Below are 52,441 nucleotides of genomic sequence, written 5' to 3' on the forward strand. Positions count from 1 at the left end.
CCGAAACAGCGAAGAAAAAGCGAAAGGAGGCAACAGCATTGACGCCATCATAATCAGCAGATCATAACGACTGGGTGGGTCAGATCTCGATGAAAATGCCGGGTCAGTTCTCAATGACAATCAACACTGCATTCCGTTCGACGTCCCTTAAGCGGCCCTCGACAATCAAGCGCAGAATGGCGGCGGTCGAGACACCGAGACTACTGCTTGTCTCTGATATGCTTAATTTACCACAATGCCTGCTGGTTTCTGGAAACGCCTCGAAGAAATTGGACCATTTCCGGATCGTTGCCTCCGTGAAGCGCGGACGGGCGGTATCGCCGCCCTCGCCGGGAGTCAGCACGCCCTCGGCGATTAGCCGTTCCATCTGCGTCCGTGTCATGCCGAGACGCCTCTGTGCAGCGACATAGCTGACGGCACCGGATGCCTGATCAAGCAAGGTCTCGGTCTCGGGCGCGCTAAAAAGCACGTCGTAATCGGGTGTGTCCGGTTCGTCCACGATGCCAGCATCTCGTAACAATCTCCGCAAGCGCTTGGGGTGCAAATCATGAGCTAGCGCCGCCGTCCGGATTGAATGCAGGCGTCGCGCCGGTAGAGGGTAGTCGAGCGCCAGTTCGCCTTCGCCCAAGGGCCAAGTTTCCAAAATATGCTGGCGTAAGATGTCGCGCAGATGACCAAAGCCAAGGCCGGCGCCCGCGCCCCTCCTCATCCAGTCATGGATCCGACCATATCGGGCTGACGGCCGGTCCTGAGGAGAGCCAGTCTCTGCACGCAGGGATTGGAAGAATGTCAAAAGGGCATCAGGGCCTTTATTCAGAAGCGCGAACCCGGCATCCGTCGCGACCGCCAACTCATAAGCCGAGAGCTCGCGCAGGGCCGCGCCCTTGCCGAAGACGAGCGAGGCCCCCAACATCTCGCTAGCGACACCCGCTGCGCCGATGGATAAGTTCGCGGCCCAGCCCCCGGGCGCGCCGCCTGCCAGACGCGTGGACAGATAGTGCTCAAAGCTCGCATGGCCTGGAACGGGACGATCGAGGTCTCCGTCCTCGATCTCGATTAGCCATGGCTCCCAGGACCTCATGAACTCGTATCGGACATTCTCCTCAGGCGGCGCGACAAGAAGTAGGTTATGAACCGGGCAGACCCGGGCGGATGCAAAGGACCAGAGAATGCGCCCGTAGGCCATGCTTACCGTTTGCTCGGTCAGTGTCCCGGCCATGTCCGCACGCAGGCAAGCCGGGCAAACGCGGTTATAACCGACTAGCAGGTTCTGCTTGTCGATCTGGAAGCCAAGGATACGATGAGAGTCGCCTGAATAGCAGAATGCCCGAGCGACGAGCAGTTGGCTCTCCACATCCCCGAGCTCTGCCAAGCGCGCTAAGGCCGCGGTGCTGCCGCAAACGACGTCCGAGATGGCAAGATCGAAATCTTTCAGAAACTCAGAAAGACTCGGCAGTTTGTTGGCGAAGGCCACACGCGCCGCGAAGGATAGAGCGGTCTCGTCCGCGTGCAGCGGTACGGTGTGGGGCATCGGCATGACGGGGTTCCCTCTACGTCATCGGACACATGAAACCGTCTTCAGATCGCAAAGAAAAAGAAGCGCCGCAAGGGCACTTCGAGAAACCATCGTGTCCGAAACGCTTCGACTTTTGCATCATCTGGTCCGCGCGCTTAGGGCGCGGACCCATATTTTGTTGAGGGCACCATAACCAAATTTTGAAATTCGGACGAAATTACGGCTTCTCACACTCAACAAGTTGAGTTACCCCATCCTCCAAGAAAAGACAGTTATTCGATCTGGTGCCCGAAAACGCAACTCGAGCATCGTCGCATGGCCGCAGTTCACGTTGACGAAACGCAGGATGCAGGCCGCTATTTCAACGACCACACCATGCAGAGGTTTCAAAGTGTAGAGCAAGCACACCTGCTCTGCACCTTGATGTCATCACCTCATGACCGACCACTCTTCAACGTGGCCCGGCAGAAGGTCGTTTCTGCCACTCCCGGACAACCTTTGCCCGAAACTGGACAAACTATGCCCGCGGGGACACAACGACCCAATTCCGTCAGCTACAGCCCGATGTCGCGCCGCAGGTGTTGCACTTCATGCAGGTGCCGTTGCGGACCAGCGTATAGTTGCCGCAATCGCCGCAGGCTTCGCCCTCGTAGCCCTGCATGCGCGCCTTGGTGCGGGCGTCCATGGACATGGAGCTGGCGGAGATCGTCGTTTGCGAGGCGACCAGCGTTGCGGTGCTGGTGGGTTCGGGCGCAACAGACTGCAAACTTGTGACTGTATCACTGCCGCCACCGGCCGCCATCTGGGCGTGACGCTGGCCGCCATTCAGCACATACAGCTCCTGCGGCAGGCGCTTGCGCAGATAGCCGGTGGAGCTGATTTGTTTCAGCACTTCCAATGACTTGCTTGCGGCGGCTTCGCTCATTTCGCTGATGTTGCGCACGCCCTCTTCTTCGCCGCGGCCCAGATCGTCAAAGCTGTGGCCCTCGGGTTTGACATGCGCCAGATCGGTGCGGTCCAGATAGGAAACGGCCAGCTCGCGGAAGATGTAATCAAGGATCGAGGTCGCGTTCTTGATGCTGTCATTGCCCTGCACCATGCCCGAGGGCTCGAACTTGGTGAAGGTGAAGGCGTCGACGAACTCCTCCAGTGGCACGCCGTATTGCAGGCCCATCGACACGGCGATGGCGAAATTGTTCATCATCGCGCGGAAACCTGCACCTTCCTTGTGCATGTCGATGAAAATCTCGCCCAGCTCGCCGGTGGCATATTCGCCGGTGCGCAAATACACCTTGTGCCCGCCGATGATCGCCTTTTGGGTATAACCCTTGCGCCGCTCGGGCATCTTGTCGCGCTGGAGTTTGTTCACCTCTTTGATAACGATCTTTTCCACGATCTTTTCGGCCAGGACGGTGGCCTTTTCGTGGTTCGATCCGCTTTCCATCACCTCGGCGGCATCGTCGTCATCCTCGACCAGCGCGGAGGCCAGAGGCTGGCTGAGCTTCGAGCCGTCGCGGTAGAGCGCGTTGGCCTTGACGCCCAGCGACCAGCTCAGCTCATACGCGTTCTGGCAATCCTCGATCGTGGCGTCATTGGCCATGTTGATCGTCTTGGAAATCGCGCCCGAGATGAAGCTTTGCGCAGCAGCCATCATGGTGATGTGGCTTTCAACGCTCAGATACCGCGTGCCTTTTTTGCCACAGGGATTGGCGCAATCGAAGATGTGGTAATGCTCGGTGCGCAGGTGCGGCGCGCCTTCAAGCGTCATGGTGCCGCAGACATGGTCATTCGCCGCCTCGATATCGGCGCGGGAATAGCCCAGATGCGCCAGCAGATCGAAGGCCGGATCGTTCAGCTTTTCCGCCGGGATGCCCAAAACGTTGGTGCAGAATTCCGCGCCCAGCGTCCACTGGTTGAATACAAACCGGATGTCAAAGGCACTGCCAAGGGCGGCGTCGATCTTGGCCAGCTCATTGGGGCCAAAGCCGTGGCCGATCAGCGAGGTGTGGTTGATCCCCGGCGCGTTGCCGATGGTGCCGTGGCCCACGGCGTAGCTGATGATTTCCTCGATCTGCGCGCTGCCATAGCCTTGCATTTCCAATGCTGCGGGCACCGATTGGTTGATGATCTTGAAATAGCCACCCCCGGCCAGTTTCTTGAACTTGACCAGCGCAAAGTCGGGCTCGATCCCGGTCGTGTCGCAATCCATCACCAGCCCGATGGTGCCGGTGGGCGCGATGACGGTGGATTGGGCGTTGCGATAGCCATGCTTTTCGCCAAGGCGCAGCGCCTCGTCCCAAGAGGACATGGCCAGCTCGACCAGGCGGCTGTCTGGGCAGCCTGCATGATCCAGCGGGACAGGCTTGACCGCCAGCGCCTCATAGCCGTCCACATTACCGTGGGCGGCATTGCGGTGGTTGCGGATGACGCGCAGCATATGCTCCGCGTTGCGCTGATACCCGGCAAAGGCGCCCAACTCGCCCGCCATTTCGGCAGAGGTGGCGTAGGCGACGCCGGTCATGATCGCGCTCAGCGCACCGGCCAGCGCGCGGCCCTCGTCGCTGTCATACCCGTGGCCCATGTTCATCAGCAGGCCGCCGATATTGGCATAGCCCAGACCCAAGGTGCGGAAGTCAAAGCTGCGCTGCGCGATTTCCTTGGACGGGAACTGCGCCATCATCACCGAAATTTCCAGTGTGACGGTCCACAGGCGCGAGGCGTGCATGTAGGCTTCGGCGTCAAAGCGGCCATCGTCGTAGAATTTCAGCAGGTTCATCGACGCAAGGTTGCAGGCGGTGTCGTCCAGAAACATGTATTCCGAGCAGGGGTTGCTGCCGCGAATTTCGCCATCCTCGGGGCAGGTATGCCACGCGTTGACGGTGTCGTGATACTGGATACCCGGATCGGCGCAGGCCCATGCGGCATGGCCGACATCTTCCCACAGATCGCGCGCCTTGATCGTCTTGGCGACCGAGCCATCGGTGCGGTTCAGCAGCGCCCAGTCGGCATCATCCTTGACCGCCTTGAGGAAGGCATCGGTGACGCGGATCGAGTTGTTGGAGTTCTGACCAGAGACCGACGCATAAGCCTCGGAATCCCAATCGGTGTCGTAGGTCGGGAATTCGATGCTGGCGTAGCCCTGCTTGGCATAGTCCAGCACGCGCTTGATGTAGGTTTCGGGAATTGCGGATTTCTTGGCGGCGCGGATCGCGTCCTTCAACTGAACGTTCTTCTTGGGGTCAACCGAATCCTCGGCCGTGCCGTCCCATGCCGCAATCGCGGCGAAGATCTCGTTCAGGCGCTGCTCGTGCATCTTGGAGCCTGCGACAATGCTGGCGACCTTCTGCTCTTCCTTCACCTTCCAGTTGATGAATTCCTGAATATCGGGGTGGTCGGCGTCGCAGATCACCATCTTGGCCGCGCGGCGCGTTGTGCCGCCCGACTTGATCGCGCCTGCCGCGCGGTCACCGATTTTTAGAAAGCCCATCAGGCCCGACGATTTGCCACCGCCCGACAGCGGCTCGTTCGAGGCGCGCAGGGAGGAGAAGTTCGTGCCGGTGCCCGAGCCATATTTGAACAGGCGCGCCTCGCGCACCCACAGGTCCATGATGCCGCCATCGCCGACCAGATCATCGGCGACCGACTGGATGAAGCAGGCATGCGGCTGCGGATGCTCGTACGCAGAGGTGGATTTTGTCAGCTCGCCGGTCTGGTAATCGACATAGTAATGCCCCTGCCCCGGCCCGTCGATGCCGTAGGCCCAGTGCAGGCCGGTGTTGAACCATTGCGGGCTGTTGGGCGCGCCCATCTGGCGCGCCAGCATGATGCGCATTTCGTCGAAATAGGCCTGAGCGTCGGATTCGTCGGTGAAATAGCCGCCCTTCCAGCCCCAATAGGCCCAGGCACCGGCCAGCCGGTCAAACACCTGCTTGGCCGACGTCTCGCCGGTGGTTTCCACATCCTTGCCATCGGGGACCGACCGCCACAGGAATTCGGGAACGCCCTTTTCCTTGACCTTTTTCAGGCGCACCGGAACGCCCGCCTTGCGGAAATACTTCTGCGCGATGACATCGCTTGCGACCTGGCTCCAGCCGGCGGGCACCTCGACATTGTCGAGCTTGAAGACAGTGGTGCCGTCAGGGTTGCGGATTTCGGACGCGGTCGTCACAAAATCCAGCTCTGCATATGCATCCTGGCCCGCCTTGGTAAACTTCCGGTCGATTTTCATGTCACTGCCTCTTGCCCCGCATGGGTGCCGCTATTGTTGCCATACCTGCCCGGCGCGCGGTTCCGCGCCAGACTGCTCATCTGTCGTGCGCACATACCCCGCGCGGGCGCTTTGCATCGGGGATGCGCGCCTTCTAACGCCGGATGACCGGTGTTGGCTGGGATGTGTCCTGTCCGGCGCGGTGATACCACATCTAGTGGCCCCGGCGCCGACTTGCACAACCTGACGCATTTCACCCTGCCCCGTCAACGCGTAATTAAGCCAATATTCATCTGTTTGCCGTTGACCTTTGTGCGAAGCTGGGGCGCTGCTTGCGTCAGCCGATTCACCCACAGTCTATCCACAGGCGCCCCGCCCCGCGCCGCGCGGGGGGCAGGGTTTCAAATCCGCTGATTTTCGGCAGGTTTAGCGCCATTGCCGGATCAACCCGGCGGACTTATCCACCGCCGGTCCGCCGCCGCTTTTCCACCAGCAGCCCGGCACAATATTTTTTGGCCTGATCGCGCTAAGGTTGCATTCGGGTCACAGGCAAGCAGTAACCCGCCGACCAACACAGAAAAGCCCCGCACCTGGCGGGGCCGGATCAACATTTGGGAAAATATGGTCGGGGCGGCGAGATTCGAACTCACGACCCCCTGTACCCAAAACAGGTGCGCTACCAGACTGCGCCACGCCCCGAACCATGCGGGTGCAATAGCCGTGTTTGCCCGCGATGAAAAGCACAAATTCCACGGATCGCGCGGCAGTGTTGCCCGGTGCCGCCCGCGGCGCGGTCAGCAACCCCAGGCGGCCCGCCCGGCATCAAAGGATGGATGGCGCAGCTGCGTACCGGGGGCGATTCCCATCCGCTGTGCAAGGCCGCCGTTGATTTCAAGAACGGCCTTGATGTCAGCGCCGCCCATGATCGGGGTCAGATCCCCCGGCACCGCATTGGAATGGACCCGCGCCACCGTACCGGTCGCATCAAGGAATATCATATCAAGCGGGATCAGCGTGTTTTTCATCCAGAAGCCGACGGTGCGCGCCTCATCATAGACAAACAGCATCCCGGCGCCCTGCGGCATCGATTCGCGGTGCATCAGCCCTTGGGCGCGCTCCGCCTCGTCATCGGCCAGTTCGACGGTGAACCGGGCCTGCCCCCAGTCGCCGCGAAGATGGACCTGATCGTCGCGGCAGGCCTGCTCGGCCATCGCGGCCGCCCCACTGAACAGGCCCAGGGCCAGTGCCGCAAATGCGTGTCTCATTCTGCTGCCGTCTCCCATCCGTTCAGCTCGGCCGCCATGCGGCCGCGTTTGCCGTCAATCACCCGAATCGCCAGCGCCTCGCCCGGTTGCAGATCGGCCAGTCCCGAGCGGCGCAGGATTTCGATATGAACGAACACGTCGCCATGCTCTCCGAAGGTATTGGCAAAGCCGAACCCCTTCAACTTGTCAAACCATTTGACGCGTGCGGGCATGAGCGGCGCGCGGCGCAGAACGGCAGGATCGATTTCGTCGAAATCGGCCAGCTTCGGCAGGTCGTCACCACTGGGGGCCGATATCGAATGTATCACGACCGCCTGCGCGCCCCGGTCTGTATGCTGAACATCCAGTTCAATCGTGGCATTATCGGCAACAGAGCTTTGGCCGAAACTGCGCAACACATTTGCATGCAAAAGTATGTCGTCGCCGCCGTCGTCAGACAACACAAAGCCGAAACCTTTACCCGAATCGAACCATTTGACGCGGCCGCGTATCCTGTGGGTCATGACTGACTCCTTGTTAACGCTACACTGCTCTCTTTTAAGTTGTAGACCCTCAACCCTACTCGCCCATACGCCAAAGGTCCACTGGCATGGTCAGAAAGGGGCAAAGATCCGCCACACCTCGGCGACTTATCGCAAGTGACGCGACGTCAGCGATCCCGAGGTAGAAAATCGTTCCGCATTCTAAGGGTTTAGGCGCATAATCTCCCATTGCGCATCGGCATTTTCCCGCCGCCAGACGAATCGGTCATGCAGGCGAAAATCGCCGTCGGCCCAGAACTCGATCTCGACCGGTGTGATCTTGAAACCGCCCCAGAATGGTGGGCGCTGCGGGTTCAGGCCGTGGCGCGCCGACACTTTGGCGACCTCGGCCATCAACGCGCCGCGACTGCTGAGCGGGCGCGACTGTTTGGACGCCCACGCGCCCAGCCGGCTTTTGAGCGAGCGTGACGCATAGTATTCATCGGCTTCGGGCCCATCCTGCCGCTCGACAGTGCCGCGCACGCGGATCTGGCGGCGCAGGCTTTTCCAGTGCATGACGAACGCGGCCTTGCCGCTGGCGGCCAGTTCCTGCCCCTTCGTGCCCTCGTAATTGGTGTAGAAGACAAATCCGTCCTCGGCAATTTCCTTGAGCAGGACCATGCGCACATTGGGCAACCCATCCGGATCGACCGTGGCCAGCGCGATGGCGTTGGGGTCATTCGGCTCGCTGGTTTCAGCCTCGGCCAGCCAGTCGCGCGCGATGCTGAACGGGTTGTCGCCTGCGAATTTTCCGGTTCTGTCGGTCATGGCTGTCTGCCTTTCATTAGGGGCCGCTGATGCGGCGCAATGTGGCCCGGCAGGGGCCGATATGCAACGCTGCGCCGGACGTTGAAGGCAACCCTTGATGCAGTCCGGCCAATCGCATAAAGGTCACTGATACATCGAATTTGCGTCGGGATCTGGACATGTCAAACAATTTAATGACGGGCAAGCGCGGGCTGATCATGGGCCTTGCCAATGACAAGTCCATCGCATGGGGCATCGCGCAGGCCTGTGCCGATGCGGGGGCCGAATTGGCCTTTACCTATATGGGCGACGCGTTCAAAAAACGGGTAGAGCCGCTGGCAAAATCGCTGGGCTCTGAGGTGATGATCGACTGCAATGTGTCCGATCCCGCCTCGATCGACGCCGCCTTTGCCGAGGTGGAGCGTGTCTGGGGCAAGATTGATTTTCTGGTCCATGCCATCGGTTTTTCCGACAAGAACGAATTGCGTGGGCGTTATATCGACACCAGCCGCGACAATTTCCTGAACACCATGGATGTCAGCTGCTACAGCTTCACCGCCGTGGCCAAGCGCGCCGAAACATTGATGAAAGACGGTGGTTCCATGCTGACCCTCACCTATTACGGGGCCGAGCAGGTGATGCCGCATTACAATGTCATGGGCATCGCCAAGGCCGCGCTTGAGGCATCTGTCAAATACCTCGCCGAGGATCTGGGCAAGGACGGCATCCGCGTCAACGCCATCTCCGCCGGCCCGATCAAGACACTGGCCGCCAGCGGCATCGGCGATTTCCGCTATATCCTGAAGTGGAACGAGCTGAACTCGCCCCTGCGCCGCAACGTCACCATCGACGATGTCGGCAAGGCCGCCTTGTTCCTGCTCAGCGACCTGGGCAGCGGCACGACGGGCGAGAACCTGCATGTCGATGCGGGCTATCACGTCGTCGGCATGAAGGCGGTCGACGCGCCTGACATCGACGCGACCTGAGCCGCGCATCATGGACGCGGCGACGCTCCTGCTTTTCAACGCGGCCATCCTTGGCGCTCTTGCCAGTCCCGGACCTGCGTTCATCGCGATGATCCGCTCGTCCTTTATCGGCGGACGGCGCGCCGGGTTCATGACCGGGCTGGGCCTGTCGCTGGCCGCTATCGCGTGGTCGGCGGTGGCTTTGCTGGGCCTCAGCGCCATCTTTACCGCCGTTCCCGCCGCCTATACCGCGCTGAAACTGGCCGGCGCCGCCTATCTGATCTGGCTGGCCATCGGCCTTTGGCGCGGAGCGGACAGCCCGGTGGATACCGCCCTGCCCGGCATCGCCCAAGGCTTTCGGCTGGGCCTGATCACCAATCTGGCCAACCCAAAGCTGGTGTTCTTCATCGGCTCGATCTTTTCCACCATCCTGCCCGCCGATCTGGACTGGACCACCTCCGCGCTGATCCTGACCAACCATCTGGCGCTGGAGCTGGCGTGGTATGCCATGGCCACCATGATCCTGACCACCGCGCCGATGCGCGCGGGATATATCCGGCTGAAGTCGAAATTCGACCGCGGCGCCGCGATCCTACTGGGCGCCATGGCAGCCCGCATCGCCATCTGACCGAACGGAGATCCCATGCAAGAGCCTCTGCCGCACGAAAAAGGCTTTCACGTCAGCTGGGACCAGCTGCACCGCGACGCGCGGGCGCTGGCCTGGCGGCTGGACGGCAAGGGGCCGGACGCGGGCGCATGGCGCGCGGTCGTGGCCATCACCCGCGGCGGCATGGCCCCCGCGATGATCGTCGCGCGCGAGCTGGATATCCGCACCGTCGATACGATCAGCGTCAAAAGCTATGACCACCAGACGCAAGGCGCCGCGCATATCCTGAAGTCGCCGGATGCGCAGGTGGTCGGCGACGGCACCGGTATTCTGGTGGTTGACGATCTGGTCGATACGGGCCGCACGCTGGACGTGGTGCGCGCGCATATGCCAAACGCCCATATCGCCACGATCTACGCCAAGCCCATGGCCAAGGACCGCGTTGACAGCTTTGTCACCGAGGTCAGCCAGGATACCTGGATCTTCTTTCCCTGGGATCTGGCGCTGCAATATGTCCAGCCCTATCGCGGCACCTGACGGAGAGATTCATGACACGCACCTCGCACAGCTTTGCCCCGCCCGTCATGGCCGCCCGCCGCTGGCTGGACGGTGTGCAGTTCACCGCCGAGCGTCCGCTGCTGAACCTCAGTCAGGCGGCCCCGGTGGGCGCCCCGCCCGAGGGGCTGCGCAAGGCGATTGCGGAGGCGGCGATGACCGAGCCCGAGGCGCATCTCTACGGCGCCGTGCTGGGCCGCGACGATTTGCGCGCCGAAGTGGCGGCGCAGTGGAGCGCGGCATATGGCGGGAAAATCGACGCCGAAAATGTCGCCATCACATCGGGCTGCAATCAGGCGTATTGCGCCGCGCTGGCCACGCTGTGCGATGAGGGCGACGAGGTGATCCTGCCCACGCCGTGGTATTTCAACCACAAGATGTGGTGCGACATGAACGGCATCCGCACCGTTCCCCTGCCCGCCCGCGCCGGCCTGCTGCCCGACCCCGACGAGGCCGCATCCCTGATCACCCCCCGCACACGTGCGATCGTACTGGTCACGCCCAACAACCCCGGCGGGGTGGAATACCCCGGCGATCTGGTGCGCGCCTTCTTCGATCTGGCGCGCAGGCATGGCATCGCGCTGATTGTCGATGAAACCTACCGCGATTTCGACGCCCGCACGGGCGCGCCGCATGATTTGTTCACCGATCCCGATTGGGACGATACACTGATTCAGCTTTATTCATTCTCCAAGGCCTACCGCCTGACCGGTCACCGCGTCGGCGCGATGGTCGCATCGCCCGCGCGGCTGACGCAGGCCGAAAAATTCCTCGATTGCGTGGCGATCTGCCCCAACCAGCTGGGCCAGATCGGCGCGCTGTGGGGGATGCAGAACCTCAGCCAGTGGCTGGCGGGTGAGCGGGCCGAAATCCTGGACCGCCGCGCCGCGATCACAGATTACATGCCCCGCCTTGCCGCGCAGGGCTGGGAATTGAAGGGCGCCGGTGCCTATTTTGCCTATCTGGCGCACCCGTTTGCCGACGCCTCTGACGGGCTGGCGCCGAAACTGGTGCGCGATGCCGGCGTGCTGCTGCTGCCCGGCACGATGTTCACGCCTGCGGGCGATGCATCTGGTGCGCGGCATTTCCGCGTTGCCTTTGCCAATGTGGACCGCGCCGGAATTGCCAGCCTGATGGACCGTCTGGCGGCGCTGAACGGGCCGGGCTGGCCCCTTGCCCCGACAGCTGCGACCGCATAGACACAGCCAAAGCCAATTTTCCTGAAGCTCGAGGGCGCCGCGACCATGAAATCCAGCACCATTTCCAAATCCGCAATGTGGATCCTGATGGGCCTTCTGGTCATCGGGCTGGCCGGGTTCAGCGTGACCAATTTCAGCGGTGGCATCACCCGGATCGGCATGGTGGGCGACACCGAAATCACCACCGGCGATTACGCCCGCGCCCTGCGCACCGAGGTGAACGCCGCCACGGCAGAGGCCGGCGCGCCCGTCAGCTTTGCCGCAGCCGAGGCGCAAGGCCTGCCGCAAAACGTGCTGTCGCGCCTTGTCGCGCAAGCAGCATTGGAGGATGAAACCGCGCGCATGGGTATTTCGGTGGGCGATGAGACACTGCTGAAGGCCATCACTGAAATCCCCGGATTTCAGGGCCTTGACGGAAATTTCGACCGCGACGGATACCGCTACGCGCTGGAGCGGGCCGGCTTCAGCGAGGCCGAATTCGAGGAAGACGTGCGCGTTGAGACGGCCAGCACATTGGTTCAGGGCGCCGTAATCTCCGGTGTCAGCACGCCGGATGCCTATACCGGCACGCTGCTGACCTACATCGCCGAAGAGCGTGACGTGACCTACGCCATCCTTGGCCGCGCGGATCTGACCACCGGCCTGCCGGTGCCGACCGATGCGGATCTGGAGGCGTATTATCAGGCCAACCTGCCCAGCTTCACCACCCCGAAGGTCAAGCGGATCACCTATGCGTGGATGACGCCCGAAATGATCATCGACGAGGTCGAGGTCGCGCAAGACGCGCTGCGCGAGGCGTATGATGCCCGCCTGTCCGAATTCCAGCAGCCCGAACGCCGACTGGTCGAGCGTCTGATCTTTGCCGACGCCGCCGCCGCTGATGCCGCACGCGCGCAGATCGACGCGGGCGAGGCCAGCTTTGACGACCTGGTTGCCGCGCGCGGGCTTACCTTGCAGGACGTGGACCTGGGCGATGTCGAACGCGACGATCTGGCCGCGGCCGCGGACGCTGTGTTCAGCGCCGACGCCGGCGATGTGGTGGGCCCCGCGGACAGCAATCTGGGTCCGGCCCTCTTTCGGGTGAACGCCGTGCTGCAAGCGCAAAACACCAGCTTTGAAGAGGCCGAGCCGCAGTTGCGTGACGAGCTGGCCGGCGACAGGGCCGCGCGCGTCGTTGATGCCGCGCGCGATACAATCGACGATTTGCTGGCCGGCGGCGCAACGCTTGAGAACCTTCAGGACGAAACGCAGATGCAGATCGGCGTGGTTGACTGGCACCCCGCCCTGAAAGAAGGCATCGCCGCCTATGTCGATTTCCGTGATGCCGCAGCAGAGGTACAGGATGGCGATTTCCCCGAGGTCAAAACGCTGGATGACGGCGGCATCTTTGCCCTGCGTCTGGACGAGGTGATTGATCCGGCGGTTCAGCCACTGGAAGACGTGCAGCAGCAGGTCGCCGCCGCATGGGCGCGCGACGCCCTGATGGACGCGCTGCGCGCACAGGCCGAACCCTTGCTGGAGGCGATCGAGGGCGGCGCCAGCTTTGAGGATCAGGGCCTGACCCCGCTCACCGGTGCGGGCCTCACGCGGCAGGGGTTTCAGCAGGGCACGCCCCCCGGCTTTATCCCCGCCGTTTTTGAACTGGCCGAGGGCGAGACACTGTCAATCCCCGGCGCCAGCAACCTGATCATCGTGCGTCTGGACCGCATCCAGTCGCCCGATGACGACCCCGACGCATCGGACGGCGATCTGGCACAAATCCGCCAGACGCTGCGCGCGTCTGCGGCCAACGACATCGCGCAGGATCTGTATCAGGCGCTGGCCGAGGATATTCGCAGCCGCGCGGGCATCACACTGGACCAGCAGGCGATCAACGCCGTGCATGCCAACTTTCAGTAAGGGACGCGCGCCGTGGATCTGACCCCCTCGTTCGACGATTTTGCCGCAGGCCATCAGGCGGGCGCCAGTCAGGTCGTCTATACCCGGCTGGCCGCCGATCTGGACACGCCCGTGTCGTTGATGCTCAAGCTGACGGGGGCGGCCACCGATGCCTTCATGCTGGAATCGGTGACCGGCGGCGAGGTGCGCGGGCGCTATTCGATCATCGGAATGAAGCCCGATCTGATCTGGCAGTGCCACGGCACCAGCAGCCGCATCAACCGTCAGGCGCGCTTTGACGCAGACGCGTGGGAGCCGCAGGATGGACCGCCCCTGGATAACCTGCGCGCCCTGATCACCGAAAGCCGGATCGACCTGCCCGACGATCTGCCGGCCGCCAGCGCGGGCCTTTTCGGGTATCTGGGCTATGACATGATCCGGCTGGTCGAACATTTGCCGAATGTGAACCCCGATCCGCTCGGCCTGCCCGACGCGCTGATGCTGCGCCCCTCGGTGATTGCCGTGCTCGACGGGGTCAAGGGCGAGGTGATCGTTGTGGCGCCTGCATGGGCCGGGTCGGGCCAGTCAGCCCGCGCCGCCTATGCGCAGGCCGCCGAGCGGGTCATGGACGCCGTGCGCGATCTGGAGCGCGCCCTGCCCCAGGCCAGCCGCGGGCTGGGCGAAGCCGCAGATGAGGGCGAGGGTACATCGAATTTCACACGGGATGGCTACAAGGCGGCGGTTGAGAAGGCCAAGGAATATATCCGCGCCGGCGACATCTTTCAGGTCGTGCCCAGCCAGCGGTGGACGCAGCCGTTCCGCCAGCCGCCCTTCGCGCTTTACCGCAGTTTGCGCCGCACGAATCCGTCGCCCTTCATGTTCTATTTCAATTTCGGCGGCTTTCAGGTGATCGGCGCCAGCCCCGAAATTCTGGTGCGCGTTTTTGGCAATGAGGTCACGATCCGGCCCATTGCCGGCACCCGCCCGCGCGGCGCCACCCCCGAGGAGGACCGCGCGAACGAGGCCGACCTGATGTCGGACGCCAAGGAGCTGGCAGAACATCTGATGCTGCTGGATCTGGGCCGCAACGACACGGGCCGTGTCTGCAAGGTGGGCACCGTGCGCCCGACCGAGGAATTCATCGTCGAACGCTACAGCCACGTGATGCATATCGTCAGCAACGTGGTGGGCGAACTGGCCGACGGTCAGGACGCGCTCAGCGCATTGTTGGCCGGCCTTCCCGCCGGAACGGTCTCCGGCGCGCCAAAGGTCCGCGCGATGGAGATCATCGACGAGCTGGAGCCGGAGAAACGCGGCGTTTATGGTGGCGGCGTCGGCTATTTCAGCGCAGGCGGCGACATGGATATCTGCATTGCCCTGCGCACGGCGGTGGTCAAGGATGCGCAGCTTTATATTCAGGCCGGCGGCGGCGTGGTCTATGACAGCGATCCAGAGGCCGAATACATGGAAACCGTCCACAAATCGCGCGCCATCCGCCGCGCCGCAGCGGACGCCGCCCGGTTTGGCGGCGACGGAAACAGCTGATGCAGGGCGAATTTTCGCGAAAACTCGTATTCCAAATTTTCGCGAAAATTTGGCGCGTGTGCCGATGCCGCGCCTGATCCTGTTCAACAAGCCGCATGGCGTTCTGTCGCAATTCAGCGACGAGGGCAGCGGCAGGCCCACTTTGGCAGATTACATCGACATACCGGGCATCTACCCTGCCGGGCGGCTGGATCGCGACAGCGAGGGTCTGTTGCTGCTGACCGATAACGGCAAGCACCAGGCCCGCATTGCAGATCCGCGATACAAGAAGCCTAAAACCTACCTTGTGCAGGTCGAGGGGCTGCCCGATGACGCCGCCCTGGCGGCGCTGCAAAACGGCATCACGCTCAAGGATGGCCCGACCCTGCCCGCGCAGGCGCGGCGCATCCCGCCGCCGGACATCTGGGCGCGGGTGCCGCCCATCCGCTACCGCAAATCCGTGCCGGATAGCTGGATCGAGCTGACGATTACCGAAGGCCGGAACCGGCAGGTGCGGCGCATGACCGCCCATATCGGCCACCCGACACTGCGCCTTGTGCGCTGGCGCATCGGCGAATGGTCGCTGGACGGGCTGGACTTGGGCGGCTGGCGCGACGCTTAATCCCTGGCCGTCAGCACCGCTGACACGGGCGCCAGCGCCACGCGGCTGGCACGATCCTGCAAGCCCCAGAGCAGCAGCGCGCTGATCGTGTCGGCGCGCAAGCGTCCCAGCATGATCACGCCGCCCTCGTCCCGGCCCGCTTTGAAGGCGGCCTGGTCCAGAAACCGCCGGATCACGGTGGCGCTTTGATCCTTGGCATCGAAATCGCGAAAGATCGTGGCGACCGGCACGCCTTCGCGTGCGATCAGCTTGGGCGCGGTTTCAAGCCCTTTGGAATACAGCACGAGGCCGCGCCCGGACGCCAGCAGGATCGGCGCCAACTGCTCGCTCGACTCGCGGCTGATCTGCAGGCCCGCGCCGGTCCCCTCCAGGATCGCAACGGCCTCGGGCACGGCTGCCTCGACCGTCTGCATGGTGGTTTCGGTGTCGCGGGCATCGGCGCCGGCGGGCAGATCGGCGATTGCCAGCACCTCGAACCCGGCATCGCGATAGCGGCGCATCGCCTCGGCCGCGCTGGGCCACGCGGCATCGACCGCAAAGCTCAGCGGATAGGGAAACGCCTCCAGCGCCTCCAGGCCGATCGGGCTGGTGCCGTCATCAATCAGCACGATCGACATCAACGGCTTGCCTTCCGGATTATCAAACGTGGCAGCATGCGCGATAATCGCCGACTGCGCTGGCACAGCATCCTCAGCAGGCACCGGATCCGGCGTGGCGGGGCCGGCCGCAAGCGATGGCAGGCGCTGCGTTTCAACTCCGGCGGCGATATTGCCGATGACGCCCGTGCGCGCCGCCTCCTGCTCTGCCATGTCGCCGGATATTGGCACCGCGGCCGATGCGTTTTCGCCGTCATCACTCGGCGCGGGCGTCTGTTCCGGGTCTTGCACGGTATCCAGTCCAACATCCCCTTCCACATCCGGCGCGCTGGGTTGCGCGGGATCGGACGAGATGGCCAGATCGTCGCCTATATCCGGCGCTGCCGGTTCGGCGGGCGCATCACCGACCATCGTCATGCCGCTGCCCTCATCCGTGACCTCCGGTGCGGCCATTTCCGCCTGCGGCGCGCTGATTTCCGGGCGGCTGGTCGGGGCTGTGTCCGCCGTGGCAAGCTGGCTCAGATCATCGGGCTGCGCATCGCTGACTTGCGGCGCCTGTCCTTCCAGCGCAAGCGCGTCGTCGGCCTTGGGCAGACGCGCCGCCGTATCATCGCGCGACTGTTTGAACCCCGAACCCGCCGGCAGATCCACGGCCGCGGCATCCGGCACGCGCGCGGGCACCCTGCCCGCGGGCGCAACCGCCACGGACACCGCCCCCAGCGCCAGCCCCGACACCACTGTTCCGGCTGCAAGTCCTGCTAAAAATCCACCTGCCATGTCGCCTGTTCCCCGCTTGCAAATCCCGCTTGGCGCGGCGTTTCCCGCCACCTGCCCCTTGACCCTTGGGGCCAAGCCTGAACAAGTATATCTTGATCGGCCCTCCGGCCTCCACCCCAAATCACGGGATGGAGGCGGCACCGGGGCTATGGTAATACGGACGGGCCAAGATGCTGTTACTCATAGATAATTATGACAGTTTCACCTATAATCTGGTGCATTACGTTGGCGAACTCGGCGCTGATGTGGTGGTGCGCCGGAATGATGCGCTGGATGTTGCTGGCGCATTGGCGCTGAATCCGGCGGGTATTTTGCTGTCGCCCGGCCCGTGCGATCCCGATCAGGCCGGTATCTGCCTTGATCTGACGCTTGCCGCGGCCGATGCGGGTATTCCGCTGCTGGGGGTCTGCCTTGGTCATCAGACGATCGGTCAGGCGTTTGGCGGGCGCGTGGTGCGCCATTCGGAAATCGTGCATGGCAAGATGGGGCAGATGCATCATCAGGGACAGGGCGTTTTCGCCGGTCTGCCGTCGCCATTCGACGCAACGCGCTATCACTCGCTGGTGGTCGAGCGTGCCAGCCTGCCGGACTGCCTTGAGATCACCGCGCATCTGGAGGATGGCACCATCATGGGCCTGCGTCACCGCGAATTGCCGATAGAGGGCGTGCAGTTTCACCCTGAATCCATCGCCTCGCAACACGGTCACGCGCTGCTCAAGAACTTCCTTGATATGATGAAGATCCCCGCATGAGCACAGCGCTGAAACCACTGATTGACGCCGCCGCCGACCGCCCCCTGACCCGCACCGAGGCCGAGGCCGCCTTTGGCATCCTGTTCGAGGGCGAAGCAACGCCCAGCCAGATCGGCGGCTTTTTGATGGCGCTGCGCACGCGCGGCGAGACGGTGGATGAATATGCCGCCGCCGCCGCTGTGATGCGCGCAAAATGCCACAAGGTGCGCGCGCCCGAGGGCGCGATTGACATCGTCGGCACTGGGGGCGATGGCAAGGGCACGCTGAATATCTCGACGGCGACCGCCTTTGTCGTGGCAGGTGCCGGCGTTTGCGTGGCCAAGCATGGCAACCGCAACCTCAGCTCCAAATCAGGGGCGGCCGATGCGCTGACGCAAATGGGCGTCAAGGTGATGATCGGCCCGGAAGTGGTTGAAAAGGCGCTGAAAGAGGCCGGTATCGCCTTTATGATGGCGCCAATGCACCACCCGGCGATGGCCCATGTCGGCCCCGCCCGGTCCGAGCTGGGGACACGCACCATTTTCAACATCCTTGGCCCGCTGACCAACCCGGCCGGCGTCACGCGGCAGCTGACCGGCGCCTACCGGCGTGACCTGATCCGCCCCATGGCGGAGACGCTTCTGCGGCTGGGATCCACCCGTGCGTGGCTGGTTCATGGCAGCGATGGCACGGATGAACTGGCGATCAGCGGTCAATCCTGGGTCGCCGCGCTGAATGAGGACGGCAGCATTTCCGAATTCGAAATCAGCCCCGAGGATGCGGGCCTGCCCCTGCATCCGTTCGAGGATATTCTGGGCGGCACCCCGCAGGAAAACGGCGCCGCATTTCGTGCGCTGCTGGATGGCGCGCATGGCGCATACCGCGACGCGGTGCTGCTGAATTCCGCGGCAGCCCTGGTCGTGGCCGGGGGCGCCGCCGACCTGGTCGAGGGCGCCGCGATGGCGGCAGACAGTATTGATAGCGGAACGGCACGTAAACGTCTGGATCTGCTTGGGAAAATCACATCGGAGGCATCATGAGCACCCCCACAATTCTGGACAAGATCAAAGCGTACAAGCTGGAGGAAGTCGCAGCAGCAAAAGCCGAAGTGACGCCCGAGGCGATGGATGAGCGCGCCCGCGCCGCCCCCCCGGTGCGCCCGTTCAAGGACGCGCTTTTGCAGGCGTCGATCAACGGCTACGGGTTGATCGCCGAAATCAAAAAAGCAAGCCCGTCCAAGGGCGTGATCCGCGAGGATTTCGACCCTGCCGAGCTGGCGCGCGCCTATGCCGAAGGCGGGGCCGCCTGCCTGTCTGTTCTGACCGACACGCCCAGCTTTCAGGGCGCGAACGAGTATCTCGTGCAGGCGCGCGCGGCGTGTGACTTGTCCGTTTTGCGCAAGGATTTCCTGTTTGAGACCTATCAGGTCGCCGAGGCGCGCGCGCTTGGCGCGGACTGTATCCTGATCATCATGGCCTGCCTGACCGATGCCGAGGCTGCCGCGCTGGAAAACGCCGCAGCAGTCTGGGGCATGGACGCCATAATCGAGGTCCATAACGAGGACGAATTGCGCCGCGCGGAGATGCTGAAGTCCCAGCTGATCGGAATAAATAACCGCGATCTCAACACGTTCGAGACCACTCTTGACACCACGCGCACCCTTGGCCGCTACGTGCCAGAGGACCGGATCATCATCTGCGAAAGCGGGCTGGAGACGCGCGAGGATCTGGCCGATATCGCCCGGTACGGCGCGCGCTGCTTCCTGATTGGCGAAACGCTGATGCGCGCCGATGATGTTGCCAGCGCCACGCGCATGTTGCTCAGCAATCCACTGACTGCCGGGGGGCGCTGACATGTCCGGATTGACCCATTTCGACAGCAAGGGCGACGCGCACATGGTCGACGTGTCGGCCAAAGAGGTGACCGCGCGTATCGCGACCGCCGCCTGCCACATCAGCATGGCGCGGGAAACCTTTGATATCATTACCGAAGGCCGCGCGAAAAAAGGTGACGTGCTGTCGGTTGCCCGGCTGGCGGGCATCATGGGCGCCAAACGCACATCGGATCTGATACCGCTGTGCCATCCGCTCCCTATCGCGAATGTGGCAGTGGAGCTGGTGCCCGACGCCGATCTGCCCGGTATACAAATCAGAGCAACCGTAAAAACGACCGGCCAGACCGGGGTGGAAATGGAGGCATTGACAGCGGCAAGCGTGACCGCGCTGACCGTTTACGACATGGCCAAGGCGGTCGACCGCGCAATGCAGATCGGCGGCTTGCGCGTAGTGCTGAAAGATGGCGGTAAATCCGGCACTTACGAGGCGGAGTGAACATCAAAAATGATCTCTGTTGACGCCGCCCTGGCCCATTTGTTCGATCTGGTGACGCCGCTTGCGGTCGAGATGGTGCCGCTGCGGGCAGGGTCTGGCCGTGTGTTGGCAGAGCCTGTCTTTGCCACGCGCGATCAGCCCCCTTTCGCAGCCTCGGCCATGGATGGCTACGCGGTGCGCAGTTCAGACGTTGCACCGGGCGCCACGTTTACCCTGATCGGCGAGGCCGCTGCCGGCCACAGTTTCAACGGCACTGTCGGGGCTGGTCAGGCTGTGCGCATCTTTACCGGCGCCCCCATGCCGCAGGGCGCGGATCGCGTTGTTATCCAGGAGGACGTGACTGCATCCGCCGATGTGATCACGCTTGGCGACAGCGTTGATACCGGCCCGCATGTGCGCCCTGCTGCTGCGGATTTCACCGCCGGCACCGAAATGGACGCTCCGCGCCTGCTGGCGCCGCATGACATCGCGCTTCTGGCGGCCATGAACGTCGCCAGCCTGCCGGTCACGCGCCGTCCGACAATCGCGATCATCGCCACCGGCGACGAACTTGTCATGCCCGGCGAATCCCCCGGCCCTGATCAAATCATTGCGTCAAACAGCTTCGGTCTGGCCGCGTTGGTCGAGGCGCATGGCGCGCATGCGCGCCTGTTGCCCATTGCGCGCGACAGTGTCGGATCGCTTGAAACCGCGTTTGACCTGGCCAAGGGGGCGGACCTGATCATCACGATTGGCGGCGCGTCAGTAGGCGATCACGATCTTGTCGGGCAGGTGGCGGAAAGTCTGGGAATGCAACGATCATTTTACAAGATCGCGATGCGCCCCGGCAAACCGCTGATGGCCGGGCGAATGGGCGATTCAGTGATGGTTGGACTGCCGGGAAACCCTGTATCGGCAATGGTTTGCGGTCATGTCTTCATCCTGCCAATGGTGCGCGCCATGCTTGGCCTGCGGGCCGCAGCCGCGCCTGTGTTCACGGCCCGTCTCGGTGTGGGTCTGCCTGCGAATGGCCCCCGCGCGCATTACATGCGCGCCACGCTGTCGGACGGTATCGCCGCGCCCGCATCTTCGCAGGATAGTGCGCTTCTGGGCGTTTTGGCGCGCGCCGATATCCTGCTTATCCGTCCTCCGCACGACACGCCGAAGGCGGCCGGGGATACGGTGACCTGTATGCGTATGTGACAAGGCACCTGCAAAAGCCTTGACACAAAACAGGAACATGCATAGAACAAAAGCGGATAGCGATTTTCTGGAGGGACGACCGGCATGCTCACCAAGAAGCAACTCGACTTGCTCGATTACATCAACAAGCGTGTGCAACGTGACGGTGTTCCGCCCAGTTTCGACGAAATGAAGGACGCGCTGGATCTGCGTTCCAAATCCGGCATTCACCGCCTGATAACCGCGCTGGAAGAGCGCGGATTTATCCGCCGCCTTGCGCATCGCGCGCGGGCGCTTGAAATCGTGAAGCTGCCGGAATCGCTCGGTGGTGCGGCGTCGCACGGGTTTGCTGCGCGTGTCATTGACGGGGACAGACCGGATGCACGGCCCCCGGCAAATGCACAGCCGGTCACGTCCATTGATGCGCTCGAGGTGCCGTTGATGGGCCGCATTGCAGCGGGCGTGCCGATTGAGGCGATACAACACGCATCGCACAACGTCGCCGTACCCGGCGGCATGGTCAGCGGCCCCGGCGAGCATTATGCGCTGGAGGTGAAGGGCGATTCCATGATCGACGCGGGTATCAATGATGGTGATGTTGTTGTGATCCGCGAAACCTCGACCGCCGATAATGGGGACATTGTCGTGGCGCTGGTCGAGGATCAGGAAGCAACGCTGAAGCGTTTCTTCCGCCGCGGCGGGTCCATTGCGCTTGAAGCGGCAAACCCGGCCTATGAAACCCGAATTTTGCCCGATGACAAGGTCAAGGTGCAGGGCCGCCTTGTGGGTTTGATCCGCACCTATTGAAGCGGATTTGGGTTATCGGGTGTTCCACAAGCGTCTGCCTGTGACGTCATGTGCCGTGACGATACTTGGAGAAGCGGATCCTCCGCTTTGGTTCTCATAAATTGCGATTGCTCCACTGAGGAACAGGGTTTTGGGGCTGATGACGATGCAGCCCTCCTCTTGCGTCATACTCTCTGGCGGCGGCGTGTTGAATATGACCCACTCCCCCGAAACGCAGCGTGTCACGCGTTCCGCTGCGCGCTTGCCACGGACGGCTGTAATGGTGATGCCTCCGGGTCCGATTAAGTCAGCGGACCATCGGCGCGCGGCTGTTTCCTGATCGGCTGCGTCACCGTCATTCTCCAACCAGTTGAGCGCCGTGAAGCCATCGCCCCGACCCGCGCTCAATGCGCGCCCCTGATCCGTCATAATGCCGACGACACCGCCTGTATCGGCGATGAGAACAGATGGGCGTTCGGCTTGGATCCAAAGGACAAGCGACGCGATCATCGGGGCCAGCCCCAGCAGGCGCAAACGCCCCTGCCACAAAATGATCATCAATGCGCCCAGCGTCAGCAGCGGAAGCACCCGGTTGCTAGGATTGACCACGGTCCCGCGTGCGCCATCCAGCGCTGCGGTCCAGCGCGCGACACCCAATATCCAGTCAAGCCCGACGCCCATGACCCACAAGCCGACCCCCTCCAATCCGATCGGCAGCAGGCAAACAGACAGAACCGCCGCAGGCATTACGAGGGCACCCATCAATGGCACGCTCAGCAAGTTGGCAATCAGACCGTAATGTGCGAATTGATTGAAATGCGCCGCGGCGAATGGGGCCGTTGCCAGCCCCGCGACCAGTGACGACACGATAACGCCTGTCACCGGCCGAAGCCATTTTGGCCCGAACGGAAGCTTTGATTTTTGCAACCAGCCAAACACGGCAATCAGCGCCGTTGTGGCCGAGAATGACATCTGGAACCCCGGTCCCAGCAATGCCTCGGGCCGAAGGCACAGAACGATCAGCGCCGCGAGCGCCACGGCCCGCAGGCTGAGCGCGCGGCGGCTGAGCATCACGGCGACCAGCATGACGGCGACCATTATGAACGCACGTTCCGTTGCAATGCTGCCGCCTGACAGAGCCAGATAAAACGCGGCCACCACAAGCGCCAGCGCGGCGGCCACCGGCTTGACCGGTGCGCGCAAGGCCAGCCAGGGCACCAGCGCCAGGCCGTAGCGGAATGCGGCGAACACAAAGGCCGTCAACAGGCCCATATGCAAGCCGGAGATCGCCAGAAGATGGGCCAGATTGGATACCCGCAGCGCGGTCAGCGTGTCCTGCCCCATGCCGGAACGGTCACCGGTCATGATCGCCGCGGCAAAGGCCCCCGCCTCGCCGGGAAGCATGGCTTGAACATGGCTCGATAGCGCCATCCGTATTCTGAACATTGGCTGCGCCTGATCCGCCGGGGCCAGCGCGACCAGTGGCACGCGGGTATATCCCACTGCGCCAAGGCCTTGAAACCATGCGTGGCGCCTGAAATCAAAACCGCCCGGCTCCACCGGGCCGGACGGGGGGGACAAATGTGCCGTCGCCCCAAGGATCAGACCGGGTGCAGGCACGGCGCCGGTAATTTTGGAATGCAGTGACAGCCGCACGCGGTCCGGCGTGCGGTCCGGCGGCACATCCCGCAAGCGTACCCTGTCCAGTGTCACGCGCACTGCATCCGATGACGACCGGTCGATGCCCACCACGCGCCCTTCGACGGGGCCGTAATAGCGCCAGCCAAGCACTGGGGCATCGACAAGATGCGCGCGCGCACCGGCAAGGCAGACGCCAAGGGCGACAAGCGCAGCGCCGACAGCAAGCGGCGCCACGGCATGGCCGAGGAAACGGGACAGGGCCAGCAGGCCGATCACCAGACCGGCAAGTGCGGCGTATAGTCCCGCTGTCGGCTCAAAACGCAGGGCGAAATAGATCGCGATTCCGGCGCCCATACACAGCGGCGCCCAGCCAAACAGATGCCCCCGTTGCAAAAGCAGCGCGCGCTCGAAGTAAGCCCAGACCGCCGCCACTTGTTTCCCCTCCGGTGGGCCGATAAACAGGTGCCATCTTAGCCCCCACATCGTTACCGAAAGGTTAATAGCCCCCATGTCCCAACAGGTCGTGACCCGTTTCGCCCCGTCGCCCACGGGTTATCTTCATATCGGCGGGGCGCGCACGGCCCTGTTCAACTGGCTGTTTGCGCGGGGCCGTGGCGGCAAATTCCTGCTGCGGATCGAAGACACCGACCGCGCCCGTTCAACCCCCGAGGCAACGCAGGCGATCCTGGACGGGATGACGTGGATGGGTCTTGACCACGATGGCGATGTCGTCAGTCAAGCGGCCCGCGCCGAGCGCCACGCCGAGGTTGCCCGGCAGATGCTGGAGGCGGGCACTGCCTACAAATGCTTTGCCACGCAGGAAGAAATTCAGAGCTTTCGCGATGCGGCCAAGGCCGAGGGGCGCTCGACCCTCTATCGCAGCCCGTGGCGTGATGCCGCAGCCGATACGCATCCCGATTTGCCCTGCGTCATTCGCATCAAGGCGCCGCGCGATGGCGCGACGGTCATCCATGACGCGGTGCAGGGGGATGTGACCATTCGCAACGATCAGCTGGATGACATGGTGCTGCTGCGATCGGACGGCACGCCCGTTTACATGCTGGCCGTGGCGGTGGACGACCATGACATGGGTGTCACCCATGTTATTCGCGGCGACGATCACCTGAACAACGCGGCCCGGCAGATGATGATCTACCGCGCCATGGGCTGGCCCCTGCCCGTCTATGCGCATATTCCACTGATCCACGGCGCCGATGGCAAGAAGCTGAGCAAGCGGCACGGCGCGCTGGGAACGCAGGAATATCGGCAGATGGGCTATCCTGCCGCTGGAATGCGCAACTATCTGGCGCGGCTGGGATGGAGCCATGGCGATGACGAATTCTTCACCGATGCGCAGGCGCAGGACTGGTTTGATCTGGACGGCATCGGTAAATCGGCAGCGCGGTTCGATTTCAAGAAGCTGGAAAACATCTGCGGACAGCATATGGCGGCGATGGACGATGCTGCGCTGCTGCATGAATTGCAGGATTTTCTGCACGTGACCGATCAGCCGACCCTGACAGGCGCGCAGGCCGCAATGATGCTGGAGGGTATGTATTGCCTGAAAGAGCGCGCGCGCACCTTCCCCGAACTTCTTGACAAGGCGCAGTTTATCCTGACCAATCGCCCTGTCGAGCCGGACGAAAAAGCGGCCGCGCAACTTGATACGGTATCCCGAGGTATGCTGAAAGAATTGACGCCGCAGCTGCAAAATGCTAGTTGGACGCGCGATAGCCTTGAAGAAGTGACAGCGCAATTCGCTGATCGCAAAGGGACCAAGTTCGGCAAGATGGCAGGCCCGCTGAGGGCCGCACTGGCGGGGCGAAGTGCGACGCCGAGTGTCTTTGATATGATGCTGGTGCTCGGACAGACCGAAACGCTGAACCGACTGGCGGATGCGGGCCAACAAAGCGATTAACCGCTTTTAAAGGTCAATGGATTATCCAGCGCGTGCTGCCCCGGTGGCACGGGGCTGCAACAAGGAGAGCGCTGCATGGCCGATGACAAGACTTCCGCAAAGCTGATTTTGAACGGCGAGGAATACGACCTTCCGATCCAGTCGCCCACATTGGGCCCCGATGTGATCGACATTCGCAAACTCTACGGACAGGCCGGCGTTTTCACATACGATCCCGGCTTTACCTCGACGGCCAGCTGCGACAGCACCATCACCTTTATCGACGGTGAAAAGGGCGAGTTGCTGCATCGCGGCTATCCGATCGAGCAGTTGGCCGAAAAATCGCATTATCTCGAAGTGTGCTATCTGCTGCTTTACGGCGAATTGCCGTCTGCGGCCCAGCTTGAAGATTTCGAAGATCGCGTGACCAAGCACACGATGCTGCACGAACAGCTTCACTTCCTGTTCCGGGGCTTTCGTCGTGACGCGCCGCCGATGGCGATCATGGTCGGCGTGGTCGGCGCGCTCAGCGCATTCTATCACGACAGCACCGATGTAAACGATCCCTGGCAGCGCGAGGTTGCGTCGGTGCGCATGATCGCGAAGATGCCGACAATCGCCGCAATGGCCTATAAATACACCATCGGCCAGCCGTTCATATATCCGCGCAACGAGCTGGATTATGCCTCCAACTTCCTGCGCATGTGCTTTGCCGTCCCGTCCGAGGATTACGAGGTCAATCCGATCCTCAGCCGCGCGATGGACCGTATTTTCACGCTGCATGCCGATCACGAGCAGAACGCCTCCACGTCCACTGTGCGTCTGGCATCGTCCTCGGGTGCAAATCCGTTTGCCTGCATCGCGGCGGGGATTGCGTGCCTTTGGGGGCCTGCCCATGGCGGCGCCAATCAGGCATGCCTTGAGATGCTGCGCGAAATCGGAACGGTGGACCGGATCCCCGAATATATCGCACGCGCCAAGGACAAGAATGATCCCTTCCGCCTGATGGGCTTTGGCCACCGCGTGTACAAAAACTTCGACCCGCGCGCGACCGTGATGAAGCAATCGGCGGACGAGGTTCTGGACCTGATGGGGATTGACGATAATCCGACGCTGCAAGTCGCCAAGGAGCTGGAGCGACAGGCGCTGGACGATCCCTACTTCGCGGAAAAGAAACTGTTCCCGAACGTCGATTTCTATTCGGGCATCATTCTTGAGGCGATGGGATTCCCAACCTCGATGTTCACAGCGATCTTTGCCGTATCGCGCACTGTTGGCTGGATTTCGCAGTGGAAGGAAATGATTGCCGATCCACAGCTGAAAATCGGACGCCCCCGCCAGCTATATGTCGGCGCGTCCTTGCGCGATTATGTCGATATCGAAAATCGCTGAGGCGACATTGCCAAAAACCAAAGGCGCATCCAGAGCGGATGCGCCTTTTTTTAACGGCGTCTGCGAATTGAAACGCGGTATCAGCGACCTTCGAATTGGGCTGTACGCTTGTCCAGAAACGCAACGACGCCCTCTTTGAAATCGCGGGTCTGACCGCAGGCACCCTGCAATCGTGCCTCCAGATCCAGCTGGATGTCGTGGCTGTTGTCCCAGCTGCTGCGGATTGCGGTTTTCAAATGGCGATAGCTTTCAGTCGGTCCGGACGCCAGATGCCCGGCGCGGGCGCGCCAGTGGGCGTCGAATTCCATATCCGGCACCGCCTCCCAAATCATACCCCAGCCAGCGGCATCACGCGCGCTGATCGGTTCGGCAAACAGCGCGGCCCCCATCGCCTTGGCTGCGCCGATCTGCCGAGGCAACCAATAGGTGCCGCCCGCATCGGGCATCAGCCCAATCCGGGTAAAGGCCTGCATGAAATACGCGCCTTCGGCCGCGATCACCACATCGGCAGACAGCGCCAGGTTCGCCCCTGCCCCTGCCGCGGCGCCGTTGACCGCAGCTATGGTGGGAATCGGACATTCCCCTATCGCGCGCAGCATCGGCAGATACTCCTCGCGCAGCACCCGCTCCAGATCCAGCGCGGCAGCGCTGCCCGCATCGCCCAGATCCTGCCCCGCGCAAAACGCCTTGCCATTGCCGGTCAGGACCAGAACCCGCGCAATGCGGCCCGCCGCATTGACAGCATCCGCAACTTCGGCGCGCATGACCGTATTCAGGGCGTTCATCTTATCCGGGCGGTTGAGCCGCAGAACGGCAATATCGTCCTCGATATCCAGCGATATTGTCGCGTAGTCTTTCATCGGTGCCTCATTGATCTAGGATGTCGCGCAGGCGCGCGGATTCGGCGTCGCTCAGCCGGGCATCTTCGGGCTGCGCGCGGCCACGCTTGCGCGCGTATCCCAGCGCGACGCCCGCGCCAATCAGCAGCATCGCAGGCCCAGCCAGCCACAGCGCCAGCGTGCTCCCGGTCGCGCGCGGCTGTAGCAGCACATACTCGCCATAACGGTCCACGATAAACTCTACCGTTTCGTCATCGGTGTCGCCCGCCGTCAGCCGGTCGCGCACCAGGATACGCAGATCGCGCGCCAGCGAGGCATTTGAATCGTCAATATTCTCGTTCTGGCACACCAGACAGCGCAACCCCTTGGAGATATCGCGCGCACGCTGTTCCAGCGCCGGATCGTCCAGCACCTCATCGGGCTGCACGGCGGCAAGCGGCGTGGCCAACAGGCACAGGATCAAAACCAGCCGTCTCATTCCGCGGGCACCCTTGCGCCGACCGCAGCCTTGCGCGCGCCTGCTGCGACGCGGTAACGCCGGTCGCTCAACGACAAGCCGCCGCCAAGTGCCATCAGCAACGCACCGCCCCAGATCCAGTTGGCCAAGGGCTTGTAATAGCTGCGCATTGCCCAGCCACCGCCATCCTGCGCATCGCCAATGACGACGTAAACATCACGCAAAAATCCGATATCAATGGCTGCCTCGGTCGTCGGCATATCGGCCACGGGATAATAGCGTTTTTCTGGCTGGAGGGTGGCGATCTGCCTGTCGCCGCGCGCAAGCGCCACATCCGCGACGGTCGCGCGGTAGTTCGGGCCGTCCTGCTGGCGCACGTCATTCAGCGTCAGCGTATAGCCCGACAGCTCGAAACTGTCGCCGGTCTGGACCACCCGGATATCTTCGGTTTGCCACGCCAGCACGCCGGCAATGCCAGCCATTGTGACGCCCAGCCCTGCATGGGCCACCGCCTTGCCCCAGTCGGCACGTGGCAACCGGCCCAGACGGCCGATCCGGCCAGACACGCCGCCCGTTCCGGTGCGCGACCACAGATCCGTCAGCGCGCCCGCCACCAGCCACGTCCCCAGCATCAGCCCGACCGGACCAAGCAAGCTGCGCCCGCCCTGCAACGTCCACGCAAGCCCCAGCACCGCCACCGCCAGCACCGCCGCCGGGATCAGCTTGCCCAAGGCGCGCCGCATCTGCCCGCGCTTCCAAGGCATCATTGCCCCGATGGGCAGGACAAGGCCCAGCAGAATCATGAAAGGCGTGAACGCCTTGTCAAAGAACGGCGCACCGACCGACAGCTTGCGGTCAAAAAACAGCTCGGAGACCAGCGGCCAGATAGTGCCCACGAATACCACGAATGCGGCAACACCCAGCAGCACGTTGTTCACCAGCAGCATCGACTCGCGACTGCTGAGCGAGAAGACACCCCGCGCCTGCATCACGTTGGCGCGTGCGGCGAACATGGTCAAACCGCCCATCATGAAAATCGCGGTGATACCCAGCAGGAACATGCCCCGCTCGGGATCATTCGCAAACGCATGAACCGATGTCAGTACGCCCGACCGCGTGATGAACGCACCGATCATCGAAAAGCCAAAGGCGATGATCGCCAGCAGGATTGTCCAGCTTTTCAGGCTTTCACGCTTTTCCACCACGATGGCCGAATGCAGCAATGCGGCGGCGATCAGCCACGGCATGAAGCTGGCGTTTTCAACCGGATCCCAGAACCAGAAACCGCCCCAGCCCAGCTCGTAATAGGCCCACCAGCTGCCCAGTGCGATGCCGATCGTCAGGAAAACCCACGCCGCCAGCGTATAGGGCCGCACCCAGCGGCCCCATGCGGCATCAACACGCCCCTCAATCAGCGCCGCAATGGCAAAGCTGAAGGTCATCGATAGGCCGACATATCCTGCGTACAGAAACGGTGGATGAAATGCGAGGCCGGGGTCCTGAAGCAGCGGGTTCAGGTCATTCCCGTCCAGCGGCGGCAGCGCCAGCCGCAAAAACGGGTTCGATGTGAAAATGATAAACGCCAGAAAGGCGACGCCGATCATCGCCTGAACCGACAGCACGCGCGCCCGCAAACTGGGCGGCAGATTGCCCCCGAACCACGCGGCACAGGCGCCAAACAGCGCGACGATCAGCACCCACAGCAGCATGGACCCTTCGTGATTGCCCCAGACGCCGGTTATCTTGTACAGCATCGGCTTGGCCGAGTGGCTGTTCAGCGTCACCAGTCGCAGCGAGAAATCCGAGACGACAAACGCATAAGTGAGCGCGGCAAACGACACGGCGATCATGATGAATTGAAGGCCTGCCGCCGTGTCGCCGACGGCCATCCACCCGCTCCAGCGCTTTTGCGCTCCGACAAGGGGGACGATGGCCTGAACGCACGCGATGGCGAAGGCAAGGATAAGGGCGAAATGGCCAAGCTCTGTAATCATGGCCGCTGTATAACCCACGCGCCGCTCCAGGACCAAGGGATTCGCGCGCGTGGGCCGGATCAGATTGTCGCGGGCGGGCCTTAGCGGTTGCGCCCCCGCCAGTCCTGTAGCGCGGGGTTTGCCTCTGGCTTGACTGCCGCCAGCGCGGCGCTCGCATCGCTTCCCGTATCGGCGGCCTTCGGGCGTGTGGGATGGGCGCGCTCCAGCGCCTCGATGCTTGCGGCAATCTGCGGCGCTTGCGCGGCGCTTTGCAGGACGGATGCCTGAAAGTTCTGGCCTTTGAACTGGTGACGCGCCCCAAAATAGAACGAAACGATCACGCCCAGTAGCCACCACAGCGGTTCGGGCACCAGCGCGATTCCCTGCATGCGCGCGGCAAACCAGACCGGATCCACCATCGCGGCAATGAACAATCCCAGCGTACCCAGCGCCATCGCCGGGCGAGGCAGCCGATTGATCCCGTCCATAAAGCGATCAAACCACCCCACGCGCGCAAGGGCAAATTCGCCCTGAAACTGGCTGAGCGCCGCGCCGCGCTCAGCGGATTGCCGGGCCGCGCCAGCCTCCGCATTTTCGCGGAACACTTCGGCCGTGCGGGCAACCACATTGCGATTGTCGCCGAAAAGCGTTGCGAAAATCTTGCCGATCAATCCCATTTTGCGACCCTCTCGACAAATTCCGCGTCGGTCATGTGATAGCGTGCGGACATGAAGGATTCGGCCCGCCGAATCCAGCCGCCTTTGCCACCCGCCTGCGTGCGCGCAAATCTACGGCTGGCCGGGCGCAGGTCCGCCAGCCGCAAGTAGTAATTGCGCCGCGCAATCGCATAGGCGTCCGCCAGATGCCCCGGCGCCGCACGCGCGGCGGCGCCCGCCGCATCGGCTGTCTGCGGGCCAATCACCCCATCGACGGTCACGTCCTGCCCCATCTGCCGCAACAGCCGTTGAAGGATTTTAACCGCGTTGGCACCCGCATTGACGTACATATCAAAAACATTCGCGTGCAGGATCGCAGGCAGACGCGCGATGTCGGGCCGCGCATAGTAATGATCGACGAAAATTCGCTCGGCGTCCCGCCGGGTCAGACGCCGCACGTCACCTGCATCTATCCGGGCGTCACCGTTCAAATCCAGACCAAGACGGCGCATTGTATGCACCGTCACGCCATATTTGGTGGCGCCGCCGGGATCATCCGGATCGTTGACAAAGCCGCCCTCGCGGGCAATGATTTCGCGCGCGATTTCGCGTATCTGGTCCATACCACCGCCTTTTCATCCATCGGCACGGGACTACCCCATGCCGTAATGAAAACTGGCCCGCTGGTGGTTAACGCAGCCCTTAACTGCCGTCCGGTGCCTGGTAAACGCCCTGTTCCTTCAGCGCATCCACCACTTCCTTGGGCATGTAGGTTTCGTCATGCTTTGCCAGAATTTCGGTCGCGCGAAATATATCGCCATCATAGCTGCCAAGGCCAACCATGCCCTGATCCTCGCCAAACAGGTCGGGCAAGACGCCGACATAGCTGACCGGGATGCTGGCGCCGCCATCGGTGACGGCAAACTGGATCTCGGCGCCCGCGCCCCGCTTGAGGCTGCCTGTCTCGACCAGGCCGCCGATGCGGAACACTTCGCCCGGCGCCGGCGGATCTGCCATGACTTCGCTGGGCGAGCGGAAAAAGTTGATGCCGTCCTGCATCGCGTAGCCGATCAGCACCGTCGACAAGACCAGCGCCACGGCAGCCACCGAAATGACCTGAACTCTGCGTTTCTTCTTGAGCGACTTCATAGCTGTGCCTTGCCTTCTTTTCTTTGATACTACGGGAAAACCGGGGCCAGCATAAGCCCTGCCGTCTCATCTTCGCCCAGCATCAGGTTGGCATTCTGAAGCGCCTGCCCGCTGGAGCCCTTGGTCAGGTTATCCAGCGCCGCGATCACGATGGCGCGTCCCGCGATCCGGTCGCCGCTGACGCCGATGTGGCAAAAATTGCTGCCGCGGATATGCCGCGTGCTGGGAACCTGCCCTAAGGGCAACACCTGCAAAAACGGCTCATCCGCATAGGCCGCATTTAACGCGTCATGTATCGCGCGCGCTTCACCCTTTACATAAACAGTGGCCAGTATGCCCCTGTTTGCAGGCAGTAAATGCGGCGTGAACTGAACCTGAACGGGCCGCCCGGCAATAGCGCTGAATTCCTGATCGAACTCCGCCAGATGGCGATGCGTGCCCCCCACACCATATGCGTGGGCGCCCTCGCTCAGCTCTGCGTGCAGCAGATTTTCCTTCAGACTGCGCCCTGCGCCGCTGACGCCGGTTTTCAGGTCAATGATGATATCGTCAAGGTCAATCAAACCGCCCGAGATCAGGGGGCGCAGCGCGTATTGCCCGGTCGCGGCGTTGCAGCCCGTCCCGGCCACCAGCCGCGCCGCGCGAATTTGCTCGCGGTAAAATTCGGTCAGGCCGTAAACCGCCTCGGACTGGCACTCCAGTGCGGCATGGGCGTTGCCATACCATTTCTCATACACCGCCGGATCCCGCAGCCGGAAATCCGCGCTAAGATCAACGATTTTCAAATCCTTCGGCAGATTTGCGATAACCTCTTGGCTGGTGGCATGGGGCAGCGCGCAAAAGCACAGGTCGATGCCCGCAAAATCAATCTGATCAATGGTGACAAGGTCCGGCAGATCCAGATGGCGCAGATGCGGGAACACCTCTGCCATGCTCTGCCCGGCCTTGGAGTTGGCACCCAGCGCGGTGATGCGCATGCTGGGATGGGTCGCAATCAGGCGAACCAACTCGGCGCCGGTATATCCCGAAGCACCCAAAATGGCGATGTTATGCATCATATCATACCTTATATCTCTGGCTGTTTAGGCCGGTTCGGTGGGCAGCGCCATGCGGCACAGGCGCGCAAGGGTCAGGCGGGCGAAAATGATACCGGCCGGCGCAAAAAGGTCGCCGCCCGGTCCGATACGCGCTTTGCGTCGCCGGACGTCAGATAGGTGACGCCGCCGCCCTTCCCGGCCATTTCGGGATGCCGTGCCAGGTAATAGGCCAGACTGTCCGCCACCAGCGACGGCTGCGAATAAACCGTCACATCCGGCCCCAGCGCCTCGGCAAAAACCTCCTGAAGCAACGGATAATGTGTGCAACCCAAAACCGCCGCTTGCGGATGGGGCAGCTTGCGGCGCAGCGCATCGACATGCCCGCGCACAAGCGCGCCCGCCAGTATCATGTCACCATCCTCGATCGCATCCACAACGCCGCCGCATGCCTGTGCTTCGACATCGACCCCGATGGCCCGAAAGGCCAGTTCGCGCTGGAACGCGCGCGACGCGACGGTGGCAGGCGTGGCGAACAACGCCACGTGGCGGATCGCCACCTCGCGCGGGGGGGAATTGTCGCCCCATTCACGTTCGGTCAGCGCCTCGATCAGTGGCACGAAAACGCCCAGCACCCTCTTGCCCTGCGGCACGCCCGCCTCTTGCATGCGGCGCAGTGCGGCCGCCGACGCGGTGTTGCACGCCATCACCACCAGATCACAGCCCTCGTCCCACAGCCGCTGCACGCCCGCTCGTGTCAGATTGTAAATATCGTCCTGCGTGCGCACCCCGTAGGGTGCGTGCGCATTGTCGCCCAGATAGACCAGCGGCTGCTCCGGCAGGCGCGCGGCGATCGCGTCAAGAACGGTCAGCCCGCCCAGGCCACTGTCGAAAATCCCTACCGGCATCTTAACGCTCTCCCTGCCTTGCGCATAATCCGGGTTTTTAAGCCGCCCGAACGCGATGTGCCAGCCCCGGCGGTGCATAGGCGTCACCAGATAATTCGCACATCGCACCAACATTCTGTGCAACCGCCACATTTATTTGATAAGACTGTATTTCAAAGGCAGCAGATTGGATCACAGCAGGCATGGATTGGGACAAACTCAGGATTTTCCATTCTGTCGCCGATGCGGGCAGCCTCACACACGCGGGCGATCTGCTGCATCTGTCGCAATCGGCCGTATCTCGGCAAGTGCGCTCGCTGGAAGAATCGCTGGATACCACCCTGTTTCACCGCCACGCGCGCGGACTGATTCTAACCGAACAGGGCGAGCTGCTGTTTGACGCCACCCGCGCCATGATGAAGCGCCTCGACACGGCAACCGCCCGCATCCGCGACAGTGAGGATGAGGTTTTCGGCGAATTGCGCGTCACCACGACCATCGGTTTCGGCACATTATGGCTGGCACCGCGTCTGGCCAAGCTCTACGAAAAATTCCCCGATCTCAAAATCGACCTCATGCTGGAAGAGCGCGTGCTGGACCTGCCCATGCGCGAGGCTGATATTGCCATTCGCATGAAAGAACCCAGTCAGGCCGACCTGATCCGCAAACGCCTGATGAGCGTGCATATGGGCCTGTTTGCCGCGCCGGAATATCTGGAACAAAGGGGAACGCCCGCCTCGGTCGAGGATCTGAGCGACCACCGCCTGATCTGCCAGAATGTGAATTCCGCGCAGGTCAGCGCCGCAAGTTATCTGGTCAAGGATCTGATGGCGAACGCTATTTCGTCTATGCTGCACGTCAATAATTATTTCGGCGTCCTTCAGGGCGTGATCCATAAACTGGGGATCGGCATCCTGCCCGACTACCTGACATTCGATTTTCCGAATCTGGTCCGCGTACTGCCAGAGGTTGAATCGGTCGAGGTGCCCGTGTTTCTGGCCTACCCCGAGGAACTGCGGCATTCTCAGCGGATTGCCGCATTCCGTGATTTCGTACAGGAAGAAATTATTGCCTACAGGAAAAACGTTAAGGATCAGAAGATTAGATGAAGTCTAACCGCGCTATGCAGTTTCTGCATAGCGGCCATGCCCCGAAACTAGCTTATTGTCCTTGATTGGTCCAAAAACAAAGACTAAATGCAGCTTTGACGGAGACGCCGCTACGGTGTTTCCTTCATACCTCCCTGTTGGACTATGGCCGAGCTTAATGCTCGGCCTTTTTTTTGCCGCAACGCGAACGGATTCGCCGCCGTTCGCGCAGGAGGATCCAACCTGACTTGAACGCACATCTTACAGTTGCTGGAAACGGAAAAGCCGGGCGCGACGTATGTCACCCCGGCTTTCATCCTGACGTGCAGTAATTTTTTGCGGCGTCACTCTGCGGCTGTGTCTGATGGCGTATCATCCGCAGGGCCGGATGCTTCGGGCTTGGACGCATCGTTTTTGGGTTTGCGCGCGCGCGGGGCGCGGGGCTTGGGCGCTGGCTTTGTGTCGCCTGCGGCGGTCTGGTCGTCCTTCTGACTATCCTGCGGGCCGGCGCCCTGTCCATCGCCGCTGTCCTGACCACCCTCTTGCGGCGCAGCGCGGCGCGGCTTGCGCGGGGCGCGCTTTGGTTTGTTTTCAGGCGTTTCGACCAAGGTGCTGCCCTGATCCTCGGACGCATCGTCGCGGGTGCTGTCGCCGGTACTGTCAGCCCGAGCTTCTTTCTCCTGACCATTTTTGCCATGGCCGGATTTATCATGGCCCGCTTTCGGCTGCGGCGTCGCAGGCGTGCGGCCAGCATCATCGTCGCGATCTTGGCCCTTGTCGCGCGGACCAGCGTCGCCGCCAGGCTGCGGTGCATTGGCCGGATCACTCTCGGCCTGCGCGCGTTCGCGGTCCCGCTCTGCCTGCCGCTCGCGATTCTCACGCTCCTGCTGGTCGCGCTTGGCGTCCATTTCCTTTTGCGCCTCGCTTAGCAGACGCAAATAATGTTCGGCATGTTGCTGGAAATTCTCGGTCGCGACACGGTCGTTGGACAGCTGCGCATCACGCGCCAGCTGATTGTATTTCTCAATGATCTGCTGCGGCGTTCCGCGCACCTTCCCCTCGGGGCCGGAACTGTCAAACACGCGATTGACAACGTTGCCGACGGTATTTGGACGGTTTCTGTTCGGCTTATTGCGCGAACGGGGTTTCGAAGATCTCATATATCTGTTGTCCAGCCTTGTTTTGAGAACCGTGTTGAACCCGATGGGCGCCCGATGCGCCTGTAAAATGGAACCGGGTGTCGGTTATGTTGGCTTGGCGTCAAGCGGGACCACCCATTAGGCCGGGTATCCACCGCGTCGACAAATCCAGTAATCATGCCCGGCGCGCCCGCACAAGGGGAAAGCACGCTGATTTCGCAATTTTCGACCCAAAAGCGCGATTTCAAGCATTATTGCGCGAAAATTCACCGATCTGCATGCGCCAGAACGACCCGGTCGCGCCCATCCAGATCCGGCAGAACCGTCACGTCGCGCAGTCCGGCAGCCGTCATCATCCCGGCGACTTGCGCGCCTTGACTGCATCCGATTTCGACCATCAGCCGCCCGTCTGGCGCTAAATGAGCCGGCGCCCCTTCGCAAATTTTGCGATAGGCGCTCAGCCCATCAAGCGTGTCCGTCAGCGCCATCTGCGGCTCATGGCACAGCTCCGGTGCCAGATCGGGCATTTCGTCGGCGGCAATATACGGCGGATTTGACACGATCAGGTCAAAGCGACCAGTCACGCCCGCAAACCAGTCATGCCTTTGAAACTCGCAGCGATCGCTCAGCGCCAGACGGCGGGCATTTTCCTCGGCAACCGCCAATGCCGCCCGGGATAAATCAGTGCCGACACCCGTCGCGTCCGGACGTTCGGCCAGTAGCGACAGCACAATCGCCCCCGAACCGGTGCCAAGATCCAGAACCCGGCCAAAAGGCGCGCCCAGCGCGGCCAGCACCAGCGCCTCGGTTTCGGGACGCGGGTCCAGAACAGCCGCCGTCACCTGAAATTCATGGTTGAAAAACCAGCGCTTGCCGATGATGTGCGACACAGGCTCGCGCGTTAGGCGGCGCGCGACCATCTGCTCGAAGGCGGCGACCACGTCAGGCGCCGCGCCCTCACCCATCTCGGCGCCCAGCCGTGCCGCGCCAAACCCGGTAGCATGGGCCAGCAGCAACCGCGCATCGCGCGCAGCGCTGTCTATTCCGGCGACCTCCAGCCGCGTCGCAGCCGCCTGTGCCAGGTCGCGCAAGGTCTGGCTCACGCGTCCATCTCGGCCAGCATCTGCGCCTGCGCATCCGCGGTCAGCGCATCAATCACCTCGTCCAGGTCGCCGGCCATCACCTGATCCAGTTTGTAAAGCGTCAGGTTGATCCGGTGGTCCGTCATCCGCCCTTGCGGGAAATTGTAAGTGCGTATGCGCTCGCTCCGGTCGCCGCTGCCGACCTGCGCCGCGCGGGTCGCACTGCGCGCGCTAACGACGCGCTGGCGCTCTGCGTCATACAGGCGTGCCTTGAGCACCTGCATAGCAATCTCGCGGTTGCGGTGCTGTGATTTCTCCGAGCTGGTCACGACAATACCGCTGGGAATATGGGTGATCCGCACGGCCGAATCGGTGGTGTTTACATGTTGCCCGCCGGCGCCGGAGCTGCGCATCGTGTCGATCCGCAGGTCATTGGCGTCAATTTTCACGTCAACATCCTCGGCCTCCGGCAGCACGGCAACTGTGGCGGCGCTGGTATGGATGCGCCCGCCGCTTTCCGTCTCGGGAACGCGCTGCACCCGGTGAACGCCGCTTTCAAATTTCAGCCGGGCAAAGACATGGGCGCCTTTGACATGCGCGACCACCTCCTTGATCCCGCCCAGTTCGGTCTGGTTCATCTCGATGATGTCCACCGACCAGCCGCGCGCCTCGGCATAGCGCTGGTACATACGCAGCAGATCCGCGGCAAACAGCGCAGCCTCGTCGCCGCCGGTACCGGGCCGGATTTCAATCATCGCCGGCCGAACATCCGCCTCGTCCTTGGGCAGCAGGCTGAGTTGCAGCGCCGCTTCGACGGCCGGAATCCGTGCCTCTAGCTCGTAAAGTTCGTCCTGCGCCAGCGCCCGCATTTCAGGATCGTCCAGCATGGCGCGCGCACCGTCAATGTCCGACAGAAGCGTTTTGTACAGGCGAATTTCATCCACCACCGGACGCAGTTCCGCGTATTCACGGCCCAGCGCGGCGATATCCCCGCCGCCGGCCGACATTTTCGCCTCGATAAACTCGAAGCGCTGCACAATCTGTTCTAATCTGTCCAATGGCACCATGGTGTCCATGTCCCTCATTCACCGAATGCGGTCAAGCCTGCGGCACATAAACTGCCAGCTTATGAACAGCTATTCCTGTGCCAGTTCCGACAGCCAATGATCCACCCGCGCCTTGTTGACGCCCATGTCGGATTTGCCATAACGCAGCCGCGCATAAAGGATCAGGTCATCCCCCCGCTGTGCGACCGTCGTATAGTCGGGAAAACCAAACAGCTTTGACCGAGTGATATACGTCACCATTCCGCTTTGCACCGATCCGGCCAGCAGGCGCGTGCGCGGCGTCTGGCGAATAATAGGGTTCAGCTCAGCCAATGCGCCCGGCACAATGCGTATGACGCCGCCATCCATATCGCGCGTCGTTACCGCCTCCGGCACATGGTGCCAGCGCGCAACATCATCCGGCGCCAGCCTGATCCACGCCAGGCCGCAGACGGCGCCGACCAGCAGCAACAGTGCAATCACCCCGGCCCAGTTCATAATCTGCCCCTTTCCGCCGCTCGCATCCGCCGATAAAATGCCCGTAATTCAGGCGGCGCCGCCACGCGCGTTCCACCCCAGCAGGCATATGATCGCTGTCGCCACATGCGCCCCGGCAATCGCCGTGGCGCCGGTCGTGTCAAACGGCGGCGACACCTCGACGATATCCCCGCCTTTCAGGTCGATCCCCGCCAGATCGCGCAGCATGATCGACGCCTGCGCCGACGTCAGACCACCCCAGACGGGTGTTCCCGTCCCCGGCGCATAGGCCGGGTCGAGCGCGTCGATGTCAAAGCTCAGATAGACAGGGGCGCCCCCTAGGATATCCTTGATCTTCTCTACAGCCGCGCTTGTTCCGCCTTCATGCACCTCGCGCGCGTCGATGATGTTCATGCCCATCGTGTCGGGCACCGTCGTGCGAATCCCCACCTGAACCGAGCGGGCCGGATCAATCAGGCCTTGCTTGATTGCCTTGTAAAACATCGTGCCATGATCAATCCGCTCATAATTATCATCCTGCCAGGTGTCGGTATGCGCATCGAAATGCAGCAGCGCCATAGGACCGTATTTATCAGCATAAGCCTTAAGAATAGGATAACTGATGTAATGATCGCCGCCCAAGACGACGCTGGCGGCACCTGCATCCAGTATCCCCTTGATATGACGTGTCAAAAGCCCTGGAAATTCGGGCACCATCGCGTAATCGAACGCCAGATCGCCGTAATCGACGATGTTCATCACCTCCATCGGATCGTATCCCCAGCCATAGGGCGCATCGGCGGTCTGAAGCGCGCTTGCCTCGCGGATCGCGCGCGGGCCCAGCCGCGTGCCGGTCCGGTTGGTCACCGCCTGATCGAAGGGAACGCCCGTCACAGCAATATCGACGCCTGCCAGATCCTTGGTATAGCGGCGGCGCAGGAATGATGTCGCCCCGCCGAACGTATTTTCAAAGCTCAGGCCGCGATTGTCCTTGCGGGTAAACGCCTCGTCTACCGTGCTGCTTGCGTCTTCCAGTCCCATCGTGCGATCCCTTTTGCGCGTGTGTGCCTGCCCTATCGTGCAGGCAAAATCGCGCCGGATGCAAGGCCGCGCCACAAGGAAGATGCCAATGACCCAAGACCTGATTCACGACCCCAATGGCGGCCTGCCGCGCCTTCTGGCCATCATGCGCGCGCTGCGCGATCCGGAAACGGGCTGCCCCTGGGACATCGAGCAGGATTTTGCGTCGATCGCGCCCTACACTATCGAGGAGGCGTATGAAGTTGCCGACGCCATCCAGCGCGCCGATTGGTCCGACCTGACCGGCGAGCTGGGCGATCTGCTGCTTCAGGTGGTGTTTCACGCACAGATTGCGCAGGATAGAAACCTGTTCGATTTCAACGATGTGGCCAATGAAATCGCCAACAAGATGGTCGCCCGACACCCGCACGTCTTTGGCAAAGAAAGCCGCGATAAAACCGCCGCACAGCAAACCCGCGACTGGGAGGCTGTCAAGGCCACCGAGCGCGCGGCGCGCGCCGAGGCGGGCACATTGGACGGCGTCGCACTGGGCCTGCCCGCGCTGCTGCGCGCGGTCAAGCTGCAAAAACGCGCCGCGCGGGTCGGGTTTGACTGGCCGAACACCGCGCAGGTTCTGGACAAACTCAACGAAGAAATCGCCGAGCTGGCCGAAGCGGCCGAAAGCGGCGATGCCGACCACACCGAGGAAGAGTTCGGCGATTTGCTGTTCGTCATGGCCAACCTCGCACGGCACATGAAAATCGACCCCGAAGCGGCCCTGCGCCGCGCCAATGCCAAGTTCACCCACCGGTTCGAGCGGATCGAAGCGCTGCTGGCCGAGGCCGGCAAAACACCCCAAGCCAGCGATCTGGCTGAAATGGACGCCCTGTGGAACCGCGCGAAGGCCGAGGAGAAAGGCAAGACGCCCGCCAAGTAGTGCCAAGAAAATTCGCGAATTTTCTGGGGGTCAAATCACCGGCAGCGCAGGACCGGCAAACCGGGTCAGCGGCTGCGCCGCGCCATGACGGATGACGATGTTCTCCTCGGCCACCATGATGGTGCCCGGTCCGGTCGTCACACCCGGCTCCAGCGTGATGACCATGCCCGGCACCAGCTCGGTGCGGTCCTGCGGAATCAGTGACAACCCTTCGGTCAGCTGCATCCCCAAGCCATGCCCCAGCCGCCCCGCGCCCTCGCCCGCGCCGGTGATTGCGGCCATCGCCGCGTGAACATCGCAGGCGCGCGCGCCGGGTCTTGCGGCGTCAAGCCCTGCGTGAATTGCCTCGGCCAGCTGGGCATGGGCCAGCGCGGCATTGCCCGACGCGGCGCCCACGGCATAGTTGCGATCAAAATCACAGAAATATCCGTCCCAGACCGCGCCCGTATCCAGCATCAGCACATCCCCGCGCGCCAGCCGGGCGTCCGAGGCGGGAGAGATGACATCGCCATAGCCATCCGGCCCCGCGCCGCCCGCGATATAGGCCACCATATCGGCGCCCTCCTCCAGCAGCAGCCGTTGAAATCCGCGGAACACCGCGCTGAGGGGCGCACCCTCGCGCGCGATTTCGCCCACCCGGTCAAAGGCGCGGCCGCCGATCGCGCAGGCTTGGGCGATCTTGGCTATCTCCGCCTCCGACTTGACCGCGCGCAAGGCCGCATTGATGCCATGATCATGGGTGAATTCCAGCCCGCTGGCCGCCTGCACCTGCGCATAGGCGGCCAGCGGCATCCGCAGGTGGCTTTCCGGTCCCGAGGGCACGCCGACCGGGCCGCCAACCTCGCGAAGTGTCGCCGCAAGCAGCGTGATGCCGTCATCGGCAGGGTCCGGCGCGGGCCAGACACGGATATCGCGGACCCAGGTCCGTGCCATCAGCGCGGCGCCGATGCTGGGGATGACCGCGATCGGCGCAGCCGACACAGGCAGCACCAGAAACCACGGCCGGCTGGGGCTTTCCCAGAACCGCGTCAGAAACCCCGTGAAATACCGTATCTCCGGCTCGGTCGTCAGCAGGAGCGCGCCAAGGCCAGCGGCATCCATCCGCGCCTGCGCCGCCGACACGCGGCCACGAAATTCGGCCAGCGCAAAGCCGCGCGTCACTCGGCCGGGCCTTCGCTGAGGATGCACAGCACGCGCGCCTCCACCGGCAGGCCCATATGGCTGAGCGCCGCCAGCCCCGCGCCGCCCGACTCGGACGCCGCCAGCCCGATTGCCGCCAATTCCGGCAGCGCCGCCGACGCCTCGTCATCGGAGATCAGCGCAAAGGCATCGGCGTCCCGCGCCAGCCCCTTCAGCGCGATCAGCGACGCATCCTTGCAATCAAGGCGGCCCATGTTGGACACCTCGCCCGCCGTGCTGACGAATTTACCCGCCTTGATGCAGGCATGCAGCGCCGGGGCCGCCTCGGGCTCCACCACGATGATCTGCGGCGCGTCGCCCCAGATTTTGCGGAAATATGCAGCGCACGCACCTGCAAGCCCACCGACCCCGGCCTGTAGCAGGATATGCGTCGGAACCTCCGGCATCTGCTCGGCAGCTTCGGCTGCCAGCACCAGATACCCCTCCATCAATCGGTGCGGCAATTCGGTATAGCCGGGCCATGAGCTGTCTGACAGCAAGGTCCAGCCATTGCTGTCTGCTGCTTGAAAAGCCGCATCCATGCTTGCCTCGTAATGACCGCCGGCGCGGACCACCTCGGCGCCGCGCGCGCGCAGCCGCTCGGCAAAGCTTTCGGGCACCGGCGCCGCCAGATAGATCACCGCGCGCGCACCAAAGAGCGCCGCCCCCGCCGCCACCGACAGCCCATGATTACCGGCGCTGGCCGTGACATAGGTGCGCCCGGTCAGACTGCGCGCGATATCCGCGGCGCCTGTCTGAACCGCCTCATGTGCAATGACATACGCCGCGCCCAGCGCCTTGAAACTGCCCAGATTCATGCGCGTGCGCTCGTCCTTGACCCAGACAGAGGGGCCGTACCCCTCGGCCACCACCAGCGGCGTTGCGGCTGCGGCCGGGCATCGCGTGAGCAGGGCGCGCGGCGCGTCCGCGTCCACGCTGGGCCATGGAATATCGGCCAGGGTCGCTTGGGGCAGGCCCTCGCCGCGCCACGGATTGTCATACACTTGCATGGTATCTCTCCCTCATCGCGGGCATTGGACGCCCCGCGCCCGCCCGCGTCAAGGCCGGGCTGTTCGTATGGCTTGACGTAGCGACGCCAGCCTGTAGCGTTATCCCCCAAACCATAAAGGGGAGACTGCCATGTGCCGCGTTTTCATCGGGGCCGATCCGAAACTGTGGGAAAGCGTCACACGGTCCTTCCGCATGGACGGCATGGTGACCAGCGTGCGGCTGGAACATATGTTCTGGAACGTGCTGGACGATATCGCCCAGCAGCAGGATCTGAACGTGCCGCAACTGCTGCATCAGCTTTATAACGAGTCGATTGACGAGGGCCATGACCTGGGCAACTTCACGTCGTTCTTGCGGGTGTGCTGCCTGCGCTTCATCGACCTTCAGCTAAGCGGCCTGATCGCCAGCAACGCGGCGCGGGATCTGGATGCGCTGCCGGTTGAGGATATCTTGAGCCGCGAACGGGCGCGCGATGCCGGACGTGGCAGCCGCCATGCCGTGAATTCCAAACAGCACTGACCGCAGCCCCCGGCACGGCGCCGGGGGCGGTGTTTCAAGCTGTCAGAGGTTGCCCTGGCTCATCTGGCTTTCGATATGATCGGCCTGCCGGATCGCCAGCGCCACGATGGTCAGCGTCGGATTCTCCGCCGCGCCAGAGGTGAATTGCGAGCCATCCGAGACGAACAGATTCGCAATGTCATGCGACTGCCCCCAGCGGTTGACCACGCCATCCTGCGCCTTCTCCGACATCCGGTTCGTGCCCAGATTATGCGTTGACGGGTATGGCGGCGTCGGCAACGTGCGCGTCGCGCCCATCGCGTCATACATCGCCTGCCCCTGCTGATAGGCATGGGCGCGCATCGCCTTGTCATTGGCGTGGTCCGAATAATGCACGTTCGGCACCGGCTGGCCATGCTGATCGGTGACATCCGTGTTCAGCGTGATCCGGTTGCTCTCCTGCAGCATATCCTCGCCGACGATCCACATCCCTGCCATGTTTTCATAATGATCCAGCGCCGTGGTAAATTCGCGGCCCCAGCCACCCGGATCAAGGAACGCAGCCATGAACGGCAGACCCAAGGACAACGTCTCCAGCTCGTACCCGCCGACGAAACCCCGGCTGGGATCGTGCCGCGCCTCGTCCTGAACGATGCCGGCCATGGTGGTGCCACGCCACATCTTCACCGGCTTGTCAAAGATACCGTAAACCGACCCGGTCAGGTGCCGCATATAGTTGCGCCCCACCTGGCCTGAGCTGTTGGCCAGCCCGTCGGGAAACATCGAACTGGCCGAATTGAGCAGCAGACGCGGGCTTTCGATCGAGTTGCCCGCCACGCAGACGATGCGCGCCTTCTGCATATGCTGGTTGCCATCCGCATCGACATAGACAACGCCCGTCACCTTGCCGGCCTCATTATGCTCGATCTTCAGCACATGCGCCTTTTCGCGCACCTCCAGATTGCCGGTCGCCTCACCTGCCGGAATATCCGTATAGGCCGAGGACCATTTCGCGCCCCATTTGCAGCCCTGAAAGCAGAACCCCGTCTGCTGGCAGGCCGGACGGTCCGCAGTATCGGCCGAGTTGATCGCCATCCGCCCCGTGCTGACCTCCTTGTAGCCCAGCGCCCGCGCGCCCGCCTCGAACACCTTGTAATTGTTGCTGCCGGGCAGGCCCGCATTGCCATTGGTGCGCGTGACGTTCAGCTTCTTCTCGGCCTTGTCGTAATAGGGCGCCAGCTCGGCCCCATCTATCGGCCAGTCCAAAAGGTTCGCACCCTCAACCGCGCCGTAATTGGTCAGGGGCTTCCACTCATGCTCCTGAAAACGCAGCGATGCCCCCGCCCAATGGGTCGTGGTGCCGCCCACTGCCTTGACGATCCACGCGGGCAGGCCCGAGAAATCATTGGCGACGCGCCAATCGCCCGACGTGGTGCGCCCGTCCAGCCAGGCCAGCTGTCCAAAGCTTTCCCATTCGTCGTTAACGTAATCTTCGGGCAGATACCGCCCGCCCGCCTCCAGCGCGACCACGCTGATGCCCTTCTGCGCCAGTTCATTGGCCAGAACCCCGCCGCCGGCGCCGGTTCCGATAATAACGACAACACTGTCGTCGGTGAGCTCAAATGGTGCCGTCATGGTGCCAGTCCCCCCTTTAAATCCAGTTAATGTCGTCGAAGCCGCGGTTGATATACCCGCCATGGCTATAGCTTTCGCCCTCATAGCCGAAGATCGGCCAGATCGCCTTTTGGTTATACAGCCCCGTCACCAGACCGCCGCGCACCTTCTGGAAAAACGCGGTATCCTCCATCCCGCGCAGGATCGCGACGCGGTCCTTTTCCCAACCGGTTTTCAGATAGCTGTCAAAGCCAGCCTCGCGCGCCGCCGCGTCCAGCGCGGCAATTCCGGCCTCGGTCTCGTCCACAGCCTCGGGCACGTCGTAGCCTTTAACCGCGATGACATAATATTCGTCGCCCACCTGATCATGCGGATAGATATCGCGCGCCATCTGGATCAGCGTCGCCATGGCTTCGGGCTTCAGCGCGTCCATGGTGGTGGCCCAGGCCCCATCCTTGCCCGCGATGAACCCCGGCCCCACGACCAGCGCCGCCCCCGCCGCCACGCTGCGCGACAACAGCTGCCGCCGCGTCATGTTTTTAAGCTTTTTCATCCTTCCATTCCTCCCTGAATGGGCCGCTATTGATAGCGGCCGTGCTTTTGCAAAACTTCTATTTCGTACCCATCGGGATCCTTCACAAAGAAGAACCGCGCCAGCAAAGCGCCGTCGCGGTTGAAATCCACAATCTTGCGCGGCTCCAGCCCTGCCGCCTCGAACCGGGCATGCTCTGCCTCCAGATCGTCAACGCAGACGGCCAGATGCCCGTACCCATCGCCCAGATCATAGGGCTCGGTGCGGCCCTTGTTGATCGTCAGCTCAACCTCGAAAGGCGCCTCGGTGTTGCTCAGATAAACCAGCGTGAAATTGTCGAAATCCAGTCGCTGGGCCACCTCCAGCCCCAGTGCGGTCTTATAGAACGCAACCGATCGCGCCTCGTCCAGAACCCGGATCATCGAATGTATTGCCTTGGCCATGTCGCCTCCTGTTTAGTGATCTCATATTTACGGTAATGCGAAAGAAACGCTGGCAGGTATTATGTGACTACTACCGCGATATCCCGGCCATCGTTTCGCGCCTTGGCATGCCTCGGCCATCGCCGCTGCCGCGCTGTCATGCTACGCCAATTTCGGCAGTTTGCATGCGTATTTTAGCACGGCAAGTCGGTTCAGACCCGGCCAATGTCGCAATTCGCCAAGTGCCTGCGCCGTAAATTGGCGATTAACAAGACAGGTAAACATCGCAGGCCGCCTTGTGTCCTGCACTATTGCAAGGGTTCGCACCATGTCCGACGACCAAGACGACATCATCCTGTCCGAACTGGACGACGACGAACTGGTTCAACAAATGTTTGACGACCTCTATGACGGCCTGCGGGACGAAATCATGGAAGGCGTCAACATCTTGCTGGAACGCGGCTGGGCGCCCTATGACATCCTGACCAAGGCGCTTGTCGGCGGCATGACCATCGTCGGCAAGGATTTCCGCGACGGTATCCTGTTCGTGCCCGAAGTGTTGCTGGCCGCCAACGCGATGAAGGGCGGCATGTTCATTCTCAAGCCGCTTCTGGCCGAAACCGGCGCGCCCCGCGTGGGCAAGATGGTGATCGGAACGGTCAAGGGCGACATCCACGATATCGGCAAGAACCTTGTCGGCATGATGATGGAAGGCGCCGGCTTCGAGGTGGTCGATCTGGGCATCAACAATTCGGTCGAAAAATATCTGGACGCGCTCGATGCTGAAACCCCCGATATCCTGGGCATGTCCGCCCTGCTGACAACGACAATGCCCTACATGAAGGTCGTCATCGACACGATGATCGAACAGGGCATCCGCGACGATTACATCGTGCTGGTCGGCGGCGCCCCCCTGAACGAGGAATTTGGCAAGGCCATCGGTGCCGACGCCTATTGCCGCGATGCCGCCGTCGCGGTGGAAACGGCCAAGGAATTCGTCGGCCGCAAGCACAATCAGGGCGTCACTGCCTGATCTGCGGCTCCGCGCCGGACTGCATGATACAGACGGCGGGGCCATCATCGGCCCCGTCTTCATTTCCGGCGGGTGGCCCCTCCCCCGCGCAAGCTGAAAAGGCGCAGACATGACTGATCTTCCGCCCGATCGCGTCCTGACCGAAATTGGCATGACAGCGCCGGCCGCTACCGCGGACAAGGGCACGGGCACGGGCCAAATCCTGCTCATCGCCTGCGGCGCTCTGGCGCGCGAGATCCTCGCGCTGATCCGGCTGAACGGCTGGGATCACATGACACTGATCTGCCTGCCCGCCAATCTGCACCTCTACCCGGACCGAATCGCAGACGCGGTCGAGGCAACGGTGATCAAAAACCGCGACCATTATACTCAGATATTTATCGCCTACGCCGATTGCGGCACCGGCGGCCTGCTCCGTGACAGATGCGACGCGCTTGGCGTCGACATGATCCAGGGGCCCCATTGCTACAGCTTTTTCGAGGGCAATGACGCCTTCGCCCTGCATGATGACGAAATCACCGCCTTCTACCTGACGGATTTTCTGGTCCGCCAATTCGACGCGTTTGTCTGGAAACCGATGGGTCTGGACCGCCACCCCGAACTGCGCGACATGATTTTCGGCAATTACACGAAACTGGTCTATCAGGCCCAGACAGACAATGCCGCCCTGCGCGCCAAAGCCGAAGAGTGCGCCCGCCGCCTCGGCCTCGACTACGAATATCGTTTTACCGGCTACGGCGAGCTGACCACCGCCTTGACAGACGTCGCACAAAAAAATTAGGCGCCCCGCTTGCACGGCACGCCCTGTTTTTTCTTGGTCTGAAATACCCAAATCCCAGCGCCGCAGCGAACGCGGCGCTCAAGAGTTACGCGTTGGCTTCGCGAATCTTATCCGCAGCAGCCTTGTCATAGGTGACGCCATTTTGCTCCAACAGCGTGTCCAGCTCGCCCGACAGCGTCATCTCGGTGATGATATCGCAACCGCCGACAAACTCGCCCTTGACGTAAAGCTGCGGAATCGTCGGCCAGTCGGAATAATCCTTGATCCCCTGCCGGATGCCCTCATCCTCCAGCACATTCACATCGGCATAATCGATGCCCATGAAATTCAGAACGCCGGCCACGCGGCTTGAAAACCCGCATTGCGGCATTTCCTTGGTGCCTTTCATGAACAGGACCACGTCCTTGGCTTTGACGGTCTCTTCGATACGTGTCTTTGCGTCAGTCATGTCTTGTCCTCATCAGTCTCTGGGTTGAACGCCGGTTCAAATTCTCATGCGCAGATAGGCGGATCAGTCAGGTGCGCGGGTGGTCAGCGCCAGCGCGTGCAACTCGCCCGCAGGTCCGTCCATCTTGCCCTTGAGCGCGGCATAGACGGCGCGTTGCTGCTGCACACGGTTCATGCCCTTGAACGATGGATCAACGACCTCGGCCGCGAAATGCGCGCCGTCGTTGCCTTGCACGCTTATGCGGGCATCGGGAAACGCTTCGCGGATCATCGCTTCGATATCGGTTGCGAGAATGGCCATGGGTGCCCTCCTGAACAGCGGTTCATACCGATGTAGAGGCCCGCCCGCCCAAGCGCAAGATGCCCGGCGCGCCAAACAGCACCGCGCGCTACAAATCCTCGCCCAGGCGCAGCAATTCCTCCAGAAGATCGTCTTGCAGGCGCGTGCTGTCCCCACCGCCGAATTGCAGGCCACCGCCTGAATACAGCGTGCCGTGTGTACGCGCCAGCATGACAGCCTGCGCAACCCCTTCGATCAGGCGGATCTTGTCCAGACAGCGCAGCGGATGTGCGAAAACCGACCAGACCAGCCCCTGCGCAATCGCGTAGCGCCCATCCTGCGCGCTGTCGAAATTGGCCTGAAGCATGCGTTCTAATTCGGCGCGCCCCATGTCGCCTGCACGGCCGATCGGCACCATGGCCCGCATGCGCCCGGCCGTGGCATCGGCCGTCAGCAACATCACTTGCCCGCCCACATTCAGGCGCCAGCCCCGGCCATGCCGAACGCCATCGGGATCCAGCGTGACCGCGATCTCGCCCAACCGGGCCAGTGACATCGACGGCGGGTCCATGACGCACGCCGCAGACTGCCCGGACGCCATGCCGGACCCGCCAAGAATAGCGCAAAGGGTGAGTATCACCGTGATTGTGCGCCGCATATCGCTTCCTCGCTTCGGTGCTTGAGCGGACACTGCCATTTATGATGTGCGTTCACCAACACCTTGTGTAAAATTTTACCCAAATTATTCGCCAATCGGACAAATCCAAACCACGGTCAGCTGGCTTGCGCCTCTGCATGCGCCGCGCCATTGTGCGGAGGTGTAACCGGTATGGGCGGGCAACATGCAGCAATCGACCAAATGGGGCCTGGTCTCCACGATCAAGGCAGACGCCGAGACGATCCTGAACTTTGCCGCGCATCATCTGGAGATAGGCGCACACCGCATCCACATCTATCTGGACGCAGATTGCCCTGACGCGCGCACCGCCTTGGACGCGCATCCCCGCTGCACCGTCACCCTGACCGATGATGCCTATTGGTCCAGACGCCGCGCGCGCCCGGACGCCCATCAGGCGCGCCAGACGGCCAACGCCACCCGCGCCTATCGCCGCCGTCCGGGGGTGGATTGGTTGGGCCATGTCGACGTCGATGAATTCCTCTGCCCGTCAACTCCATTCGCGGCGCAGCTGGCTGCCCTGCCCGAAGACGCCCGCACCGCCCGCGTCCGTCCGATCGAGGCATTGGCAAGCACCGCAGACGACCCCGCCGACGCCACCTGGTTCAAGGCATGCCACCCGCGGCAATCCCCCCGCAACGCACAGACCGAAGAGATTTATCCGACCTTCGGCGCGCTGCTGAATGGCGGGTTTCTCAGCCATGTGGCTGGCAAGATCTTTGTGCGCACCGGGCAGCAGAATCTGAGCCTTCGCATTCACAATGCATTCGATGGTGACGGACAGATCCCGAACAGGCACGATCTGGACCAGACCCTGCTGTGCCATTTTCACGCGCATAGCTGGGACACCTGGCAGCGCGCCTACCGCTACCGGCTGCACAGCGGCTCCTACCGCGCGGGGCTGAAAGGCCCGGACAGCGTGCCGATGACCATGAACGCGCTGTTCAATGCCATTGAATCCGAAGGCGGCGTGCCTGCCCTGCGCAGGTTCTATGATGAGGTCTGCACCGCCACGCCCGCCCTCCGCGCGCGCCTTGCCGCCCATAACCTGCTGCACCGGGTCGATCTGAACCTGGATGCCAAACGCGCCAAACATTTCCCGCACCACGCCTGAGCCGGGCGCCCGACTTTTCGCGAAAAATCGCCCACCGCCCAGATCAGAATACACCGTATTGTTCATGGTTCGGGCCATTTGATTGACCATGCCCCCGTATTTGGGGTATGGCACCGGTGGGCGTCCCTACATGCGGAGAACCGCAGGGTCGTACGGACCCGGACCCAATCAGTCGTACGGGCCTCGTTGCGTCCGTAAACCACGGATACACATGACAAAATTTTCCGATCTTAATCTGAACCCGAAGGTTCTGAAAGCTGTCGAAGAGACAGGCTATACCATGCCGACCCCGATTCAGGCAGGGGCGATTCCCCCCGCTCTCGCTGGGCGTGACGTCTTGGGCATTGCCCAGACCGGCACCGGCAAGACGGCGGGTTTTGTTCTGCCCATGCTGTCGCTTCTGGCCCGTGGCCGCGCCCGCGCGCGCATGCCGCGCAGTCTGGTCCTGTGCCCGACCCGCGAATTGGCCGCGCAAGTGGCCGAGAATTTCGACACCTACTCCAAGCATCTGAAACTGACCAAGGCCCTCCTGATCGGCGGCGTCAGCTTCAAGGAGCAGGACAAGCTGATCGACAAGGGTGTTGACGTGCTGATCGCCACGCCCGGCCGTCTTCTGGACCATTTCGAGCGTGGCAAGCTGCTGCTGACCGGCGTTCAGATCATGGTCGTGGACGAGGCGGACCGCATGCTTGACATGGGGTTCATCCCCGATATCGAGCGCATCTTCAGCCTGACGCCCTTCACCCGCCAGACTCTGTTCTTCTCGGCCACCATGGCGCCGGAAATCGAACGCATCACCAACACCTTCCTCAGCTCGCCCGAGCGCGTTGAAGTGGCCCGTCAGGCCAGCGCCAGCGAGACGATCGAACAAGGCGTTGTCATGCTCAAAGCCTCGCGCCGCGACCGCGAGGCCAGCGAGAAACGTCAGGTTCTGCGCATGATGATCGACGCCGAAGGCGACAAACTGACCAACGCCATCGTGTTTTGCAACCGCAAGATCGATGTCGACACAGTCTCCAAGTCATTGAAAAAGCACGGCCATGACGCGGCCCCGATCCACGGCGATCTGGACCAGAGCCAGCGCACGCGTACGTTGGACGGCTTCCGCGCCGGTGATCTGCGCGTGCTCGTGGCCTCGGACGTGGCCGCACGCGGTCTTGACGTTCCGGCCGTCAGCCATGTTTTCAACTTTGACGTGCCGTCCCATCCCGAGGATTACGTGCACCGCATCGGCCGGACAGGACGCGCTGGCCGCGACGGCAAGGCAATGATGATCTGCACGCCCAAAGACGAAAAGAACATGACCGCGATCGAGACGCTGATTCAGCGCGAGATCCCGCGCCTGGAAAACCCGCTGGGCACCAGCGATGCACCGGCCGCACAGCCAGATGCGGATGCCGCCGCCAAGGCAGAAACGCCCAAGCCGCGCCGGACGCGCAGCCGCAAAACCTCCAGCTCCGCAGCGAAATCGTCCGATACTTCAGAAGCTGAATCACCTGCGGCAGATACGCGTCCCGACGCCGCTTCGGCTGAGCAGTCCACCGCGCCGGTGGCCGCAGCAAAAGCAGAAGCGTCTTCCACAACGCAGGGCGAGTCGTCAAGCGAGCCGTTGAAATCCGCTCCTCAGTCTGAGCCGCGCAAAGATGATTCCTCCCAGCAGGACAGTAAGTCCAGCCGCTCGCGCAGTCGCGGCGGGCGCGGACGTTCGGGCGGCGGCAATGGAAACGGCAACGGAAACGGCAACGGCGAGAAAGTGGTCGGAATGGGCGATCATCTGCCCAGCTTCATCGCGCTGAGCTTTGAAGATCGCCGCACGGGATAAAGCTGCTCCCGCCAGGGGTGCGTGGCTTGCTTGAAATTATCCTCGTTTGATTTCAAGTGACTACATTGATGTTCAAGATCCCCCGTCCGGGAGGCAATATCCCTTCCGGGCGTCGTTTTTTCTGTTTTCGAGCGTTGAACAAAACATGACGATCGTGTCTTCCAAAGGCACGCTCATCCGTCTGCGAAATAGTGCAAGCGCATCTGTGTTGATTGTCATTGAGAACTGACCCGGCATTTTCATCGAGATCTGACCCACCCAGTCGTTATGATCTGCTGATTATGATGGCGTCAATGCTGTTGCCTCCTTTCGCTTTTTCTTCGCTGTTTCG

General features: G+C 62.4%; 50 protein-coding genes and 1 tRNA gene. 22 read left to right on the top strand and 29 right to left on the bottom strand.

Annotated features, from left to right (window positions below):
• Window positions 1-103 precede the first annotated feature (103 nt).
• The 6 genes from DQ230_RS14080 to pdxH form a co-directional block, all read right to left on the bottom strand.
• Window positions 104-1,537, bottom strand: coding sequence for a TniQ family protein (locus DQ230_RS14080; RefSeq protein ID WP_113913251.1), 1,434 nt, complete (start codon window positions 1,535-1,537; stop codon window positions 104-106).
• 529 nt (window positions 1,538-2,066) lie between these two features.
• Complete coding sequence (locus DQ230_RS14085) at window positions 2,067-5,744, bottom strand: vitamin B12-dependent ribonucleotide reductase (protein ID WP_113913252.1); 3,678 nt, start codon at window positions 5,742-5,744, stop codon at window positions 2,067-2,069.
• Window positions 5,745-6,345: 601 nt separating this feature from the next.
• Window positions 6,346-6,422: transfer RNA gene (locus DQ230_RS14090), tRNA-Pro, on the bottom strand.
• Between the two features lie 95 nt (window positions 6,423-6,517).
• Window positions 6,518-6,988 carry a DUF192 domain-containing protein gene (locus DQ230_RS14095; RefSeq protein WP_238987542.1) on the bottom strand — a complete coding sequence of 157 codons (471 nt, stop codon included), beginning with the start codon at window positions 6,986-6,988 and terminating at the stop codon, window positions 6,518-6,520.
• Entirely contained in the window at window positions 6,985-7,491 is a 507-nt protein-coding gene (locus DQ230_RS14100) for a cold-shock protein (protein WP_113913254.1), read from the bottom strand. The genes DQ230_RS14095 and DQ230_RS14100 overlap by 4 nt, the downstream gene beginning before the upstream one ends.
• Before the next feature lie 180 nt (window positions 7,492-7,671).
• Window positions 7,672-8,277 (bottom strand): pyridoxamine 5'-phosphate oxidase, encoded by a 606-nt coding sequence (gene pdxH / locus DQ230_RS14105; protein WP_113913255.1) that lies wholly within the window; start codon window positions 8,275-8,277, stop codon window positions 7,672-7,674.
• Window positions 8,278-8,435: 158 nt separating this feature from the next.
• Here pdxH and fabI point away from each other — a divergent pair, with 158 nt between their 5' ends.
• The 7 genes from fabI to DQ230_RS14140 all read left to right on the top strand — a co-directional run bounded on the left by fabI (window position 8,436) and on the right by DQ230_RS14140 (window position 15,606).
• Window positions 8,436-9,242, top strand: a complete 807-nt coding sequence (fabI, locus tag DQ230_RS14110; protein ID WP_113913256.1) for an enoyl-ACP reductase FabI — start codon at window positions 8,436-8,438, stop codon at window positions 9,240-9,242.
• A gap of 10 nt (window positions 9,243-9,252) precedes the next feature.
• A complete protein-coding gene (locus DQ230_RS14115) occupies window positions 9,253-9,849 on the top strand; it encodes a LysE family translocator (RefSeq protein ID WP_113913257.1) in 597 nt (198 codons plus the stop codon).
• Between the two features lie 15 nt (window positions 9,850-9,864).
• The gene (gene gpt / locus DQ230_RS14120; protein WP_113913258.1) at window positions 9,865-10,365 is read left to right on the top strand and encodes a xanthine phosphoribosyltransferase; all 501 of its coding nucleotides are present in this window, start codon (window positions 9,865-9,867) and stop codon (window positions 10,363-10,365) included.
• A gap of 11 nt (window positions 10,366-10,376) precedes the next feature.
• The gene (locus DQ230_RS14125; protein WP_113913259.1) at window positions 10,377-11,582 is read left to right on the top strand and encodes an aminotransferase; all 1,206 of its coding nucleotides are present in this window, start codon (window positions 10,377-10,379) and stop codon (window positions 11,580-11,582) included.
• 45 nt (window positions 11,583-11,627) lie between these two features.
• On the top strand, window positions 11,628-13,481 hold the full coding sequence (locus DQ230_RS14130) for a peptidylprolyl isomerase (RefSeq protein WP_113913260.1): 1,854 nt from the start codon (window positions 11,628-11,630) through the stop codon (window positions 13,479-13,481).
• A 12-nt stretch (window positions 13,482-13,493) separates the two neighbouring features.
• Window positions 13,494-15,005 (top strand): anthranilate synthase component I, encoded by a 1,512-nt coding sequence (gene trpE / locus DQ230_RS14135; protein ID WP_113913261.1) that lies wholly within the window; start codon window positions 13,494-13,496, stop codon window positions 15,003-15,005.
• Between the two features lie 64 nt (window positions 15,006-15,069).
• A complete protein-coding gene (locus DQ230_RS14140) occupies window positions 15,070-15,606 on the top strand; it encodes an rRNA large subunit pseudouridine synthase E (RefSeq protein ID WP_113913297.1) in 537 nt (178 codons plus the stop codon).
• On the opposite strand, the gene DQ230_RS14145 is transcribed toward DQ230_RS14140, so the two are convergent.
• The gene (locus tag DQ230_RS14145; protein WP_113913262.1) at window positions 15,603-16,979 is read right to left on the bottom strand and encodes a divergent polysaccharide deacteylase family protein; all 1,377 of its coding nucleotides are present in this window, start codon (window positions 16,977-16,979) and stop codon (window positions 15,603-15,605) included. The two genes, DQ230_RS14140 and DQ230_RS14145, sit on opposite strands and share 4 nt — an antisense overlap.
• A 170-nt stretch (window positions 16,980-17,149) precedes the next feature.
• Between DQ230_RS14145 and DQ230_RS14150 the strand changes: the two genes are divergently transcribed.
• From DQ230_RS14150 to lexA, 6 genes are all read left to right on the top strand, one after another.
• Window positions 17,150-17,731, top strand: a complete 582-nt coding sequence (locus tag DQ230_RS14150; RefSeq protein ID WP_113913263.1) for an anthranilate synthase component II — start codon at window positions 17,150-17,152, stop codon at window positions 17,729-17,731.
• Entirely contained in the window at window positions 17,728-18,750 is a 1,023-nt protein-coding gene (gene trpD, locus DQ230_RS14155; protein ID WP_113913264.1) for an anthranilate phosphoribosyltransferase, read from the top strand. Before DQ230_RS14150 ends, trpD begins: the two co-directional genes overlap by 4 nt.
• The gene (gene trpC, locus DQ230_RS14160; RefSeq protein WP_113913265.1) at window positions 18,747-19,562 is read left to right on the top strand and encodes an indole-3-glycerol phosphate synthase TrpC; all 816 of its coding nucleotides are present in this window, start codon (window positions 18,747-18,749) and stop codon (window positions 19,560-19,562) included. Before trpD ends, trpC begins: the two co-directional genes overlap by 4 nt.
• A 1-nt stretch (window position 19,563) precedes the next feature.
• Window positions 19,564-20,040, top strand: a complete 477-nt coding sequence (gene moaC, locus DQ230_RS14165) for a cyclic pyranopterin monophosphate synthase MoaC (protein WP_113913266.1) — start codon at window positions 19,564-19,566, stop codon at window positions 20,038-20,040.
• Window positions 20,041-20,049: 9 nt separating this feature from the next.
• Window positions 20,050-21,222, top strand: a complete 1,173-nt coding sequence (locus DQ230_RS14170; protein WP_113913267.1) for a molybdopterin molybdotransferase MoeA — start codon at window positions 20,050-20,052, stop codon at window positions 21,220-21,222.
• Window positions 21,223-21,306: 84 nt separating this feature from the next.
• Window positions 21,307-22,008 (top strand): transcriptional repressor LexA, encoded by a 702-nt coding sequence (gene lexA / locus DQ230_RS14175; protein WP_113913268.1) that lies wholly within the window; start codon window positions 21,307-21,309, stop codon window positions 22,006-22,008.
• Window positions 22,009-22,020: 12 nt separating this feature from the next.
• Here lexA and DQ230_RS14180 read toward each other — a convergent pair whose 3' ends face one another.
• Window positions 22,021-24,060: a ComEC/Rec2 family competence protein gene (locus DQ230_RS14180; RefSeq protein WP_238987543.1), complete on the bottom strand. Its 2,040-nt coding sequence runs from the start codon at window positions 24,058-24,060 to the stop codon at window positions 22,021-22,023.
• 76 nt (window positions 24,061-24,136) lie between these two features.
• Between DQ230_RS14180 and gltX the strand changes: the two genes are divergently transcribed.
• Together gltX and gltA are read left to right on the top strand one after the other, a co-directional pair.
• Window positions 24,137-25,546, top strand: a complete 1,410-nt coding sequence (gene gltX, locus DQ230_RS14185) for a glutamate--tRNA ligase (protein WP_113913270.1) — start codon at window positions 24,137-24,139, stop codon at window positions 25,544-25,546.
• A gap of 75 nt (window positions 25,547-25,621) precedes the next feature.
• The gene (gene gltA / locus DQ230_RS14190; RefSeq protein WP_113913271.1) at window positions 25,622-26,917 is read left to right on the top strand and encodes a citrate synthase; all 1,296 of its coding nucleotides are present in this window, start codon (window positions 25,622-25,624) and stop codon (window positions 26,915-26,917) included.
• 80 nt (window positions 26,918-26,997) lie between these two features.
• Here gltA and DQ230_RS14195 read toward each other — a convergent pair whose 3' ends face one another.
• The 8 genes from DQ230_RS14195 to DQ230_RS14230 all read right to left on the bottom strand — a co-directional run bounded on the left by DQ230_RS14195 (window position 26,998) and on the right by DQ230_RS14230 (window position 33,933).
• The gene (locus tag DQ230_RS14195; RefSeq protein WP_113913272.1) at window positions 26,998-27,777 is read right to left on the bottom strand and encodes an enoyl-CoA hydratase-related protein; all 780 of its coding nucleotides are present in this window, start codon (window positions 27,775-27,777) and stop codon (window positions 26,998-27,000) included.
• Between the two features lie 7 nt (window positions 27,778-27,784).
• Window positions 27,785-28,234, bottom strand: coding sequence for a cytochrome c-type biogenesis protein (locus DQ230_RS14200; RefSeq protein ID WP_113913273.1), 450 nt, complete (start codon window positions 28,232-28,234; stop codon window positions 27,785-27,787).
• Entirely contained in the window at window positions 28,231-30,207 is a 1,977-nt protein-coding gene (locus DQ230_RS14205; RefSeq protein WP_113913298.1) for a heme lyase CcmF/NrfE family subunit, read from the bottom strand. The genes DQ230_RS14200 and DQ230_RS14205 overlap by 4 nt, the downstream gene beginning before the upstream one ends.
• A gap of 80 nt (window positions 30,208-30,287) precedes the next feature.
• Window positions 30,288-30,863, bottom strand: coding sequence for a holin family protein (locus DQ230_RS14210; RefSeq protein ID WP_113913274.1), 576 nt, complete (start codon window positions 30,861-30,863; stop codon window positions 30,288-30,290).
• Window positions 30,854-31,465 carry a holin-associated N-acetylmuramidase gene (locus DQ230_RS14215; protein WP_113913275.1) on the bottom strand — a complete coding sequence of 204 codons (612 nt, stop codon included), beginning with the start codon at window positions 31,463-31,465 and terminating at the stop codon, window positions 30,854-30,856. Before DQ230_RS14215 ends, DQ230_RS14210 begins: the two co-directional genes overlap by 10 nt.
• 79 nt (window positions 31,466-31,544) lie before the next feature.
• On the bottom strand, window positions 31,545-31,991 hold the full coding sequence (gene ccmE, locus DQ230_RS14220; RefSeq protein WP_113913276.1) for a cytochrome c maturation protein CcmE: 447 nt from the start codon (window positions 31,989-31,991) through the stop codon (window positions 31,545-31,547).
• Between the two features lie 29 nt (window positions 31,992-32,020).
• On the bottom strand, window positions 32,021-33,049 hold the full coding sequence (argC, locus tag DQ230_RS14225) for an N-acetyl-gamma-glutamyl-phosphate reductase (protein WP_113913277.1): 1,029 nt from the start codon (window positions 33,047-33,049) through the stop codon (window positions 32,021-32,023).
• A 71-nt stretch (window positions 33,050-33,120) separates the two neighbouring features.
• On the bottom strand, window positions 33,121-33,933 hold the full coding sequence (locus DQ230_RS14230; protein WP_113913278.1) for a glutamate racemase: 813 nt from the start codon (window positions 33,931-33,933) through the stop codon (window positions 33,121-33,123).
• A gap of 182 nt (window positions 33,934-34,115) precedes the next feature.
• On the opposite strand from DQ230_RS14230, the gene DQ230_RS14235 reads away from it, so the two are divergent.
• On the top strand, window positions 34,116-35,021 hold the full coding sequence (locus DQ230_RS14235) for a LysR family transcriptional regulator (protein WP_113913279.1): 906 nt from the start codon (window positions 34,116-34,118) through the stop codon (window positions 35,019-35,021).
• Between the two features lie 323 nt (window positions 35,022-35,344).
• On the opposite strand, the gene DQ230_RS14240 is transcribed toward DQ230_RS14235, so the two are convergent.
• The 5 genes from DQ230_RS14240 to speB all read right to left on the bottom strand — a co-directional run bounded on the left by DQ230_RS14240 (window position 35,345) and on the right by speB (window position 39,785).
• Window positions 35,345-36,160 carry a DUF4167 domain-containing protein gene (locus DQ230_RS14240; protein ID WP_113913280.1) on the bottom strand — a complete coding sequence of 272 codons (816 nt, stop codon included), beginning with the start codon at window positions 36,158-36,160 and terminating at the stop codon, window positions 35,345-35,347.
• A gap of 245 nt (window positions 36,161-36,405) precedes the next feature.
• The gene (gene prmC, locus DQ230_RS14245; RefSeq protein WP_238987544.1) at window positions 36,406-37,242 is read right to left on the bottom strand and encodes a peptide chain release factor N(5)-glutamine methyltransferase; all 837 of its coding nucleotides are present in this window, start codon (window positions 37,240-37,242) and stop codon (window positions 36,406-36,408) included.
• On the bottom strand, window positions 37,239-38,288 hold the full coding sequence (prfA, locus tag DQ230_RS14250) for a peptide chain release factor 1 (RefSeq protein WP_113913300.1): 1,050 nt from the start codon (window positions 38,286-38,288) through the stop codon (window positions 37,239-37,241). Before prfA ends, prmC begins: the two co-directional genes overlap by 4 nt.
• Window positions 38,289-38,357: 69 nt before the next feature.
• Window positions 38,358-38,765, bottom strand: coding sequence for a DUF1499 domain-containing protein (locus DQ230_RS14255; protein ID WP_113913281.1), 408 nt, complete (start codon window positions 38,763-38,765; stop codon window positions 38,358-38,360).
• A 48-nt stretch (window positions 38,766-38,813) separates the two neighbouring features.
• The gene (speB, locus tag DQ230_RS14260; protein ID WP_113913282.1) at window positions 38,814-39,785 is read right to left on the bottom strand and encodes an agmatinase; all 972 of its coding nucleotides are present in this window, start codon (window positions 39,783-39,785) and stop codon (window positions 38,814-38,816) included.
• An 88-nt stretch (window positions 39,786-39,873) separates the two neighbouring features.
• Between speB and mazG the strand changes: the two genes are divergently transcribed.
• Window positions 39,874-40,701 carry a nucleoside triphosphate pyrophosphohydrolase gene (gene mazG / locus DQ230_RS14265; RefSeq protein ID WP_113913283.1) on the top strand — a complete coding sequence of 276 codons (828 nt, stop codon included), beginning with the start codon at window positions 39,874-39,876 and terminating at the stop codon, window positions 40,699-40,701.
• Between the two features lie 30 nt (window positions 40,702-40,731).
• On the opposite strand, the gene DQ230_RS14270 is transcribed toward mazG, so the two are convergent.
• Complete coding sequence (locus DQ230_RS14270) at window positions 40,732-41,862, bottom strand: M24 family metallopeptidase (protein WP_113913284.1); 1,131 nt, start codon at window positions 41,860-41,862, stop codon at window positions 40,732-40,734.
• Window positions 41,859-42,890, bottom strand: coding sequence for a pyridoxal-phosphate dependent enzyme (locus tag DQ230_RS14275; protein ID WP_113913285.1), 1,032 nt, complete (start codon window positions 42,888-42,890; stop codon window positions 41,859-41,861). The genes DQ230_RS14270 and DQ230_RS14275 overlap by 4 nt, the downstream gene beginning before the upstream one ends.
• Before the next feature lie 130 nt (window positions 42,891-43,020).
• Between DQ230_RS14275 and DQ230_RS14280 the strand changes: the two genes are divergently transcribed.
• The gene (locus DQ230_RS14280; protein ID WP_113913286.1) at window positions 43,021-43,410 is read left to right on the top strand and encodes a ribbon-helix-helix domain-containing protein; all 390 of its coding nucleotides are present in this window, start codon (window positions 43,021-43,023) and stop codon (window positions 43,408-43,410) included.
• A gap of 42 nt (window positions 43,411-43,452) precedes the next feature.
• Here the strand turns inward: DQ230_RS14280 and DQ230_RS14285 are convergent, their stop codons facing one another.
• The 3 genes from DQ230_RS14285 to DQ230_RS14295 are packed head-to-tail and all read right to left on the bottom strand — an operon-like array spanning window position 43,453 to window position 45,978.
• Window positions 43,453-45,024 (bottom strand): GMC family oxidoreductase, encoded by a 1,572-nt coding sequence (locus tag DQ230_RS14285; protein ID WP_113913287.1) that lies wholly within the window; start codon window positions 45,022-45,024, stop codon window positions 43,453-43,455.
• A 16-nt stretch (window positions 45,025-45,040) separates the two neighbouring features.
• Window positions 45,041-45,556, bottom strand: coding sequence for a Twin-arginine translocation pathway signal (locus tag DQ230_RS14290; RefSeq protein WP_113913288.1), 516 nt, complete (start codon window positions 45,554-45,556; stop codon window positions 45,041-45,043).
• 26 nt (window positions 45,557-45,582) lie between these two features.
• Window positions 45,583-45,978, bottom strand: coding sequence for a VOC family protein (locus DQ230_RS14295; protein WP_113913289.1), 396 nt, complete (start codon window positions 45,976-45,978; stop codon window positions 45,583-45,585).
• A 307-nt stretch (window positions 45,979-46,285) separates the two neighbouring features.
• On the opposite strand from DQ230_RS14295, the gene DQ230_RS14300 reads away from it, so the two are divergent.
• Both DQ230_RS14300 and DQ230_RS14305 read left to right on the top strand, forming a co-directional pair.
• Window positions 46,286-46,990 carry a corrinoid protein gene (locus DQ230_RS14300; protein WP_113913290.1) on the top strand — a complete coding sequence of 235 codons (705 nt, stop codon included), beginning with the start codon at window positions 46,286-46,288 and terminating at the stop codon, window positions 46,988-46,990.
• A 109-nt stretch (window positions 46,991-47,099) separates the two neighbouring features.
• Entirely contained in the window at window positions 47,100-47,771 is a 672-nt protein-coding gene (locus tag DQ230_RS14305) for a DUF1638 domain-containing protein (protein ID WP_113913291.1), read from the top strand.
• Between the two features lie 85 nt (window positions 47,772-47,856).
• Here DQ230_RS14305 and grxD read toward each other — a convergent pair whose 3' ends face one another.
• From grxD to DQ230_RS14320, 3 genes are all read right to left on the bottom strand, one after another.
• Window positions 47,857-48,219, bottom strand: coding sequence for a Grx4 family monothiol glutaredoxin (gene grxD, locus DQ230_RS14310; protein WP_113913292.1), 363 nt, complete (start codon window positions 48,217-48,219; stop codon window positions 47,857-47,859).
• 63 nt (window positions 48,220-48,282) lie between these two features.
• Complete coding sequence (locus tag DQ230_RS14315; protein WP_113913293.1) at window positions 48,283-48,519, bottom strand: BolA/IbaG family iron-sulfur metabolism protein; 237 nt, start codon at window positions 48,517-48,519, stop codon at window positions 48,283-48,285.
• An 88-nt stretch (window positions 48,520-48,607) separates the two neighbouring features.
• Window positions 48,608-49,156 (bottom strand): type III secretion system chaperone, encoded by a 549-nt coding sequence (locus DQ230_RS14320; protein ID WP_113913294.1) that lies wholly within the window; start codon window positions 49,154-49,156, stop codon window positions 48,608-48,610.
• Between the two features lie 184 nt (window positions 49,157-49,340).
• On the opposite strand from DQ230_RS14320, the gene DQ230_RS14325 reads away from it, so the two are divergent.
• Together DQ230_RS14325 and DQ230_RS14330 are read left to right on the top strand one after the other, a co-directional pair.
• Window positions 49,341-50,288 carry a glycosyltransferase family 2 protein gene (locus DQ230_RS14325; protein WP_113913295.1) on the top strand — a complete coding sequence of 316 codons (948 nt, stop codon included), beginning with the start codon at window positions 49,341-49,343 and terminating at the stop codon, window positions 50,286-50,288.
• A 211-nt stretch (window positions 50,289-50,499) separates the two neighbouring features.
• Entirely contained in the window at window positions 50,500-52,110 is a 1,611-nt protein-coding gene (locus DQ230_RS14330; RefSeq protein WP_113913296.1) for a DEAD/DEAH box helicase, read from the top strand.
• The last annotated feature ends 331 nt before the right edge of the window (window positions 52,111-52,441 follow it).

Origin of the sequence: Roseovarius dicentrarchi (genome assembly GCF_003316635.1) — a bacterium.
GTDB classification, from domain to species: Bacteria; Pseudomonadota; Alphaproteobacteria; order Rhodobacterales; family Rhodobacteraceae; genus Roseovarius; species Roseovarius dicentrarchi.

Bases quoted from the DNA above. Each gene is read 5' to 3' on its own strand.
- DQ230_RS14080 (WP_113913251.1), bottom strand. From the start codon at position 1,537: ATGCCGATGCCCCACACCGTACCGCTGCACGCGGACGAGACCGCTCTA.
- DQ230_RS14085 (WP_113913252.1), bottom strand. From the start codon at position 5,744: ATGAAAATCGACCGGAAGTTTACCAAGGCGGGCCAGGATGCATATGCA.
- DQ230_RS14095 (WP_238987542.1), bottom strand. From the start codon at position 6,988: ATGAGACACGCATTTGCGGCACTGGCCCTGGGCCTGTTCAGTGGGGCG.
- DQ230_RS14100 (WP_113913254.1), bottom strand. From the start codon at position 7,491: ATGACCCACAGGATACGCGGCCGCGTCAAATGGTTCGATTCGGGTAAA.
- pdxH (WP_113913255.1), bottom strand. From the start codon at position 8,277: ATGACCGACAGAACCGGAAAATTCGCAGGCGACAACCCGTTCAGCATC.
- fabI (WP_113913256.1), top strand. From the start codon at position 8,436: ATGTCAAACAATTTAATGACGGGCAAGCGCGGGCTGATCATGGGCCTT.
- DQ230_RS14115 (WP_113913257.1), top strand. From the start codon at position 9,253: ATGGACGCGGCGACGCTCCTGCTTTTCAACGCGGCCATCCTTGGCGCT.
- gpt (WP_113913258.1), top strand. From the start codon at position 9,865: ATGCAAGAGCCTCTGCCGCACGAAAAAGGCTTTCACGTCAGCTGGGAC.
- DQ230_RS14125 (WP_113913259.1), top strand. From the start codon at position 10,377: ATGACACGCACCTCGCACAGCTTTGCCCCGCCCGTCATGGCCGCCCGC.
- DQ230_RS14130 (WP_113913260.1), top strand. From the start codon at position 11,628: ATGAAATCCAGCACCATTTCCAAATCCGCAATGTGGATCCTGATGGGC.
- DQ230_RS14140 (WP_113913297.1), top strand. From the start codon at position 15,070: ATGCCGCGCCTGATCCTGTTCAACAAGCCGCATGGCGTTCTGTCGCAA.
- DQ230_RS14145 (WP_113913262.1), bottom strand. From the start codon at position 16,979: ATGGCAGGTGGATTTTTAGCAGGACTTGCAGCCGGAACAGTGGTGTCG.
- DQ230_RS14150 (WP_113913263.1), top strand. From the start codon at position 17,150: ATGCTGTTACTCATAGATAATTATGACAGTTTCACCTATAATCTGGTG.
- trpD (WP_113913264.1), top strand. From the start codon at position 17,728: ATGAGCACAGCGCTGAAACCACTGATTGACGCCGCCGCCGACCGCCCC.
- trpC (WP_113913265.1), top strand. From the start codon at position 18,747: ATGAGCACCCCCACAATTCTGGACAAGATCAAAGCGTACAAGCTGGAG.
- moaC (WP_113913266.1), top strand. From the start codon at position 19,564: ATGTCCGGATTGACCCATTTCGACAGCAAGGGCGACGCGCACATGGTC.
- DQ230_RS14170 (WP_113913267.1), top strand. From the start codon at position 20,050: ATGATCTCTGTTGACGCCGCCCTGGCCCATTTGTTCGATCTGGTGACG.
- lexA (WP_113913268.1), top strand. From the start codon at position 21,307: ATGCTCACCAAGAAGCAACTCGACTTGCTCGATTACATCAACAAGCGT.
- gltX (WP_113913270.1), top strand. From the start codon at position 24,137: ATGTCCCAACAGGTCGTGACCCGTTTCGCCCCGTCGCCCACGGGTTAT.
- gltA (WP_113913271.1), top strand. From the start codon at position 25,622: ATGGCCGATGACAAGACTTCCGCAAAGCTGATTTTGAACGGCGAGGAA.
- DQ230_RS14195 (WP_113913272.1), bottom strand. From the start codon at position 27,777: ATGAAAGACTACGCGACAATATCGCTGGATATCGAGGACGATATTGCC.
- DQ230_RS14200 (WP_113913273.1), bottom strand. From the start codon at position 28,234: ATGAGACGGCTGGTTTTGATCCTGTGCCTGTTGGCCACGCCGCTTGCC.
- DQ230_RS14205 (WP_113913298.1), bottom strand. From the start codon at position 30,207: ATGATTACAGAGCTTGGCCATTTCGCCCTTATCCTTGCCTTCGCCATC.
- DQ230_RS14210 (WP_113913274.1), bottom strand. From the start codon at position 30,863: ATGGGATTGATCGGCAAGATTTTCGCAACGCTTTTCGGCGACAATCGC.
- DQ230_RS14215 (WP_113913275.1), bottom strand. From the start codon at position 31,465: ATGGACCAGATACGCGAAATCGCGCGCGAAATCATTGCCCGCGAGGGC.
- ccmE (WP_113913276.1), bottom strand. From the start codon at position 31,991: ATGAAGTCGCTCAAGAAGAAACGCAGAGTTCAGGTCATTTCGGTGGCT.
- argC (WP_113913277.1), bottom strand. From the start codon at position 33,049: ATGATGCATAACATCGCCATTTTGGGTGCTTCGGGATATACCGGCGCC.
- DQ230_RS14230 (WP_113913278.1), bottom strand. From the start codon at position 33,933: ATGCCGGTAGGGATTTTCGACAGTGGCCTGGGCGGGCTGACCGTTCTT.
- DQ230_RS14235 (WP_113913279.1), top strand. From the start codon at position 34,116: ATGGATTGGGACAAACTCAGGATTTTCCATTCTGTCGCCGATGCGGGC.
- DQ230_RS14240 (WP_113913280.1), bottom strand. From the start codon at position 36,160: ATGAGATCTTCGAAACCCCGTTCGCGCAATAAGCCGAACAGAAACCGT.
- prfA (WP_113913300.1), bottom strand. From the start codon at position 38,288: ATGGTGCCATTGGACAGATTAGAACAGATTGTGCAGCGCTTCGAGTTT.
- DQ230_RS14255 (WP_113913281.1), bottom strand. From the start codon at position 38,765: ATGAACTGGGCCGGGGTGATTGCACTGTTGCTGCTGGTCGGCGCCGTC.
- speB (WP_113913282.1), bottom strand. From the start codon at position 39,785: ATGGGACTGGAAGACGCAAGCAGCACGGTAGACGAGGCGTTTACCCGC.
- mazG (WP_113913283.1), top strand. From the start codon at position 39,874: ATGACCCAAGACCTGATTCACGACCCCAATGGCGGCCTGCCGCGCCTT.
- DQ230_RS14275 (WP_113913285.1), bottom strand. From the start codon at position 42,890: ATGCAAGTGTATGACAATCCGTGGCGCGGCGAGGGCCTGCCCCAAGCG.
- DQ230_RS14280 (WP_113913286.1), top strand. From the start codon at position 43,021: ATGTGCCGCGTTTTCATCGGGGCCGATCCGAAACTGTGGGAAAGCGTC.
- DQ230_RS14285 (WP_113913287.1), bottom strand. From the start codon at position 45,024: ATGACGGCACCATTTGAGCTCACCGACGACAGTGTTGTCGTTATTATC.
- DQ230_RS14290 (WP_113913288.1), bottom strand. From the start codon at position 45,556: ATGAAAAAGCTTAAAAACATGACGCGGCGGCAGCTGTTGTCGCGCAGC.
- DQ230_RS14295 (WP_113913289.1), bottom strand. From the start codon at position 45,978: ATGGCCAAGGCAATACATTCGATGATCCGGGTTCTGGACGAGGCGCGA.
- DQ230_RS14300 (WP_113913290.1), top strand. From the start codon at position 46,286: ATGTCCGACGACCAAGACGACATCATCCTGTCCGAACTGGACGACGAC.
- DQ230_RS14305 (WP_113913291.1), top strand. From the start codon at position 47,100: ATGACTGATCTTCCGCCCGATCGCGTCCTGACCGAAATTGGCATGACA.
- grxD (WP_113913292.1), bottom strand. From the start codon at position 48,219: ATGACTGACGCAAAGACACGTATCGAAGAGACCGTCAAAGCCAAGGAC.
- DQ230_RS14315 (WP_113913293.1), bottom strand. From the start codon at position 48,519: ATGGCCATTCTCGCAACCGATATCGAAGCGATGATCCGCGAAGCGTTT.
- DQ230_RS14320 (WP_113913294.1), bottom strand. From the start codon at position 49,156: ATGCGGCGCACAATCACGGTGATACTCACCCTTTGCGCTATTCTTGGC.
- DQ230_RS14325 (WP_113913295.1), top strand. From the start codon at position 49,341: ATGCAGCAATCGACCAAATGGGGCCTGGTCTCCACGATCAAGGCAGAC.
- DQ230_RS14330 (WP_113913296.1), top strand. From the start codon at position 50,500: ATGACAAAATTTTCCGATCTTAATCTGAACCCGAAGGTTCTGAAAGCT.